Source organism: Stenotrophomonas sp. ASS1, assembly GCF_004346925.1.
Classification (GTDB): domain Bacteria; phylum Pseudomonadota; class Gammaproteobacteria; order Xanthomonadales; family Xanthomonadaceae; genus Stenotrophomonas; species Stenotrophomonas maltophilia_A.
The window spans coordinates 3732302-3789455 of record NZ_CP031167.1; the positions used below are offsets into that span (position 1 = coordinate 3732302).

The 57154-nt window shown below is 67.4% G+C and carries 50 protein-coding genes (2 of these 50 cut by a window edge); 25 read left to right on the plus strand and 25 right to left on the minus strand.

Translation table 11 applies throughout. The features are described from left to right. Nucleotides 1-789 carry the 5' portion of an APC family permease gene (locus MG068_RS17290; RefSeq protein ID WP_132810756.1) on the minus strand. 429 nt of this gene lie to the left of the window's left edge, so the window shows 789 of its 1218 coding nt (coding positions 1-789); it begins with the start codon at nucleotides 787-789; its stop codon lies off the left edge, out of view. A 229-nt stretch (nucleotides 790-1018) separates the two neighbouring features. Then, entirely contained in the window at nucleotides 1019-2317 is a 1299-nt protein-coding gene (waaA, locus tag MG068_RS17295) for a lipid IV(A) 3-deoxy-D-manno-octulosonic acid transferase (protein ID WP_049398381.1), read from the minus strand. Nucleotides 2318-2377: 60 nt separating this feature from the next. Between waaA and MG068_RS17300 the strand changes: the two genes are divergently transcribed. Then, entirely contained in the window at nucleotides 2378-3295 is a 918-nt protein-coding gene (locus MG068_RS17300) for an LpxL/LpxP family Kdo(2)-lipid IV(A) lauroyl/palmitoleoyl acyltransferase (protein WP_049398382.1), read from the plus strand. Between the two features lie 100 nt (nucleotides 3296-3395). On the opposite strand, the gene MG068_RS17305 is transcribed toward MG068_RS17300, so the two are convergent. The 3 genes from MG068_RS17305 to MG068_RS17315 are packed head-to-tail and all read right to left on the minus strand — an operon-like array spanning nucleotide 3396 to nucleotide 6036. Further along, a complete protein-coding gene (locus MG068_RS17305; protein ID WP_132810757.1) occupies nucleotides 3396-4727 on the minus strand; it encodes an O-antigen ligase family protein in 1332 nt (443 codons plus the stop codon). Next, the gene (locus MG068_RS17310) at nucleotides 4708-5823 is read right to left on the minus strand and encodes a glycosyltransferase (protein ID WP_132810758.1); all 1116 of its coding nucleotides are present in this window, start codon (nucleotides 5821-5823) and stop codon (nucleotides 4708-4710) included. The genes MG068_RS17305 and MG068_RS17310 overlap by 20 nt, the downstream gene beginning before the upstream one ends. Before the next feature lie 15 nt (nucleotides 5824-5838). Further along, nucleotides 5839-6036, minus strand: a complete 198-nt coding sequence (locus MG068_RS17315) for a zinc-finger domain-containing protein (protein ID WP_005410967.1) — start codon at nucleotides 6034-6036, stop codon at nucleotides 5839-5841. Nucleotides 6037-6457: 421 nt separating this feature from the next. Here MG068_RS17315 and MG068_RS17320 point away from each other — a divergent pair, with 421 nt between their 5' ends. From MG068_RS17320 to MG068_RS21110, 4 genes are all read left to right on the plus strand, one after another. Continuing rightward, complete coding sequence (locus tag MG068_RS17320; protein ID WP_132810759.1) at nucleotides 6458-9802, plus strand: GH92 family glycosyl hydrolase; 3345 nt, start codon at nucleotides 6458-6460, stop codon at nucleotides 9800-9802. Next, nucleotides 9799-10533, plus strand: coding sequence for a basic secretory protein-like protein (locus MG068_RS17325; protein WP_132810760.1), 735 nt, complete (start codon nucleotides 9799-9801; stop codon nucleotides 10531-10533). Before MG068_RS17320 ends, MG068_RS17325 begins: the two co-directional genes overlap by 4 nt. Before the next feature lie 206 nt (nucleotides 10534-10739). After that, nucleotides 10740-11555, plus strand: coding sequence for a hypothetical protein (locus tag MG068_RS17330; RefSeq protein ID WP_132810761.1), 816 nt, complete (start codon nucleotides 10740-10742; stop codon nucleotides 11553-11555). Beyond that, on the plus strand, nucleotides 11552-11695 hold the full coding sequence (locus MG068_RS21110) for a hypothetical protein (RefSeq protein ID WP_165929943.1): 144 nt from the start codon (nucleotides 11552-11554) through the stop codon (nucleotides 11693-11695). The genes MG068_RS17330 and MG068_RS21110 overlap by 4 nt, the downstream gene beginning before the upstream one ends. Nucleotides 11696-12219: 524 nt before the next feature. Here MG068_RS21110 and MG068_RS17335 read toward each other — a convergent pair. Together MG068_RS17335 and MG068_RS17340 are read right to left on the minus strand one after the other, a co-directional pair. Further along, the gene (locus MG068_RS17335) at nucleotides 12220-14511 is read right to left on the minus strand and encodes an NADP-dependent malic enzyme (protein ID WP_032129106.1); all 2292 of its coding nucleotides are present in this window, start codon (nucleotides 14509-14511) and stop codon (nucleotides 12220-12222) included. Nucleotides 14512-14741: 230 nt separating this feature from the next. Then, entirely contained in the window at nucleotides 14742-16085 is a 1344-nt protein-coding gene (locus MG068_RS17340; protein WP_032129107.1) for a dicarboxylate/amino acid:cation symporter, read from the minus strand. Between the two features lie 332 nt (nucleotides 16086-16417). On the opposite strand from MG068_RS17340, the gene MG068_RS17345 reads away from it, so the two are divergent. Continuing rightward, nucleotides 16418-17587 carry an OprO/OprP family phosphate-selective porin gene (locus tag MG068_RS17345; protein ID WP_071228137.1) on the plus strand — a complete coding sequence of 390 codons (1170 nt, stop codon included), beginning with the start codon at nucleotides 16418-16420 and terminating at the stop codon, nucleotides 17585-17587. Between the two features lie 66 nt (nucleotides 17588-17653). Continuing rightward, complete coding sequence (locus MG068_RS17350; protein ID WP_132810762.1) at nucleotides 17654-20296, plus strand: hybrid sensor histidine kinase/response regulator; 2643 nt, start codon at nucleotides 17654-17656, stop codon at nucleotides 20294-20296. A gap of 458 nt (nucleotides 20297-20754) precedes the next feature. Here MG068_RS17350 and MG068_RS17355 read toward each other — a convergent pair whose 3' ends face one another. The 4 genes from MG068_RS17355 to MG068_RS17370 are packed head-to-tail and all read right to left on the minus strand — an operon-like array spanning nucleotide 20755 to nucleotide 24559. Beyond that, nucleotides 20755-21405, minus strand: a complete 651-nt coding sequence (locus tag MG068_RS17355; RefSeq protein ID WP_005414428.1) for a response regulator — start codon at nucleotides 21403-21405, stop codon at nucleotides 20755-20757. Nucleotides 21406-21433: 28 nt separating this feature from the next. Next, on the minus strand, nucleotides 21434-22489 hold the full coding sequence (locus MG068_RS17360; RefSeq protein ID WP_121504409.1) for an ABC transporter substrate-binding protein: 1056 nt from the start codon (nucleotides 22487-22489) through the stop codon (nucleotides 21434-21436). Next, complete coding sequence (locus MG068_RS17365) at nucleotides 22486-23877, minus strand: sensor histidine kinase (RefSeq protein WP_032129112.1); 1392 nt, start codon at nucleotides 23875-23877, stop codon at nucleotides 22486-22488. The genes MG068_RS17360 and MG068_RS17365 overlap by 4 nt, the downstream gene beginning before the upstream one ends. Continuing rightward, a complete protein-coding gene (locus MG068_RS17370) occupies nucleotides 23870-24559 on the minus strand; it encodes a response regulator transcription factor (protein ID WP_049463657.1) in 690 nt (229 codons plus the stop codon). The genes MG068_RS17365 and MG068_RS17370 overlap by 8 nt, the downstream gene beginning before the upstream one ends. 242 nt (nucleotides 24560-24801) lie before the next feature. On the opposite strand from MG068_RS17370, the gene MG068_RS17375 reads away from it, so the two are divergent. The 6 genes from MG068_RS17375 to MG068_RS17400 all read left to right on the plus strand — a co-directional run bounded on the left by MG068_RS17375 (nucleotide 24802) and on the right by MG068_RS17400 (nucleotide 31888). Then, nucleotides 24802-25941 (plus strand): OprO/OprP family phosphate-selective porin, encoded by a 1140-nt coding sequence (locus MG068_RS17375; protein ID WP_132811157.1) that lies wholly within the window; start codon nucleotides 24802-24804, stop codon nucleotides 25939-25941. Nucleotides 25942-26016: 75 nt separating this feature from the next. After that, nucleotides 26017-27345, plus strand: a complete 1329-nt coding sequence (locus tag MG068_RS17380; protein WP_032130486.1) for a CitMHS family transporter — start codon at nucleotides 26017-26019, stop codon at nucleotides 27343-27345. A 24-nt stretch (nucleotides 27346-27369) separates the two neighbouring features. Further along, nucleotides 27370-28110: an acetoacetyl-CoA reductase gene (phbB, locus tag MG068_RS17385; RefSeq protein WP_005419193.1), complete on the plus strand. Its 741-nt coding sequence runs from the start codon at nucleotides 27370-27372 to the stop codon at nucleotides 28108-28110. Between the two features lie 182 nt (nucleotides 28111-28292). Next, complete coding sequence (locus tag MG068_RS21250) at nucleotides 28293-28913, plus strand: hypothetical protein (RefSeq protein ID WP_065426815.1); 621 nt, start codon at nucleotides 28293-28295, stop codon at nucleotides 28911-28913. Beyond that, nucleotides 28888-29430 (plus strand): hypothetical protein, encoded by a 543-nt coding sequence (locus MG068_RS17395; RefSeq protein WP_071228131.1) that lies wholly within the window; start codon nucleotides 28888-28890, stop codon nucleotides 29428-29430. The genes MG068_RS21250 and MG068_RS17395 overlap by 26 nt, the downstream gene beginning before the upstream one ends. Nucleotides 29431-29590: 160 nt before the next feature. After that, nucleotides 29591-31888 carry a TonB-dependent receptor gene (locus MG068_RS17400; RefSeq protein WP_132810763.1) on the plus strand — a complete coding sequence of 766 codons (2298 nt, stop codon included), beginning with the start codon at nucleotides 29591-29593 and terminating at the stop codon, nucleotides 31886-31888. A 439-nt stretch (nucleotides 31889-32327) separates the two neighbouring features. Here the strand turns inward: MG068_RS17400 and MG068_RS17405 are convergent, their stop codons facing one another. Together MG068_RS17405 and rsgA are read right to left on the minus strand one after the other, a co-directional pair. Continuing rightward, complete coding sequence (locus tag MG068_RS17405) at nucleotides 32328-33581, minus strand: flavohemoglobin expression-modulating QEGLA motif protein (RefSeq protein ID WP_132810764.1); 1254 nt, start codon at nucleotides 33579-33581, stop codon at nucleotides 32328-32330. A 227-nt stretch (nucleotides 33582-33808) separates the two neighbouring features. Then, entirely contained in the window at nucleotides 33809-34918 is a 1110-nt protein-coding gene (gene rsgA / locus MG068_RS17410; protein WP_032129866.1) for a ribosome small subunit-dependent GTPase A, read from the minus strand. Nucleotides 34919-35032: 114 nt separating this feature from the next. On the opposite strand from rsgA, the gene MG068_RS17415 reads away from it, so the two are divergent. The 3 genes from MG068_RS17415 to MG068_RS17425 are packed head-to-tail and all read left to right on the plus strand — an operon-like array spanning nucleotide 35033 to nucleotide 37649. After that, nucleotides 35033-36307 carry a pyridoxal phosphate-dependent aminotransferase gene (locus MG068_RS17415; protein ID WP_032129867.1) on the plus strand — a complete coding sequence of 425 codons (1275 nt, stop codon included), beginning with the start codon at nucleotides 35033-35035 and terminating at the stop codon, nucleotides 36305-36307. A 3-nt stretch (nucleotides 36308-36310) separates the two neighbouring features. Continuing rightward, entirely contained in the window at nucleotides 36311-36928 is a 618-nt protein-coding gene (locus tag MG068_RS17420; RefSeq protein ID WP_032129868.1) for an SGNH/GDSL hydrolase family protein, read from the plus strand. Nucleotides 36929-36932: 4 nt separating this feature from the next. Beyond that, on the plus strand, nucleotides 36933-37649 hold the full coding sequence (locus MG068_RS17425) for a class I SAM-dependent methyltransferase (RefSeq protein ID WP_132810765.1): 717 nt from the start codon (nucleotides 36933-36935) through the stop codon (nucleotides 37647-37649). A 68-nt stretch (nucleotides 37650-37717) separates the two neighbouring features. Here the strand turns inward: MG068_RS17425 and MG068_RS17430 are convergent, their stop codons facing one another. Continuing rightward, nucleotides 37718-38497, minus strand: a complete 780-nt coding sequence (locus MG068_RS17430; RefSeq protein WP_132810766.1) for a polysaccharide deacetylase family protein — start codon at nucleotides 38495-38497, stop codon at nucleotides 37718-37720. 59 nt (nucleotides 38498-38556) lie between these two features. Between MG068_RS17430 and grxD the strand changes: the two genes are divergently transcribed. Continuing rightward, nucleotides 38557-39483, plus strand: a complete 927-nt coding sequence (gene grxD, locus MG068_RS17435) for a Grx4 family monothiol glutaredoxin (protein ID WP_032129871.1) — start codon at nucleotides 38557-38559, stop codon at nucleotides 39481-39483. 77 nt (nucleotides 39484-39560) lie between these two features. Here grxD and MG068_RS17440 read toward each other — a convergent pair whose 3' ends face one another. After that, nucleotides 39561-40100 (minus strand): DUF924 family protein, encoded by a 540-nt coding sequence (locus MG068_RS17440; protein WP_006384394.1) that lies wholly within the window; start codon nucleotides 40098-40100, stop codon nucleotides 39561-39563. A 43-nt stretch (nucleotides 40101-40143) separates the two neighbouring features. Next, nucleotides 40144-40920 carry an AMP nucleosidase gene (locus MG068_RS17445; protein ID WP_005414446.1) on the minus strand — a complete coding sequence of 259 codons (777 nt, stop codon included), beginning with the start codon at nucleotides 40918-40920 and terminating at the stop codon, nucleotides 40144-40146. Nucleotides 40921-41072: 152 nt separating this feature from the next. On the opposite strand from MG068_RS17445, the gene MG068_RS17450 reads away from it, so the two are divergent. From MG068_RS17450 to MG068_RS17475, 6 genes are all read left to right on the plus strand, one after another. Then, nucleotides 41073-42482, plus strand: coding sequence for an amidohydrolase (locus MG068_RS17450; protein WP_032129872.1), 1410 nt, complete (start codon nucleotides 41073-41075; stop codon nucleotides 42480-42482). Next, nucleotides 42482-43744: an amidohydrolase family protein gene (locus MG068_RS17455; protein ID WP_132810767.1), complete on the plus strand. Its 1263-nt coding sequence runs from the start codon at nucleotides 42482-42484 to the stop codon at nucleotides 43742-43744. The genes MG068_RS17450 and MG068_RS17455 overlap by 1 nt, the downstream gene beginning before the upstream one ends. Before the next feature lie 20 nt (nucleotides 43745-43764). Then, nucleotides 43765-44397, plus strand: coding sequence for a 2-hydroxychromene-2-carboxylate isomerase (locus MG068_RS17460; protein ID WP_049421816.1), 633 nt, complete (start codon nucleotides 43765-43767; stop codon nucleotides 44395-44397). Between the two features lie 95 nt (nucleotides 44398-44492). Next, nucleotides 44493-45434: a DegV family protein gene (locus MG068_RS17465; protein ID WP_032129875.1), complete on the plus strand. Its 942-nt coding sequence runs from the start codon at nucleotides 44493-44495 to the stop codon at nucleotides 45432-45434. 77 nt (nucleotides 45435-45511) lie between these two features. Then, a complete protein-coding gene (locus MG068_RS17470) occupies nucleotides 45512-45850 on the plus strand; it encodes a hypothetical protein (RefSeq protein WP_005414449.1) in 339 nt (112 codons plus the stop codon). 245 nt (nucleotides 45851-46095) lie between these two features. Beyond that, a complete protein-coding gene (locus MG068_RS17475) occupies nucleotides 46096-46659 on the plus strand; it encodes a DUF3916 domain-containing protein (protein ID WP_132810768.1) in 564 nt (187 codons plus the stop codon). Between the two features lie 144 nt (nucleotides 46660-46803). Here the strand turns inward: MG068_RS17475 and MG068_RS17480 are convergent, their stop codons facing one another. From MG068_RS17480 to MG068_RS17495, 4 genes are all read right to left on the minus strand, one after another. Further along, nucleotides 46804-48216, minus strand: a complete 1413-nt coding sequence (locus tag MG068_RS17480; RefSeq protein ID WP_049459661.1) for an efflux transporter outer membrane subunit — start codon at nucleotides 48214-48216, stop codon at nucleotides 46804-46806. After that, the gene (locus MG068_RS17485; protein WP_132810769.1) at nucleotides 48213-49295 is read right to left on the minus strand and encodes an HlyD family secretion protein; all 1083 of its coding nucleotides are present in this window, start codon (nucleotides 49293-49295) and stop codon (nucleotides 48213-48215) included. Before MG068_RS17485 ends, MG068_RS17480 begins: the two co-directional genes overlap by 4 nt. Nucleotides 49296-49316: 21 nt before the next feature. Beyond that, on the minus strand, nucleotides 49317-50846 hold the full coding sequence (locus MG068_RS17490; protein WP_032129878.1) for an MFS transporter: 1530 nt from the start codon (nucleotides 50844-50846) through the stop codon (nucleotides 49317-49319). 153 nt (nucleotides 50847-50999) lie between these two features. After that, complete coding sequence (locus MG068_RS17495) at nucleotides 51000-51917, minus strand: LysR family transcriptional regulator (RefSeq protein ID WP_032129879.1); 918 nt, start codon at nucleotides 51915-51917, stop codon at nucleotides 51000-51002. 141 nt (nucleotides 51918-52058) lie between these two features. On the opposite strand from MG068_RS17495, the gene MG068_RS17500 reads away from it, so the two are divergent. Then, a complete protein-coding gene (locus tag MG068_RS17500; protein WP_071229624.1) occupies nucleotides 52059-52505 on the plus strand; it encodes a universal stress protein in 447 nt (148 codons plus the stop codon). A gap of 5 nt (nucleotides 52506-52510) precedes the next feature. After that, nucleotides 52511-52981, plus strand: a complete 471-nt coding sequence (locus tag MG068_RS17505; RefSeq protein ID WP_049400257.1) for a hypothetical protein — start codon at nucleotides 52511-52513, stop codon at nucleotides 52979-52981. Nucleotides 52982-53035: 54 nt separating this feature from the next. On the opposite strand, the gene MG068_RS17510 is transcribed toward MG068_RS17505, so the two are convergent. The 5 genes from MG068_RS17510 to frmR form a co-directional block, all read right to left on the minus strand. Next, nucleotides 53036-54481 carry a GGDEF domain-containing protein gene (locus tag MG068_RS17510; protein ID WP_012512079.1) on the minus strand — a complete coding sequence of 482 codons (1446 nt, stop codon included), beginning with the start codon at nucleotides 54479-54481 and terminating at the stop codon, nucleotides 53036-53038. 186 nt (nucleotides 54482-54667) lie between these two features. Continuing rightward, entirely contained in the window at nucleotides 54668-55498 is an 831-nt protein-coding gene (gene fghA / locus MG068_RS17515; RefSeq protein ID WP_132810770.1) for an S-formylglutathione hydrolase, read from the minus strand. 63 nt (nucleotides 55499-55561) lie between these two features. After that, a complete protein-coding gene (locus MG068_RS17520; protein WP_012512081.1) occupies nucleotides 55562-55921 on the minus strand; it encodes a YqcC family protein in 360 nt (119 codons plus the stop codon). Nucleotides 55922-55929: 8 nt separating this feature from the next. Further along, entirely contained in the window at nucleotides 55930-57039 is a 1110-nt protein-coding gene (locus tag MG068_RS17525) for an S-(hydroxymethyl)glutathione dehydrogenase/class III alcohol dehydrogenase (RefSeq protein WP_132810771.1), read from the minus strand. A 58-nt stretch (nucleotides 57040-57097) separates the two neighbouring features. Further along, nucleotides 57098-57154: the 3' end of a formaldehyde-responsive transcriptional repressor FrmR gene (gene frmR / locus MG068_RS17530; RefSeq protein ID WP_005411009.1), read on the minus strand. It continues 219 nt past the right edge of the window; the window shows 57 of its 276 coding nt (coding positions 220-276); the start codon falls outside the window, past its right edge — the gene reads right to left on this strand; its stop codon occupies nucleotides 57098-57100.

A 57154-nucleotide genomic window follows, 5' to 3' on the forward strand; every position in this document is an offset into this window, starting at 1 on the left:
CTCGACCAGGCCGGCCTGCAACGCCGCCAGCACGATCAGCAGCAGCATTGCCAGCAGCAGCGCGGCCGCCAGCAGCCCTGGTGACTGCGCACGCACCTGCGGGCCACGCCCAGGAAACCCCAATGCCAGACCCACACTGGCAAACACCGCCAGCAAGGGCACGCTTGCCGCCAGCACCCCGCCGGGTCCGAACCGATAGGGCGCGGTGGCGTCCGGCAGCCACGGGATCCAGTTCGCGTAGTGCACGTGGCGGACCGCCAGCGCCAGCAGCAACAGCCCAACACCGATCTTCACCGTCAACAGCACGCAGACCATCAGCGCGATGCGACGCGGAGGCAGCAACACGAACGCACCCAGCACCAGCAGGCTGGTGACGGCCATCACCGGATCCGGCAATGCGCTGCCGGTTTCAATACCGCGACTGGCAAACACCGCACGCGCGTGGCCCGCCATGGACTGCGCCACGCCGGCGCTGGTCGCCACCAGCTCCAGCAGCAGCACAGCACCCAGCAGGCGCGCGACTGCCGTGCCCCAGGCGGCCCGCAGCGGGCCGTACAGGCCATCGGCTTCCGGCTGCTGCTGGTTCAGCACGTGCAGGCAATACAGCATCGGCGCTGTGCCCAGTGCGGCCAGCAGCAGACTCAGTACGATGGCCGGGCCGGCCTGGGCGGCGGTGTACTGGCCGACCAGGGCGATCACGCTGCCCCCCAGCAACAGGGTCAACGCCACCAACGCGAAGTGATCCATTCCCAGCAGCGCGTGCCGGCCACGGCGGTTGTCGCAGTCCATCGCAAGCCCTCTTGATTCCGCCCAAGCGCGGTCGACAGCAGGCTGGCAGCCTGCGCCAAAGGGCGGTATCAGAATCCGTACCGTGCGCATCGCGATGTGACCACAAACACGTTCGCAGCCACGCATCCGGTCCTGCTGCGACAGGAATCCGGCTGCTAAGCAGAATTGATGCAGTCGATCACGTCAGTCGGTCCACGTAGTGTCCGCCCCGGCGGTGTTGCTGCCCGGCTCAGCTGCGCGGCGGCGGCAGATGTGGCGCGACCAGCGCCAACGTGCGCTGCAGGGCACCACGGCCATTGCTGACCAGCGTGCATCCAGCACGGGCCATGTCCTCGCGCGCCGCTGCGTCGCCCAGCAGGTGCTGCAGCAGATCACCTACCGCCTGCACGTCCTCGCCGATCAGCAAGGCACCGGCCTCACGCATGCGCCGTGAGATCTCGGCGAAGTTGTGCAGGTGCGGACCGGTCACAGCGGCAGTGCCCATCGCCGCCGGTTCCAGCAGATTGTGGCCACCAATCGGCTGCAGGCTGCCGCCGACGAAAGCGACCTGCGCGCAGGCATAGAACGGCATCAGCTCGCCCAGGGTGTCGATGACGAATACATCCGTGCCGGCCTCCGGCCATTGCTTCGCGCGACGGGTCGTCACGTTCCAGCCCTGCTCGCGCGCCAGCGCCTCCACCTTCGGGAAGCGCTCGGGGTGCCGCGGCGCCCACAGCAACAACAGGTCGGGGTGCTGCTGGCGCAGGCGCCGATGCAGGTCGATCACCGCCTGCTCCTCACCATCGTGGGTACTGGCCGCGATCCACACCGGGCGCCCGGCGGGCACGCAGGCGTGGAACTGCTCGACGAAGCCCTGCACATCCGGCGTGGCGATATCGAACTTGAGGTTGCCCAGCGCCTGCACCTGTTCACGCGCAGCACCCAGCTGCACGAAGCGCTCGGCGTCGTCCTGCGACTGCGCGGCCACGCAGGTGACCGTGCGCAGCGCACGGCGGATCAGCGCCGCCAGCACCCGGTAACCGCGCAGCGAACGCGCGGACAGGCGGGCGTTGAGGATGTAGACCGGGATGCGACGGTCGCGGCAGCCGAACAGCATGTTCGGCCACAGCTCGGTTTCCAGGATCAGTGCCAGGCTGGGCTGGAAATGGCCGAGGAAGCGGTTGACGCTGCCCGGTACGTCGTACGGCAGATAGACATGGTCCAGCGCGTCTCCCCACAGCGCGCGCACGCGCTCCGAACCGGTCGGGGTGATGGTGGTGATGACCCAGCGGATGTCCGGACGCTGCTGGCGCAGGGCATTCACCAGCGGCGCGGCGGCATTGACCTCGCCCACCGAGACCGCGTGCAGCCAGACCCGCGGCTGGCCGGTCGGCTGCGGATACGAGGCATAACGCTCGTCCCAGCGCCGGAAGTATTCACGGACCCGGAAACCGCGCCAGACCAGGTGGTACACGGTGATCGGCAGCAGGATGTAGAGCACGGCCGAGTACAGGCCGCGCAGGATCCATTCGACAGGGTCTTTACGCATGCGGCAAGGATACGGGAGCCCCCCGGGAAAGACACGCAGCCGGGTTGGTAGAATGGCGCCATGTCAGATGCCACCACCGCCGTCCGCCCGTCGCTGCGCGATCCCCGCAACTGGCCGATGTTCGCCGCCATGCTCGGCGCCTTCGCCATCGCCCGCCTGCCGTGGATGCTGCAGCGTGCGCTCGGCCGGGGCGTCGGCTGGATCAGCTGGCGCCTGCTCGGCAGCCGCCGTCGCGCCGCCGAGGTCAACCTGCAGCTGTGCTTCCCGGAGAAGGACGAAGCCTGGCGCCAGCGCCTGGTGCGCGACAGCTTCGACGCGCTGGGCGTGGGCGTGCTCGAGTGCATCCGCGCCTGGTGGGGCAGCATCGACCGCATCCGCCCGCAGGTGAAGATCGAAGGCCTCGAGCATCTGCGGCAGATGCAGGCCGAAGGCCGCGGCGTGCTGCTGGTCTCCGGCCACTTCATGACCCTGGAGATGTGCGGCCGCCTGCTGTGCGACTACGTCGATCTTTCAGGCATGTACCGCAAGCACAAGAACCCGGTGTACGAATGGGCGGTGAAGTTTGGCCGCCTGCGTTATGCCAAGGCGATGTTCGCCAACGAGGACATCCGCGCGACCGTGCGCCACCTGAAGAAGGGCGGCTTCCTCTGGTATGCGCCGGATCAGGACATGCGTGGCAAGGACACCGTGTTCGTGCCGTTCTTCGGCCATACCGCATCCACCATTACCGCCACCCACCAGCTGGCGCGGATGACCGGCTGCGCGGTGATTCCGTACTTCCACCGCCGCGAGGGCGGAAAGTACTTCCTGAAGATCGGCGCACCGCTGGAGAATTTCCCCAGCGAGGATGTGGAAGCCGATACCACGCGGGTCAACCAGGCCATCGAAGAGATGGTGCGCGAAGCCCCGGACCAGTACCTGTGGATCCATCGGCGGTTCAAGCGCCAGCCCGGCGGGCGGAGCGATTTCTACAAATAACCGGATGCGGTGGAAGGGCCAGCGTGCTCATGGTAGTCGCCAACCTTGGTTGGCGCCGATGAACCGAGGCCGGTCCCGAAGAGCCAACCAAGGTTGGCAACTACTGCATCGGCGGAGATTCATCCGTTTCGCGGGCCAACAGGCTGCCGGCGAACAACGCGGCCAGCATCACCGTCAGGCCCCCCCAGAACGCGGAATAGAACGCCAGATGGGTATTGAGCGGGAACACGGTGACCGCCAGCGCCAGCATCGCCGGGCGCGCACGCTCACGGGCGGCGGCCGGTGCATATCGCCAGGCCCGCCAGGCCTGGGCCACCGCAGCCAACCACAGCAGAAGGCCGATCACACCGGTTTCCGCCAGGATCTCCAGCACGATCTGATGGGCATGCAACGCCGGGGCATCGCCCCACACCGCCGGTTCGTCGCCAGACACGCAGGCCGGATAGGCATCGCGGAAACCGCGCGCGCCGACCCCGTTGATCGGGTGCTCTTCAATCATGCAGGCCGCGGCGTCCCAGATCCGCGCACGCCCCGACAACGCCTCGTCGACACCGCGTTCGCTCCCCTCCCAGGCCATCGCCGTACGTGCGAAGCGCTCACGCAGCTGCGGCACGCTGGCGGTCAGCACACCCGCTCCGAGGACAGCGACCAGCCCCAGCAGCACCAACCGCTTCCAGCCGAACTGGCGCACGCCGCTGTAGGCCAGCACCAGCGCGAAGGTGATCCACGACGCGCGCGAGCCGGCCAGCAGCAGCACGCAGCCCAGCGCCGCCGCAGCCAGGACCCACCCTGGATTGCCGAAGCGGCGCGCCAGCGGCAGCAACAGGAACGGTGAGAGGCTGGCCAGCACCTGGCCGAACTTCAGGTTGCACGGCCCCAGCGCGCCACTGAGGCGATCGACCCATGCTGCCTCGCTGGCCGGGCACAACGCGTGACCGCTTACTGCAAACTTCAGTTGCTCAAGTGACCAGAACCACGGACTGGTACCCACAACCGCCTGCACCAGTGCATCCAGCGTCCACGCAGCGGTAATCAATGCGAGGCCACCGAAGGTCAGCCGCCGGCGTTCCGGCGTGGCCACGGCGATCGCCACCAGCCACATGAAGGGCAGGTAGCGCAGGCCGGCGGCCGCCTTGGTCCACGACGCCGCCGGATCGATCGCATCGAAGGCGGAGAACGCCTGCGGCAGCCAGTAACCGAGGAACAGGATCGAGGTCAGCGCCCACGCGGCGGGTGTCAGCAGGTGCGGGCGGCGCTGCAGGCGGCGCATGATCATGCGCACCGCGGCATACAGCGCACCAAGACCCAGCACGGTTTCAGCGATGCCCGGCAACGGCCACAGCGCCACATAGGCCAGCACCCACCAGGGCGCCCAGCGCCCGGCGCGCTCGTCACCCGCGATGGGTGCGGCGTCAGCCTGCAAGGTCGGCATAGAGGCGAAGGGTGTCGCGCTGCATGGCCTGCAGGGTAAACGGGATGCGGGTCGGCAAGGACGGCGGCTGCGCCAGCAGGGCCAGCGCACGTTCACCCAGCGCCCGTGCATCGCCCAGCGGCACGGCGCCGGCCGGCTGCAGCTGCTGCAGCAGTTCGCCGACGCCGCCATGGTCCCAGCCCAGTACCGGGCGACCGACCGACAACGCTTCGACCACGGTGCGGCCGAACGCTTCGGGCTTGTCCGAAAGCTGCAGCACCAGATCGCTGGCCGCATAGGCCTGGGCGATGCGCGCGGTCGGCGTGCTGATCTGCACGACGTCGGTCACGCCCAAAGCAGCCGCCTGCCGGCGCAGGTCGGCCACGTAGGCTTCACGGCCGGGTTCATCGGTGCCCAGCATCCACAGCTGTGCCGGCACACCGGCCGCGCGTACATCCGCCAGCAACTGCAGCGCATGAGCATGCCCCTTCAGCCGGGTGCCACGCCCCGGCAGCAGCAGCAGCGGGCCCTCAACCTGCGCCAGCCACGGGTAATCGGCTGCCAGCGCCAGTCGTGGCCGACGGTCGGCGCGGGCCACGCGGGGAAACTGTGCGACATCGACGCCGCGCGGAATCACCTGCAGCCTCGCTTCGGGAACCGTCGGGTAGTGCCGCTGCACGTAGTCGCGCACGGTGTTGGACACGCAGATCACGCGTTCACCGCTGGTCATCATCGCACTGTAGCGGCTGGGCGAGTTCAACCCGTGCACGGTGGTCACCCAATGCGGGCGCTGTGCGGCAGGCATCGCGCGGATCGCGTACAGGCCCAGCCAGGCCGGCAGCCGCGAACGGGCATGCACGATGTCGGCGCCAACTTCAGCGAACAGGCGGCGCAGGGTCGGCAGGTGGCGCAGGGTCAGCAGCGACTTGCGGCCGATATCAAGGGTGAGGTGCTCGGCACCGCTATCGAGCAGCGGCTGCACCAGGCGGCCACCGGCGGAGACCACCAGCGCACGATGGCCGGCAGCGACCAGGGCCGCAGCGATTTCCAGGGTCGAGCGCTCGACACCGCCGGAGTGCAGCGCCGGCAGCAACTGCACCACGGTCAATCGGCGCATCGAAGGGGCGGCCGCTTAGTCGGCCAGCACGAACACGGAACCGCAGTACGGGCACTGCGCTTCGCCGTTGGGCTCGTCTTCGATCGGCAGGTACACGCGCGGATGCGAGTTCCACAGCGCCATTTCCGGGGTCGGGCAGCTCAGCGGCAGATCGCTGCGGTGCACGGTGTAGCGCTTCTCGGCGTTGGCGGGCGCGGTGGCGGTATGGCTCATGGCGGATGTCGATGAACGGGTTGCGAGGCCTGTGATTCTAGCATCTGGGCCGCCCCGACATTGCGCCGCAACGGGTCTTTGCGCGTACCGGGCCGATTCCCTGCGGCCCTGCATGCCACCTCGGGACGGGGTGCCGGTGGAAATTCCCGATCGATCCTGCAGGTTCACGCCGAAAATCCGCCGACAACGATATTTCCCGCATTTGGATCGAACTAAATGGCACTTGTCAGGTTGCCACGGCTGTTGCAGGATCGGGCCAGGTCGTAAACCGGCCCACTCCAATCCGACCCGATCGCATGGCCCGCCCCCACCGGACCGGCATCGCCTCTTCCACTGCCATCCCGGCGGGCGGAGCGATGCTGTCCGTGGTGTCCGCCGATGCGGGTTCTGCCCGCCGCCTGCCCTTCCGGGAGACCCCTGCATGACCCTGTCCGATCCACGCCGCGCCCTGCTTCCGCTCGCCCTGGCCCTGGCCTGTGCGACTACCGCGATGCCGGTGCTGGCACAGGGACTGCAGACCTCGTTCGAACCGGGCCAGCCGGCGCCGGCACCGGCCGCAGGCGCACTGCAGGTCACGATCGGCAACGGCCCTGCTGCGCCTTACGCCGCCAAGCGCAATGCGGGCTACAGCGGCCTGCATGCACTGCGCTACAGCAGCGAAGGCGGCAGCGCGCGACGCGAGCTGTTCAAGGCGGACATGACCATCGAGGCCGATACCACCCTGTCGTGGCTGGTGCTGCCGGAGATCGTCGGCAAGGACACCGTGGCCTCGACCTATGTGTCACTGGACCTGCTGCTGGACGATGGCAGCCGCGTTTCGGCCAGCGCTGCACGCGACCAGCATGGCGTGGCCATCGGTGCGCGCGCGCAGGGCGATTCGAAGACGCTGTATCCGCAGCAGTGGGCGCGCAAGGCGGTGCGGCTGGGCGACGTGCCCGCGCTGAAGGGCCGCCGCGTGGTGGCGATCGAACTGGACGTGGCCAGTGCCGACGGTGCACCGGTCTCGGGCTGGATCGATGACGTGCGCCTGGACACAGTGCCACGTCAGCAGCCAGCGCGCGTCTCCGACTGGGTGCTGACCACCCGTGGCACCCAGGCCAACGGCACCTTCTCGCGCGGCAACAATTTCCCGGCCACCGCGGTACCGCACGGATTCAACTTCTGGACCCCGGTGACCGATGCTGGCGCACTGAACTGGCTGTACCGCTGGAACGAACAGAACGACGCACAGAACCGCCCGCAGCTGCAGGCGCTTGCGCTGAGCCATCAGCCCAGCCCGTGGATGGGCGACCGCCAGACCTTCCAGGTGATGCCCTCGGCCAGCCGTGGCGTGCCGGAGGCCGACCGTCGCAAGCGCGCGCTGTCATTCGAGCGCAGCCATGAAAGCGCGCGCCCGTATCGCTACGACGTGCGCTTCGACAACGGCATCGCGGCCGCCATCGCGCCGACCGATCATGCCGCGCTGTTCCGCTTTGATTTCCCCGAGGGCGGCGACGCCAACCTGCTGTTCGACAATGTCGATGCACGCGGTGGCCTGACCCTGGACGCTGCCACGCAGACACTGTCCGGCTACACCGATACGCGCAGCGGGCTGTCCAATGGCGCCAGCCGCATGTACGTGGCAGCCAGCTTCGACAGGCCATGGCACAGCAGCGGGCGCATCGGCACCGGCCGACCGACCGGCTACATCAAGTTCGATGCCGGCAGCGACCGGCGGGTGACCATGCGCATCGCCACCTCGCTGATCTCGGTGGAACAGGCACGGCACAACCTGGCCCTGGAAATCGCCGCAGCCGATACGCTGGAAAGCGTGGCCGGCCGTGCGCAGGATGCATGGGACGCGCGCCTGGGCCGCTTCGACATCGGCGATGCCAGCGACGACCAGAAGACCACGCTGTATTCCAGCCTGTACCGGCTGTTCCTGTACCCCAATTCCGGCCACGAGAACGTGGGCAGCGCCGCCGCACCGGAGTGGCGCTACGCCAACCAGGCCAGCGCCAGCGATGACAACACCGAGGGCAGCGCGACCCGCAGCTACGCCGCCGTGCGCGACGGCAAGGTATTCGTCAACAACGGCTTCTGGGACACCTTCCGCACCACCTGGCCGGCCTATGCGCTGTTCGCTCCGGAGGATGCCGGGCAGCTGGTACAGGGCTTCATCGAGCAGTACCGTGCCGGCGGCTGGATCGCGCGCTGGTCGTCGCCGGGCTACGCCGACCTGATGGTCGGCACCAGCTCTGACGTGGCGTTCGCCGATGCCTGGCTGAAGGGCATCGGCGGTTTCGATCCGGCCGAGGCCTATGCCGCCGCGCTGAAGAACGCGACCGTGGTACCACCCGACCGCCATGTCGGCCGCAAGGGCATGGACCGTTCGACCTTCCGCGGCTACGCCAGCGCCGACGTGCACGAAGGCATGTCGTGGACGATGGAAGGCGCACTCAATGACTTCGGCATCGCCAACATGGCCGATGCCCTGGCCAAGCGCGCGACCGCACCTGCCGCACGCGAGCGCTACAGCACCGAGGCCGACTACTTCCGCCACCGCGCCGCCAGCTACGCGACGATGTTCGACCCTGCCGCCGGCTTCTTCCAGGGCCGCAAGGCCGATGGCCGCTGGCGCGTGGACGCCAAGGACTACGACCCGCGCGTGTGGGGCCACGATTACACCGAATCCAACGGCTGGACCTTCGCCTTCACCGCCGCCCATGACGGCGAAGGCCTGGCCGCGCTGTACGGTGGCCGCGAAAAGCTGGCGGCGAAGCTGGATACCTTCTTCGCCACGCCGGAAACCGCGGATCCGGCACTTGCGGGCTCCTACGGCGGCACCATCCACGAGATGACCGAAGCACGCGACGTGCGCATGGGCATGTACGCGCACAGCAACCAGCCTGCGCACCACATCCCGTGGATGTACCTGTATGCCGGGCAGCCGTGGAAGACCCAGCAGCACGTGCGCGAGATCCTGTCGCGGCTGTACGTCGGCAGCGAGATCGGCCAGGGCTATCCGGGCGATGAGGACAACGGCGAAACCTCGGCATGGTACGTGCTGGCGTCGCTGGGCCTGTACCCGCTGCGCATGGGCGCCCCGGAGTACGTGATCGGCTCGCCGGCATTCGAGCATGCACGGGTGGAGCTGCAGGGTGGCGCGGTGCTGACCGTGAACGCGGCCAACAACTCGCGCGAGAACGTCTACGTGCAGTCGCTGAAGATCAACGGTACGCCGTGGACGAAGACCTGGGTGCCGCACGACCTGATCGCCAAGGGCGCGACCCTCGACTTCGTGATGGGACCCCGTCCCTCGCGCTGGGGCAGCGGCGTGGACGATGTGCCGCGCTCGTTGACCGCGCGCGGCCAGCGCCCGCAGCTGCTGCACGACCTGCTCGGCAGCGGCGCGAAGGCGATGCTGGCCGATGGCCGTGCCCTGCCCGCACTGGTCGATGACGATGCGAGCACCACCGTGGGTCTGGGCGGCGGCGCAACCATCGCGCTGACCGGACTGAGCGACGGCACGCCGACGATGTACACGCTCACCAGCGGTGACGGCCGCATCCAGGGCGGTGAGTGGACGTTGGAGGCACGCAACGGCGGCGGCAGCTGGACCGTGCTCGACCAGCGCAGCGGCGAAGACTTCGCGTCTGCCCGCCAGACCCGTCCGTTCCGCATCGCCAAACCCGGCCGCTACAGCGAATACCGACTGCGCCTGGCCGCACCGGGCCGGATGCCGCTGGCGGAAATCGAACTGCTGGCGGCCGGCACCGTACAATGAGCTGCATGCGCTTCCGTCTACTGCCTCTGGCCCTTGTTGCCCTGTCCTTCTCAAGCTTCGGCCAGACCCAGGCGTTCGATACGCAGCTGACCCGCGACGGCGTGACGCTGAACTACCAGGACGCCCGTGGCGCCCTGGCCGCACCGCAGCGCAAGCGGGTGATCGATACGTTCTTCTTCGCGTACCTGCGCGAACGTGCGGACTTCCATCCCGCTGCGCCGTCAATGGTGCGCATCGTGATCGATCCGGCCTACACCGGCATTGCCTTCGTCGGCGACAAGGACCAGGCAGCGACGATCACCATCAATCCGGGTTGGCTGGCGCAGCACCCGAACGACATCGACCTGGTCACCCATGAGGCGATGCACATCGTGCAGGGGTATCCCGGCTACGGCGATGCACGGGTACCGGGCTGGCTGGTGGAAGGCATCGCCGACTACGCGCGCGACCGCTACGGCATGGACAACGCCGCCGCTGGCTGGGCATTGCCGATGAAGGTCGAGAAGGGGCAGAACGTCGACAGCGGCTACCGGGTGACCGGTGCGTTCCTGAAGTGGGCGGAGGCGGAACATCCCGGCCTGGTGCTGGCACTGGACAAGGCCCTGCGCGACGGCCGCTATGCACCGGCGCTGTGGCAGAAGCACACCGGCAAGGCACTGCCGGCGCTGTGGGCGCAGTACGCCAAGCCGCGTTCGGATGCACCGGCGCCGGCACGGCGCGGCAAGCGCTGACCGCAGGTAGCACCGTGGCTTGCCCGGCGAAACGCCTGTTTCGCCGCGCTGCGCGCCCGCCTGGCATGGCCCGGCATGACCTGCCCAACGGGATCTCATTACGATCTCACGCGGAGTAATCCGACGAGTCGGATAGGCGCCTGTTCACAACAGCACGCGGCAGCAACCGACATCGTGACTGAGCGAGGGTCGCTAACCTTGCTTGCATGAAAATCAGAACCAAGGTCGGTAGGCGCAAAGCGGTCGTTGTGCTGGTGACAGGAGCAGCCATTGCACTGATCACGACCGCGATCTGGACGAGAAGCAACACGCCGAGCGTTCTCGCTGTTGCCCCCCAAGAGCAGCAGACCGTACGGGTTCGTATCAACGGAAAAGATGCTGCGATCGAGACGACGCAGGCCGCAAGCGTTGCCGCCGCCGGGACTCAGTTGATTGCAATTCGCCGAAAGTTGTCGCCCCAGCAGGCCCTTCTGCTGGCGCAGGACATAGCGCGTTGCATAAACGCCGCAAGCTTGGCGGGAACAGACATTCCGACGGGACTGACTCCCGACCAGCAGCGTGAGTTCCGGGAAAACGTTCTGGGTGACTCAGACTGCTCCGCTCTTGAATCAGAACACTCCATCTATGACCTCGCCTACTACGCGGCGTCAGACGGCGACTCCACTGCGAAATTGATGTTCTCGGGACTGGCGTCTCATCAGTTCGACGATGAGCACTCCATGTTCGATGAAGAGCTCGTCAAGCGATTCAAGGAAGCGACAGTGAGATTCCTCAACGAAGCCGCGGACTCGGGTGACAGCAATGCCCTGATGCTTCTTGCGGCCACCTTTGAGGATGGCCTGCATGTGCCTCGCGATGCAGCACGCGCACACGCCTATGCGCGCGCATTCAGCCAGGCCAGTGGCGGCAAGGGGCTTCGCTATGCCGAGCGGCTCTGGAGCCAACTCTCACCGGACCAGCAACGGGAATCGAACCGATGGCATATCGAGATATCGAATCGAAGAAAAGGAGAAATGAAATGAAAGGAAAGTCGAAACGCAATCGCTGGCTGATGATCGTGGTCGCGTGCCTGGGAGGCGCAGCAATCGCAGCGTCGGTTGGGAAATTCTACTGCGGCAAGGCCTGCAATGTAGCCGGGGATATGGTGGCGGAGAAAGGGTGACCATCGGAGATATTTCGGTAGCTCAATAGCTACCACTGCGGCACACCTTGGTTGCCACGTTCGCTCAGTAGCGCCAGGCCACACCCGGCGAAATGCCTGATTCGCCACGCTGCGCGCTCGCCGGGCATGGCCAGGCGCTACCACATCACTGCCTCAGCGCGACCGCACGAAGCCGGCGTAGAGCGCGAACAGCTGCTGAAAGTACCGCCGCGTCACTCGATTGCGCATGACACCCTCGCCCATGAAAAGTTGGTCGGGCCCAGGGTGGGAAGGCCGGTCCGGTCCCTTCCCACGGCCGGGCCGCGTGGGCGTATTGGGCCGCAACGGCGTTGCAGGGACATGACCGGGCGGCGTAGCGCGTGTGGCACAGGCCGGCGGGCGGTAGAGCCGGCCGCTGGCCGGCTGCGGTGGTGGTGGACATGATTGCGGTTGCCGGCCAGCGGCCGGCACTACCCGTTTCCGCTTTGCGGAAACAGAAACGCGCCCCGGGGGCGCGCTTCTGCAGCTGACGCTGGAAAGAAGGCTTACGCCTTCTTTTCCGCTTCCAGCTGCTTGCGGATCTGCGCATCCACCGCCGCAATGGCGGTCATGTTCAGGATCCTGCGCGAGGTCGCGCTGGTGGTCAGGATATGCACCGGCTTGTTCACGCCCATCAGGATCGGGCCGATCGCCACGCCGTCGGTGAACACACGCACCAGGTTGTAGGCGATGTTGGCCGCTTCCAGGTTCGGCAGCACGAACAGGTTGGCTCGACCCTGCAGGGTCGAGCCCGGCAGCAGCTTCTGGCGCAGCGCTTCGTCCCACGCGGTGTCGCCCTGCATTTCGCCGTCCACGTTCAGACGCGGGTTGCGCTTGAGCAGCAGCTCGCGCACCTGGCGCATCTTCAGCGCGTCCTTCGAATCGTGGCTGCCGAAGTTGGAGTGCGACAGCAGCGCCACCTTCGGCTCGATGCCGAACAGCTTCATGCGGTAGGCCGCCTGCAGGGTCGCTTCGCACAGCTGCTCGGCGGTCGGGTCTTCCTGCACGTGGGTATCGACGAAGAAGAACACGCCCTGCTGGTTGATCACGCCGGTCATCGCCGAGGTCGAGGTGACCTTCGGCTCCAGCGGCAGCACGCTGCGCACGTAGCCCAGCTTCTTGTGGAAACGGCCGACGATGCCGGTCAGCATCGCATCGGCTTCGCCACGGGCCACCATCACTGCAGCGATCAGGGTCGGGCGCGAACGCATCAGGTTCTTCGCCGCGGCCACGGTCACGCCACGACGGCCGGTCAGGCCGTGGTAGTACTGCCAGTACTCGTTGAAGCGCGGGTCGTCGTTGATGTTGGTGACTTCAACGTTCTCGCCGATCTTCAGGCGCAGGCCGAGGCGCTCGATGCGCGACTCGATCACTTCCGGGCGGCCGATCAGGATCGGGTGCGCCAGGCCGTCATCGACCACGTTCTGCACCGCCTGCAGCACCACTTCCTCTTCGCCCTCGGCATACACAACGCGCTGCTTGTCGCTGCGCGCGCGGTCGTAGACCGGCTTCATCATCAGGCTGGTGCGGTAGACGAACTGGGCCAGCTTGTCGCGGTAAGCGCCCATGTCGTCGATCGGGCGCGAGGCCACGCCCGAGTCCATCGCGGCCTGGGCCACGGCGGCCGACAGCTCCACCAGCAGGCGGCGGTCGAACGGGCGCGGGATCAGGTATTCACGACCGAAGCTCGGGGTCTCGCCGCCATAGGCCGAACCCATGTCGGTGGCCGCACGACGCGCCAGCGCCGCGATGGCGCGCACGCAGGCGATCTTCATTTCCTCGTTGATCGCGGTCGCGCCCACGTCCAGCGCACCACGGAACAGGTACGGGAAGCACAGCACGTTGTTGACCTGGTTCGGGTAGTCCGAACGGCCGGTGCCGATGATCGCGTCCGGACGGGCGGCGCGCGCCAGTTCCGGCATGATTTCCGGAGTCGGGTTGGCAAGCGCGAAGATCACCGGATCCGGCGCCATGGTCTTGACCATGTCGGCAGTCAGGATGCCCGGCGCCGACAGGCCCAGGAAGATGTCCGCGCCGTCGACGATCTCGGCCAGGGTGCGCTTGTCGGTGTCGCGCGCATAGCGCTGCTTTTCCGGGTCCAGGTCGGTACGACCGGTGTGGATCACGCCCTCGCGGTCGAAGGCCAGGATGTTCTCCGGCTTCAGGCCCAGCTGCACCAGCATGTTCACGCAGGAAATGCCGGCCGCGCCCATGCCCGTGGTCGCCAGCTTCACTTCCTCGATCTTCTTGCCGGTGATCGCCATGGCGTTGAGCACGGCTGCGCCGACGATGATCGCCGTGCCGTGCTGGTCGTCATGGAACACCGGGATCTTCATGCGCTCGCGCAGCTTGCGCTCGACCACGAAGCATTCCGGCGCCTTGATGTCTTCCAGGTTGATGCCGCCGAAGGTCGGCTCCAGCGAGGCGATGATGTCGACCAGCTTGTCCGGGTCGGTTTCATCCACTTCGATGTCGAACACATCGATGCCGGCGAACTTCTGGAACAGCACACCCTTGCCTTCCATCACCGGCTTGCCGGCCAGCGCGCCGATGTTGCCCAGGCCCAGCACCGCGGTGCCGTTGGAGATCACCGCCACCAGGTTGCCACGGGCGGTCAGCTCGCTGGCCTGCTGCGGGTCGGCCTTGATCGCTTCACAGGCGTACGCCACGCCCGGCGAATACGCCAGCGACAGGTCGCGCTGGGTCAGCATGGGCTTGGTAGCGGAAACCTTGATCTTTCCCGGCGGGGACATCCGGTGGTAATCGAGGGCGGCCTGTTTGAAATCTTCGTTGGACATCGATGTGGGTTACATGAATGGGCAGAAGGGACAGGGGATGATACCCCCGTTGGAGCGTCTGGACCTGTCGCTATCCTGTCGCAGGCATGCTGCGACCGCACAATTCCGTGCCGTATGCGACGGTACCGCGAGACCAGCTTCGGCGCTCCGCATGACAGCCATGGGTCGCCTTGAAACGCCGCGGGGCCGTACCACTGTCGTGATCGGCCCCGCGGTACCACACACCTGGATCAGCCCCTGGCCGGCAGCGCCTCGGGCACGGCATCGACCAGCGGCGGCAGTTCGCTTTCGCGGCCATCCAGCGCCAGCTTCAGGCGGTTGCGGTCCAGCGCCCCCTCCCAGCGCGAGACCACCACGGTGGCCACGGCATTGCCGATGAAGTTGGTCAGCGAGCGGCATTCGCTCATGAAGCGGTCCACGCCCAGGATCAGCGCCATGCCGGCCACCGGCACCTCCGGCACCACGGCCAGGGTGGCGGCCAGGGTGATGAAGCCGGCGCCGGTGACGCCGGCCGCGCCCTTGGAGCTGAGCATGGCGACCAGCAGCAGGGCAATCTGATGGCCCAGGGTCAGTTCGGTGTTGGTGGCCTGGGCGATGAACAGCGCCGCCAGGGTCATGTAGATGTTGGTGCCGTCCAGGTTGAACGAGTAGCCGGTCGGGACCACCAGGCCCACCACCGACTTGCTGCAGCCGGCGCGTTCCATCTTCTCCATCAGCGACGGCAGCGCCGACTCGGACGAGGAGGTGCCCAGCACCAGCAGCAGTTCGGCCTTCAGGTAGCGCGCCAGCTTGAACACCGAGAAGCCGCACAGGCGGCAGACCAGGCCCAGGATGACCGCCACGAACAGGAAGGCGGTGAGGTAGAACGAACCCACCAGCCAGGCCAGGTTGATCAGCGAGCCAACACCGTACTTGCCGATGGTGAAGGCGATTGCGCCGAAGGCACCGATCGGCGCGGCCTTCATCAGGATGTGGACCAGCTTGAACACCGGGGCGACCAGCGCCTCCAGGAAGTTCACGATCGGCTTGCCCTTCTCGCCCACCGATGCCAGCGCGATGCCGAACAGCACGGCCACGAACAGCACCTGCAGGATGTTGCCATCGACGAACGCGCTGAGCAGCGTCTTCGGAATGATGTCCATCAGGAAGCCGACCAGGGTCAGGTCATGCGACTTCTCGACGTAGCTGTGCACCGCGGTCTGGTCCAGCTCGGCCGGATTGATGTTCATGCCGGCGCCAGGCTGCACCACGTGCGCCACGATCATGCCGACGATCAGCGCCAGCGTGGAGAAGAACAGGAAGTACGCCATCGCCTTGGCGAATACGCGGCCCACCGTGCGCAGGTGGGTCATGCCGGCGATGCCGGTGACGATGGTCAGGAAGATCACCGGTGCGATGATCATCTTTACCAGGTTGATGAAGGCATCGCCGAGCGGCTTCATCTTCTCGCCGATCAACGGTTCGTAGTGGCCGAGGATGGCGCCCAGGACGATCGCCACGATCACCTGGAAGTACAGCTGGCGATAGATCGGCAACGGCTTTGCAGGCACCGGTGCTGCGGTCGGGATGTGCATGGCGGACTCCGGAAGGGGCGTTTTCAGGCACGTACGGCCCCGGGACTGCACGGGAACCGTTACCGTGGAAACTGACCGCAGGCCCTGTGCAGCACGCGCAGGGGGTGCGACCAATGGACGCCTTTGTACGCGCCGGGCACGCTGGCGCAGATAACCTATTGGTACTAGCCCCCCGGTTCAGGTGGCCGCGGTGCCTACACTGGCGCCGCACCGCCCGATCACGGGGAGGCCGGTGGCCCGAGCTGAACGGCCGGGCGCGTCATTGCGAAAGTTCCGGCCCTTGCGGCCGTTGTTGTCCTGTCCACACGCAATCTGAGAGAGCCGCACCCAACATGCGCCCGATTCCCACCTTGCTGGCCCTGTCGCTGGCCGCGCTTCCCGCCTTCGCTTCGGCTGCCGATTTCGACAACTGGCCGACCAAGTACGCCTTCGGCGACGGCACCGAGCTGGCCGCTACCGCCAACATCGCCTACGACTACAACGATTTCTCCTCGGGCAGTGGCCTTGAGGACGACGACGCCGTGCGCCGCAAGGAGTTCGGTGCGACGCTGAAGAAGAAGGGCGTCTACGACGCGATGGTCTATTACGACTTCCAGTCCGATACCTGGCTGGACGTGTTCGTGCGCTTCGAAAGCAAGGCCTTCTTCGGCCGCGACATCGGCCGCTTCCGCTTCGGCTACATGAAGACCCCGGTCGGCCTGGACGCGAACACGTCCTCGCGCGCCGGCAGCTTCCTGGAAACCGCGCTGCCGGTGCAGGCCTTCTACGCTGGCCGCCGCACGGGTGTGGAATGGGTGCTTGAGCGCCCGCAGTACCTGCTGCAGGCCGGCGCCTATGGCGGCAAGGACCTGCAGGGTGACAACCCGGGCACCACCCAGGCCGTGCGTGCGGTGTGGACCCCGGTGAAGGCGCCGGGTGACGTGATCCACCTGGGCCTGGCCTACTCGCAGGAAAATCCGCGCGGTTACAGCGATGGCCGCGACGTGCACCACGAGGCCAGCGCGCGCCTGCGCGCACGTCCGGAAGCCGGCCTGACCGACATCCGCTATGTCGATTCCGGCGCGCTGGTCACCGCCGACCAGATCCGCCGCACCGGTCTGGAAGGCATCTGGATCCGCGGCCCGTTCTCGGTGCAGGCCGAAGCCCTGCGCGCCACGGTCACCCGCCATGACGGCAAGCCCGACTACACCGGCAGCGGCCAGTACGCGATGGCGAGCTGGGTGCTGACCGGCGAATCGCGCCCGTACAACGCCGGTGCGGTGGCCAACATCAAGCCGGCGCACGACTACGGCGCGGTGGAACTGGTGGCCCGTTACAGCCGCATGGACCTCGACGATGGCAGCATCCTCGGCGGCCGCCAGCACGACCTCACTCTGGGTGCGAACTGGTACCTGACCAGCCACTTCAAGTTCCAGGCCAACTACGTCAAGGTCGACGCCAGCCGTCGCGGCGTGCACAGCACGCCGGAGATCTTCGAACTGCGCGCGCAGATGCACTTCTGACCCCTTCCACGTCAGATCCCGGCGGGCGTGTACGCCACGCCCGCCGGCCCTGCGTAGACTGCCGCCATGTACTGGCTCAGCCGCCACCGGATGCTGTTGCTGACCATCGCGGTGATGGTCGGCGGCACCGTGCTGTGTGCGGTCGCCGCCGGCCACTACGCCTGGCGGCGCGCCCTCGGTGAGGAAAGCAGCCAGGTACAACGCCAGCTGCAGTTGTATGGCCAGGGCCTGCAGCAGCGCATCGACCGCTTCGGCACGCTGCCGCAGGTACTGGCACTGGATCCGGATCTGCTGCACGCCCTGCGTGTGCAGCCCTCGCCCACCGAACGGCAGCGGCTGAACCTCAAGCTGCAACGCGCCAATGAAGTCACCCGTGCCTCGACCCTGACCCTGGTCGGTCACGATGGCGTGGCGGTGGCGGCGAGCAACTGGGACCAGCCGACCACCAACGTCGGTGAGAACTACAGCTATCGTCCCTATTACCGCCAGGCGCTGGCCCAGGGCCGCGGCCGCTTCTACGGCATCGGCATGACCACCGGTGTGCCCGGCTACTACCTGTCGCAGGCCATCGAGGAAGACGGCAAGCGGCTCGGCGTGGTGGTGATCAAGGTCGAGCTGTCGGCACTGGAGCAGGAGTGGCTGAGCAGCCCTGACGTGGTGCTGGCCAGTGACGACCACGACGTGGTGTTCCTGGCCAACCGTGACAGCTGGCGCTACCGCCTGCTGCGACCGCTGGGCGCCGATGAGCGCCGCGAGATGCTGGACGCCCGCCAGTACGCCGATCGCACCCTGCAGCCACTGCGCGCACGTACCGAGGATGTACTGGCCGATGGCGGCCGCATGGTGCGCCTGCTGGATCCGGCATTGCCGCAGCCGATGCTGTGGCAGAGCCTTGCGCTGCCGGCCGAAGACTGGAACCTGCACCTGCTGCACGACGCCAGTGCCGCCACCGCCGCCGGCCGTGCGGCCGCGCTTACCGGAGGTGCTGCGTGGCTGGCGCTGGGCTTCCTGGTGCTGTTCGTGCAGCAGCGCCGGCGCCTGGCCAAGCATCGCCTGCGCAGCCGCCGCGAGCTGGAAACCCTGCTCAAGCAGCATGCACAGGAACTGCGCACCGCACAGGATGGCCTGCTGCAGGCCGCCACCGATGCCGACAGCGGCCTAAGCCGCAGCCTTGAACACCTGCCGCAGGGCGTGGTGGTGATCGACCGGGACCTGCGTCTGGTCGCATGGAATTCGCGCTACCTGGAACTGTTCCGTTTCCCGCTGGACCTGGTGCGCGTGGGGCGGCCCATCGAGGAACTGTTCCGCTTCAACGCACGCCGTGGCCTGCTCGGTCCCGGCCCGGTCGACGAGGCCATCGAGCGTCGCCTCAACCACCTGCGCAGCGGCCGTCCGCACATGCGCGAAAGTGAGAAGGACGACGGTACGGTGCTGGAAATCCGCGGCAACCCGCTGCCCGACGGCGGCTTCGTCACCAGCTACGCCGACATCACCAGCTACAAGAATGCTGCACGCGAACTGCGCTCGCTGGCCGATGCACTGGAACACCGCATCGCCGAACGTACCCACGACCTGGACGAAGCACGCCGCGAGGCCGAACAGGCCAACCGCTACAAGACCCGCTTCGTCGCCTCGGCCGTGCACGACTTGCTGCAACCGCTCAACGCAGCACGCATGTTCGTCTCGGTGCTGCGCGGCAAGCTGAGCGATCCGGCGCAGCAGCAGACCAGCGATCACATCGACGCTGCATTGGCCGCGCAGGATGCGATCCTCAACAGCCTGCTGGATATCGCGCGGTTGGAATCGGGCAGCCTGCCGACCCGTGTGCAGGCGTTCCGGCTCGGGCCGCTGCTGCAGACACTGGCGCGCGAATTCGGCATCGCCGCGCAGTCACGTGGCCTGGTGGTGGACTGGGTCGATACCGATGCGGTGGTGGTCAGCGATGAAGCGCTGCTGCGCCGCATCCTGCAGAATTTCCTGTCCAACGCGCTGCGCTACAGCGAGCGCGGTCGCGTGCTTCTGGGCTGCCGTCGCCGCGAAGGCCTGCTGTGGATCGAGGTGCACGACCAGGGCCCCGGCATCCCCGATGCGTTGCAGGGCGAGATCTTCGAGGAATTCCGCCGCCTGCACGACGGCCAGCAGCGCGGTGCCGGCCTTGGCCTGGCCATCGTCGACCGCATCGGCCGCCTGCTCGGACATCCGATCCGGCTGCGCTCGCAGCTGGGCCAGGGCAGCGTGTTCGCCGTGGGCGTGCCGTTCGGCGACGCCAGCGCGATACCCGCCACCGCGCCCGCGCCGGTGCTCGCGCAGGAACCGGCGGCGGACAACCCGCTGCGAGGGCGCCGGGTGTGGGTGATCGATGACGATCCGCACGTGTGCGCGGCCAGCCGCGCGCTGCTGGAGCGCTGGGGCTGCGAGGTGCTGCTGGCCGATGGCCCGCAGGCAGCGCTGCAGTTGGCCACGACGGCAACCGTGCCGGAGCTGGTGCTGCTGGATGTGCGCATGGGTGACCACCACGGCCCGGTGCTGTACGAGACATTGGCAGAGCTGTGGCAGACCCGCCCGCCGGTGGTGCTGGTCACTGCAGAGCGCGATGCGGGATTGCGTGAGATGGCTGCCGAGCGTGGCTGGGGAATGATGGCCAAGCCGGTGAAGCCGCCGGCGCTGCGGGCGCTGATGAGTCAGTTGTTGATCCGGCATCGCGGGTAGTTTCCAGCCAACGGCGCAGCCCCTCGTGGGTGGTGCCTGGTTTGTCGTGGAAAGCAGAAGCCGTGGGTGGGCCGGTCGGGATGGGTTCGCGGGGGACGCCGTGAATCCGTCCCTGGAGGCTTGGCAGCCGCATCCATGCGGCTGACACCCCCGCGAACCCAACCCGACCGGCCTCTGACAGATTTCGGTGGCCTGCCACCCACGGAGAAGAAAAAGAAGAACAAAAGCCGGTCGCGCGCTGCGCTTGCTCGTGTAGAGACGAGCCCATGCTCGGCTTCGCGGACCGACCGCAAAGCAGCCGAGCGTAGGCTCGGCTCTACAAAAGGCGGCCTGCCAGGCTGCCTTTGCTTTTGATGTTCTTTTCTCTTCCGTGGATGGATGCGCACGGAACCTGCCCGGCCTCACCCATGAACTGCTCTACGTGTCCACCCACAAGGGGCTGCGCCGTTGGCTGGAAACTACAACCCGATGCCCGCGTCGCCTTCCGGCTCCAGCGCCTTCACCAGCACTGCCGCCTGCGTTCGGCTATGGCATTCGAGCTTCTTCAGGATCGCGGTGACATGCACCTTCACCGTGTTCTCGGCCAATCCCAGCGTATAGGCGATCTGCTTGTTGAGCAGGCCATCGGCCAGGCACAGCAGCACGCGGAACTGCTGCGGGGTCAGCTGGGCCAGGCGGCTGGCCAGCAGTGCGTCGGCCTCGGAGCGTTCGGCGGCCATCGCCGGGAACCACAAGCCGCCATCAAGGACCGCCTGCACGGCCTCGCCAATGGTCTCGGCCGGGGCCGACTTCGGGATGAAACCGGCGGCACCGAACTGCTGGGCGCGGCGGATCACACGGGGGTGGTCGTTGGACGAGAGGATCACCACCGGAATGTCCGGATGCGAGCCGCGCACGTGCAGCAGCGCGGAGAAACCGTGCGCGCCGGGCATGGTCAGGTCGAGCAGCACCAGGTCCACGTCCGGGTGCGCGTCGAGGGCTTCGGCCAATGCCTCGGCGCTGGCGACCTCGCGCACCTGCGCCAGCGGCAGGCTCTGCCGCAATGACTGCACCACCGCCGAACGCAGCAGCGGGTGGTCATCGGCGATCAGGATGGTGTATTCGCTCATGCCGCCATTGTACGGGCAGGCCGTCGCCTCAGCGCCCTGCCGGCTCCACGCTGCTGCGCCAGGCATCGAGGAACTGGCGGCGCTTGAGTGCATCCAGGTACACCAGCAGGCCCGGGCCCAGCTGGATCGGGCGGCGGCTGCGGCCGGGCGCATCGTCGCCACGTGCGCTGCCGGTGACGATCGGCATCAGCCGTGCCTCGCGTGACAGCACCTGCTGGCCACGCGGCGACAACAGGTAATCGAGGAAGCGCCGGGCTTCTTCCGGGTGTGGGCCGGTGCGTGGAATCACCGCGGTACGCAGTACCACCAGCGTGTAGTCCTCAGGCTCCACAATCGCCAGCGGAGCACCCGCGTCGATGCGCGCCTGCGCGTAAGAGCCGAGCACGTTGTAGACCAGCGACAGCTGTCCGCTGGCCACCTTGTCCAGCAGCACGCCGGTGCGCTCCTCGCGCACCACATCGTTGTCGCCCAGCGCGCCCAGCAGCGCACCGGCGATGCTGCCACGCTGCGCATCCTGCGTTGACAGCAGGTAGCCGACGCTGCTGCGTTCGATGTCATAGGTGCCGACCCTGCCGCGCAGCGGTGCGCCTTCGGCGCGCAACCGGTCCAGCAGTTGCCGGCGCGTGTGCGGCACCTTCGCCGACGGCAGTGCACGGGTGTTGTAGACCATCACCACCGGCTCGTAGCTGATGCCGAATGCCTCGTTGCGCCACTGCGCCCAGGCCGGCAGCGCGGCGGTCTGAGCGGAGCGGTGCGGCAGTGCATGACCATCGTTGACCAGCTTGGTCTGCAGGTCCATGCCACTGGAGATCAGCAGGTCCGGCGATGCCGGTCCGCCGCGGTCGTGCAGGTACCGCGCGTACAGGTCCTGGGTGATGATGTCCTCGTACACCACTTCGGTGCCCGGGTGCAGCCGCTGGTAGTCGGCGATGACCACCGCGAACACTTCGATGTCGGTGGTGCCGTGGATGCGCAGCTGCGCCGTGGTCTTTGCCTGTGCGGGAAAACGGCGCACATCGCCTGGCGCAGCCAGCACCGGCAGGGCCAGCAGCAAGGCAACGGCAGCAGTGAACAGGCGGATCATGGACTGCTCCGGGGCAGGCGGATGGTGGCGATCAGCCCGCCCTGAGGACGATTGCTGAGGTCGATGCGGCCACCGTGGCTGTCGACCACACGCTTGACGATGGCCAGGCCAAGCCCGGCGCCGCCGGACGGCGCGCCTTCGCCACGGGCGAAGCGCTCGAACACGCGTTCGGCATCGGCGGCGGCAATGCCGGCACCGTGGTCGGCGATGGTCAGCACGGCCTGCCCGCCTTCCACGGTCAATGCGATCTGCAACGGCCCATCACCACCGTACTTCAACGCGTTGTCGACCAGGTTCTTGATCGCCTCGCGCAGCAGCAGCGCATCGCCATGCACCTGTACCGGCTCGGCAGTCATCGCCAGCTGCACGCGCGGCGCCGGGCCGGCCTGCGGCAGCGCTTCATGCAGGGCCTGGTGCACGGTCTCGGCCAGATCCACTGCAGCAAAGCGCTGCAGATGCGAACGATGGATCACGCTGGCATCGCTGAGCAACTGATTCAACAACCGGCTCATGTGGGTGGCGTTGCGCTCGATCGCCTGCAGGCTGCGCCGCATGTCTTCGGGATCGTCGTCATCCAGCGCCAGCTGTGCCTGCGCACGCAATGCCGCCAACGGCGTGCGCATCTGGTGCGCGGCCTCGGCCATGAACGCACGCAAGGTCTCGTTGCTGCTGGACAGGCGTTCCATGAAGCGGTTCAACGCCGCCACCATCTGGTCCATCTCGCGCGGTACACGGGCATCCAGCGGCTTCAGGTCAGAGGGCTCGCGGCGTGACAGCTCGCGTTCCACCCGCACCAATGGCCGGAATGCGCGATGCACGCCAAAGGCCACCAGCGCCAGCAGCAGGCCGGACAGCACACCGATCGCCAGCAGTGCGCGGTTGACCATGTCCTGCGCGACCGCTTCACGCGCACGCCGGGTCTGGCCGACCTGCACCTGTACTTCGCCCTGCGCCGAGGCGGCGGCGAAACTGCGGCCGACCACCACGAAGCGCACGGTCTCGCCACTGTACGCCGCATCAAACAGCTGCGGTTGCGTGCCGGGCCGGCGCGGCGGCGCCGGCAGGTCGCCATAGCCGGTGATCAGGTTGCCACGGCTGTCGGCGACCCGATAGAACACGCGGTCTTCCGGGGCCATCGCCAGCAGGTCCAGCGCCGCATAGGGCAGATCGACCTGCCATTGGCCATCGACCAGGGCCACCGAATCGGCAATGGACAACGCCGAGGACACCAACAGGTGATCGTAGGAACGGTTGGCGGCGCGCTGGCCATAGCCGCGCGCGGCAAACAGCAGAGCCACCGCGAACACCGCCAGCAACGCGCCGAGGTAGAGCAGCAGCGTGCGCCGCAGCGAGCCCGGTGCGGCGTTCGCGGTACGCGCGTCAGCCATCGGCGTCGGCGCTGTCATCACTGGCTTCCAGCAGATAGCCAACGCCGCGCACCGTGGTGATGCGCAGCGGTGCACCTGCCAGCTTCTTTCTCAGGCGCCCCACATACAGCTCGATGGCATTCGGGCCGGCTTCATCGTCGAAGCCGAACAGGCCATTGCCTATCTCATCCTTGCCGACCACCTGGCCGAGGCGGCCGACCAGAATCTCCAGCAGCCGGTACTCGCGGTTCGGCAGTTCGATCGGTTCGCCGTCGAGGCTGACCCGGTGCGCGGCATTGTCGAACTGGAAGCCACCGATCTGCACCACTTCGCTGGCCTGGCCGCGCGCGCGTCGCAGCAGCACGCGGCAGCGCGCTTCGAACTCGCGGAAATCGAACGGCTTGCCCAGGTAATCGTCGGCGCCGACGTCCAGCGCCTGCACACGGTCTTCGATGCCGTCGCGCGCGGTCAGCATCAGCACCGGTGTGCTGTCGCCGCGCTCGCGCATGCCGGCCAGCACGCGCAGGCCATCGAGCTTGGGCAGGCCGATATCCAGAACCACCAGGTCGAAGCTCTGGTAGCGCAGCACGCTGGCGGCCGCCAGGCCATCGGCCTGCCAGTCCACGGCGTGCCCACTGCGGCGCATGCGGCGGATGATCGCATCGGCCAGATCCGGGTTGTCTTCGACCAGCAGCAGGCGCATGGGCACGGGGGTGGGAGGGGAAACGAATGCTACCGCATGCCGCCGCCGCGCTTGCCGGGCGTGGCCCAGTGAGCGCAGTGGCCGGTTTTACGCTGCACCGCACAATCCGTTGACAGGACGATGACAGCTACGGCGACCCAGACTGCGGCCGCGCACCGTCCGGTGCCCACGATTGCCGCGCGCCTGGCGCGCACCTGGGAGGGTTTGTGGAATTCACGTTTGCCTGGCGGCGCCCTGCCGCCATGATGGCGCTGGCTGCCCTGTCGGCGCCGGCCTTTGCCGCCGAAGACGATCGTCCGGTCACGGCCTCGCTCGGAGGCCGCCTGCACCTGGACTTCGCCACCTTCGACAACGACAACCGCGGTACGCCGAACAAGGATGACACCGAGATCCGCCGTGCCTGGGTCGATGTGTCCGGCAAGTTCTTCGTGGTCGACTACAAGCTGGAAGCCGATTTCTCCGGCGACCGCGTCGAGGCCAAGGACGTGTACCTGGCACGCAGCTTCGGCAAGGCCGGCAAGCTCACCGTGGGCCAGTTCAAGCAGTACTTCTCGCTGGATGACCGCACCAGCTCCAACTACGGCAGCTTCCTGGAGCGCGGCAACGCCGGCACCACGCTGGCGCCGCTGTATCGCCTGGGCGCATCGTGGCAGGCCAACCCCGGCGACTTCACCTGGGCGGCCAGCCTCTACAGCCTGGAGAGCATCGACGCCTGGCAGGTGAAGGGCCGCGCCGCCGGTGGCCGCGTCACTTGGGCCCCCTCGCCCAGCGATGGCGACGTGCTGCACCTGGGCCTGTCGCTGGCCCGCGAGGCCTATGACAACCCGGGCGCCAACGGCGTGCCCGGCCTGCGCATCCGCCCGCGCCCGGCCGGCCACCTGTCCGACGAGAGCCGCCTGACCCTGGTCGACTTCTCCGCTGGCCGCGATACCGACGTCAACAAGTGGTCGCTGGAATACGCGCAGGTGCGCGGCCCGCTGTCGTGGCAGGGCGAGTTCAGTGGTGCCACCTTCGATGACGGCGCGCAGCGCGGTGACGTGATGGCCGCCTACGGCATGCTCAGCTGGTTCGTCACCGGCGAAAGCCGCGCCTACGACCGCAAGACCGGCCGCTTCGCGCGGGTGAAGGACATCCGCCACAAGGCCGGTGCCTTCGAAGTGGCACTGCGCTACGACCAGATGTGGGGCGCACAGCACCTCGACGGTGCAGCCGACCTGCGCCGCGGCAGCACCGAAGCGTGGACGCTGGGTGGCAACTGGTACCTGCGCGACAACCTGCGCTTCATGCTCAACGTGATCGAAAGCCGCAACCGCGACCGCCTCGCCGGGATCACGGTGGACCGCACGCGTGCGGTCACCGGCCGCCTGCAGTACGACTTCTAGACCTGATATTCCGGGCATGCCGCCCGGGCCCCTTCCACTCCCCCACGTCCTGTTTTCGCAAGGAGTCCGCAGATGATGCTGAGCATCCTCGGCTTTGGCATGGTCATTACGTTCATGTACTTGATCATGAGCAAACGCCTGTCGCCGCTCGTCGCCCTGATCACCATCCCCATCCTGTTCGCGCTGATCGGCGGCTTCGGCGCCAACATCGACGAGATGATGCTGGAGGGCATCAAGAAGATCGCGCCGACCGGCGTGATGCTGATGTTCGCCATCCTCTACTTCGGGGTGATGATCGACGCCGGCCTGTTCGATCCACTGGTGCGGGTGATCCTGCGCTTCGTGAAGGGCGATCCGATGAAGATCGTGCTCGGCACCGCGGTGCTGGCGATGCTGATCTCGCTCGACGGTGATGGCTCGACCACCTACATGATCACCGTCTCGGCGATGCTGCCGTTGTACCAGCGGCTGGGCATGAACGCGCTGAACATGACCTGCGTGACCATCCTCGCCGGCGGCGTGATGAACCTGACCCCGTGGGGCGGCCCGACCGCCCGCGCGGCCACCGCGCTGCACGTGGACCCCGCCGATGTGTTCGTGCCGCTGATCCCGTCGATGGTGATCGCCTGTGCTGGCGTGCTGCTGCTGGCCTGGTACCTGGGCCTGAAGGAACGCCGTCGCCTCGGCGTGGTGACCCTGCCCAAGGGCGGCAGCTGGATGGACAACAGCGTGTCCGACGACAGCAACCCGCTGCCGACCGTGGAAGACGCCGAGGACATCAAGCGTCCGAAGCTGCTGTGGGTCAACCTGGCCCTGACCGTGGCGCTGATGACCGCGCTGATCATCGGCGTGCTGCCGATGCCGGTGCTGTTCATGGTCGGCTTCGCCATCGCCCTGGTGATCAACTACCCGAACCTGGCCGAGCAGCGCCGCCGCGTGGTCAACCACGCCGGCAACGTGCTGTCGGTGGTGTCGCTGATCTTCGCCGCTGGCATCTTCACCGGCATCCTCAACAACACCGGCATGGTCGAAGCGATGTCGCACAGCTTCCTGGCGGTGATCCCGGAATCGTGGGGGCCGTACCTGGCGGTGATCACGGCGGTGGCGTCGATGCCGTTCACCTTCTTCATGTCCAACGACGCGTTCTACTTCGGCGTGCTGCCGATCCTGTCCGAAGCCGCCGGCAACTACGGCATCACCCCGGTGGAAATGGCGCGCGCCTCGCTGGCCGGTCAGCCGGTGCACCTGCTCAGCCCGCTGGTGCCGTCCACCTACCTGCTGGTTGGCCTGGCCAAGGTCGAGTTCGCCGATCACCAGAAGTTCACCCTGAAGTGGGCTATCGCCATCTCGATGCTGCTGATGGTCGGCAGCCTGCTGTTCGGCCTGTACCCGCTCGCGGCCTGACCCCTTACCAAGGAGCCTTCTGCAATGACGCTTCGAATCGCTTACGTCACCAGCGGCATGGGCAGTGTCGGTACTGCCATCTGCCAGAGCCTGGCCCGCAGCGGCCACACCGTGGTCGCCGGTTGCGCGCCGAACTCACCGCGCAAGGCCAACTGGCTGCGCGAGCAGCGCGAACAGGGCTTCGACTTCATCGCCTCCGAAGGCAACGCGACCGACTGGGCCTCGACCAGCGCGGCGTTCGCCAAGGTCCGCGCCGAAGTCGGCGAGGTGGATGTACTGGTCAACAATTCCGGCGGCAGCCGCGACCTGCTGTTCCGGCAGATGACGGTGGAAGACTGGAACGCGGTGATCGCCTCCAACCTCAATGCGCTGTTCAACCTGACCAAGCAGGTGGTGGACGGCATGGCCACGCGGGGCTGGGGCCGCATCATCAACATCGGTTCGGTCAGCGCCCACAAGGGCCAGATCGGCCAGGTGAACTACGCCACCGCCAAGGCCGCGATGCATGGTTTCAGCCGTGCGCTGGCCGCGGAAGTGGCCTCGCGCGGGGTGACCGTCAACACGTTGTCGCCGGGTTATATCGCCAGCCAGGCGATCAGCAGCTTCCCGCCGGATGTGCTGGACCGGCTGGCCGCCTCGGTGCCCGTGCGCCGCCTCGGTCGCCCGGAGGAAGTAGCCGGCCTGTGCGCGTGGCTGGCCTCGGATGAAGCCTCGTACGTGACCGGCGCCGACTATCCGGTCAACGGTGGTCTGTACATGGGCTAAGCCCTCCCCCACGGAGTGCGCGGGGGCCGGATCACCTTCAGTTGTGAAGGTGATCCGGCCCCTTTTGTTTCTGCATTTCTGAGACGCACTTCCCGATACATCGGCAGAACCGGTGCTATACCTGCCAGCGCTCGCCGAGCCCGATGGATGAACGGCTGGAATCGCGGATCAAGGAGGTTGGCATGCGTGCATTGCTGATTGCGCTTCTCGTGGTCGCCACTACGCTGCTGGCGACACCGACCCGCGCGGAGCCCCCGCCCATGCGGGTGATCACGGGCCTGGGCTGCCCCGACTGGCTGATCCCAGGCGCGCCCACGCTCGACGCGCAGATCACCGGCCATCCGGAGTGGACCTTCGCCTGGGCTCCCGCGTCCTATACCAATCGCGATCCCATCCGGATCTACATCCAGTCCTTCGACTGCGATTCCTCCGACATTGCGGGCTATTACTTCCGGATCGCAGCCATTGCCCATGAAGTGGGACACGCACTGTATTTCGAAGGTATCGCCTTGAGCACCCGAGGTGCGTTCATCCAGCACTTCTGCACCATGGAGGGGAAAGCGGTACTCAACAACCTCACCGCGCGCAGTGAGCTTCTGGTGACCAGCCTGGGGTACTACGACATCGGCGTAGCTGCGTCCAACGGTCCTGGCCTCATCGCACAGGCCGATGCCGGCGGTGAAGACCTGGACCGGCAGGTAGGTAAGCTGTTCTGCGACAACAACGTAACTTCAACCACCGGCGAGAACTACAACGACTTCTACGGAAGAATCTACGATGAAGCGATCGCAGCCCGTCCCTGAACTTCTTCTGATCCTGAGCCTGTTGGTTGCCGGTTCTGCAACAGCAGCCACGTCCGCTGCCACTGCGGAAGAGGCGGATGCAACCTGGCGGCTCGTGGAGCGCTGGTCCTTGCAGCTGTCACGCTCTGACCTTGTCGCGCAGCTATCACCCCTGGCTCCGGCCGGCTCGCGTTCGGAGGCAAGAATGGGCCGGGGCGACAGCGCCACCATCGATCTGGCGCCATTCGCGGTCGCTGGGAGGATCAAGGGGCCCTCTGGCCAGATCTACACCGACGCGTCGGGGCGAATCATCAAAGGCATTACGCTGCGGCTGAGCGGCGCCTGCATCTCGCGAAAGCAGATGGGTCGTCGCTACCCCGACTTCAATGTCCTTTCCGTGCCGTCAGGGCATAGCCTGGACGAGTCGACGGTGTTCGGCACGGTACTGAACGGCATCCAGATCGGGTTCTCATTCTCCGAACATGACCGTGACTGCATGGACCAGCTCAAATTGAGCTGGCCTGGGGAGCGCTTCTGATTCCCACCGGCCTACCACCATGACGAACATGTTGCAGGACACGCACCACTGCCCTGCATCGTTCGTTGGTTTTTCGTAAAGAAGGTTTCATGTTCCGTTCGCATAGTGGCCATGCACCGCGCACCCGTGCCGGTGACCACCCCCAATGCAACGGACCACCATGCAGACCCGACACCTGACGATCGCCGTGGCGATCGCGCTTTCCGCCACCGCCAGCGCCCATGCTGCCACCGCCGCCGATACCGGCGCCAGCACCGATGCCGCGCTGAGCGCGCAGACGCTGGATACCGTCTCCGTGATCGGCCAGGGCGAGACCCGCCAGGTGCAGCGCATCACCGCCGTCGACAAGCAGGTGCTGCCGCCGGGCACCAGCGGCCAGAAGATCCTCGATCGCCTGCCGGGCGTGTCGGTGCAGTCCAACGACGCCTTCGGTGCCAACGAGGAATCGCAGACCATCAGCCTGCGTGGCTTCGACAAGAGCCGCCTGGGCTACACGCTGGACGGCATCCCGCTGGGCGACAACAGCTACGGCAACTACAACGGCCTGAGCATCGCCCGCGCGATCATCGCCGAGAACCTGGCCGGTGCCGAGCTGTCGCAGGGCATCGGTTCGCTGGGCGTGGCCTCGACCAGCAACCTGGGCGGCACCATCCAGTACTTCTCGATGGACCCGTCCACCGAATTCGGCGGTCGCGCCAGCGTCACCGTTGGCGACAACAGCCAGCGCCGTGGCTACCTGCGCGTGGATACCGGCGACATCAACGGCTTCTCGGCCTACGTGTCCGGCGTGCACCAGGACCAGGACATGTGGGCTGCGCCGTACCAGAACCAGACCACTCGCCAGTTCAACGCCAAGGCGGTGTGGAACGTGGGCGACCATCGTTTCGGTGCGTTCGTGGCCACCTCGCGCGCCAGCCAGGCCAACTACGCCTACCTGTCCAAGGACATGCTGGCCCGCGGCCTGGGCTATGACTGGAACATCTACGCACCGGACTGGGATCGAGCCGTGGCTGCTGCGTACTGCGCGCCGGGCACTCTGGACCGCAGCAAGTGCAGGTTCAGCGGTGGCGTCACCAGCATCGACGATGCGTACTACCAGAGCCGTGCACTGCGTGACGACAACCTGTACTCGGTGGATGCCGACCTGCGCCTGGGTGAGCAGGGGCGCCTGAAGCTGCTGGCCTATCACCACGACAACCGTGGCCAGGGCCACTGGTGGGCACCGGGCCAGCCGTCCTACCCGGGTACCGACAAGATGCTGCCGATTTCGATCCGCAGCACCAACTACACGATCAACCGCGATGGCCTGACCGCCGCGCTGTCGTGGACGGTGGGCATCCACGAACTGGAAGCCGGCCTGTGGTACGAGCAGAACGACCATAACGTTTCGCGCAACTTCTACTACATCAGCGGCCCGTTCCTGGACGACCTGTACCTGAAGAACCCGGACCGCCTGCTGTTCAACCAGGACTTCGACATCCGCACGCGCCAGTTCTACGTGCAGGACCGCATGCGCTTCCTGGACCAGCGCCTGACCGTGGACGTGGGCATCAAGAGCCCGAACACCCGCATGCGCGCCACCGCCAACCCCGGCGTGGAAACCAGCATCGCCTCGGGCACGCTGACCGCCAAGGAATCGGTGCTGCCGCAGGTGGGCCTGGGCTTCAAGCTCAACGCCAACAACGAGCTGTTCGCCTCCTACGCCGAGAACATCGCCGCCTTCGTCGGCGGTGGCAGCGGCGGCCCGCTGCAGGTGTCGCCGGAATCGTTCGCGGCCAGTGCTGGGCTGGAGCCGGAGAAGTCCAAGAGCCTGGAAGCCGGCTTCCGTACCTTCGGCGAGAAGTACCAGGCGTCGATCGCGGGCTACAACGTGAAGTTCGACAACCGCCTGCTGTCGCTGAACCCGTGCTCGAGCATCGAAGTCGGCACGCGTCCGGAGTGCGTGACGCGCTTCATCAACGTCGGTTCGGTGAAGAGCTACGGTGCGGAACTGACCTTCATCCTCAAGCCGATCGACGGCCTGCAGTGGTACAACGCGCTGTCCTGGAACAAGACCACCTACGAGGACGACTACCTGTCCGGCGGCGCGGTGGTGCCGGTGGCCGGCAAGATCACCGTGGATACGCCGCAGCGCATGGCCTCCAGTGAAATCAGCTGGAACCGCGATGGCTTCTTCGCCAGCCTGCGTGCCAAGTACACCGGCAAGCGCTACTACACCTACACCAACGACCAGTCGGTGCCGGGCGTGACCACCTTCGACGCCGGTGCGGGCTACGATTTCGGCCCCGGCCTGGGCCTGCGCAACGTTCGGGTGTCGTTGAACGCGACCAACCTGACCAACAAGCGCTACGCCGGCCAGCTGAGCTCGTTCGCGCCGACTGATCCGAAGGGGACGCGTTATGCGATCCATGCGAGCGCACCGCGGCAGTTGTTCATGACGGTGGCGGCAGAGTTCTAAGTCGAAAGCGTTGCCCCGCGGCGTCTTGATTATCGTCGCGGGGCAGGGCCGGATGGGCCGGCGCAGGACACGCCGTAAACCCATCCATGGGGGCTCGATGGCGCCATCCATGGCGCCAACGGTCCTGCGCCGGCCCATCCGACCCTGCTCGACGGTTTCCCGCGCCACGGTGCGGAAGGCAAAGAAGAGCAAAAAGCAAAGAGCCGGGCATTGCCCGGCTCTTTGCTTTTCAAGCGCAATCCCTTCGGCGCGGTGATGTGCTGCCGCCCGCGCGGGAAAATGTCTGGCGGCGGTGGGGCACCCTGGCCAGGACCGTGAGGCGCATGGATGCGCCGATCGAGCCCCCATGGATGGGTTTACGGCGTGTCCTGGCCAGGGTGCCCCACCGCCGCCCAGCGACATCAATCGAGGCGCCAGCGCATCATCCCGCCAACGCATTTCATTCCGGCGCCAGCTGGTCCATCCGTATCCGGTTGGCGAACAGCGAGAACGCCAGCATCCCGGCCAGGCCATTCGCCCGGCTCACCCAGTGCGGCAGCCAGCGCGGCGGCTTCAACACCCCCGCCTCGAACAACGGCGCGAACGCGATCGCATCGGTCAGGCTCATCTTGCCGGCAAACAACCAGCGGCAGACCTGCAGGCGGTCCTCGGCCAGCATGTGGCGGAAGAAGGTGTGCACCGACACCAGGCCGCGCAGGTACACCGTGTCCTTGGTGAAGGCCAGGCCGCCACTCGGCGGTACCCCACGGAACACGCGCTGTGCCGAGGCGAAGCTCTCCTCCGCGTTCTGCCCGGCATCGCAGAAATAGCGGAACACTTCGATGAAATCAGCACCTTCGCGGGCCATCGCAATCGCTTCGGTACGCAGGCTGATGCGCTTGAGGCGCTCGATGTCGATGCTGCCGGTGATCTGCTCGGCAAAGGTGGCCAGCCCTTCCTGGGTTGCCGTCACCCGCGGCGAGGACAGTGCCAGGCTCGGCAGCACCGGCTGCTCGCGGCCGTTCAGGGCGGTCAGCGAATGCACCAGCGCTTCATGGTGGAACAGCTGCGCGCGGTCGTAGGCACTGAAGCGCGCACTGGTGCGCAGGCGGATGCGGGTCGGGCCTGCAGCCGCCTTGGACACCAGTTCCGGATCCAGCTGCACCTGGATGATGCGTGATTCGAAGAAGGCGTCCAGATCGTTCTGCAGCTGCAGTTGCAGCGCGATGGCCGAAACCGGCACCTGCTCTTCCGGTGCCAGCAGTTCGTGGTCCAGCTCGGCGGCAATCTGGATGAAGTGGCGCGCCGCTTCGCGCGTGCTCGGGCCATTGCCCGGCAGCGGCTGCTCGGGTGCGCCGAACAGCTGCACCGAACAGGAGTCGACGGCAGCAGTGCCCAACCCTTCCAGCAGCTGTGCAGCCAGGTCCCAGCTCTGCGCCGACTGCCGCACGTAGTGACCCAGCGGATGGCTGTCGTCGCAGTCGGCGGCGATCGCGGCCAGTGCGCGGCGTTCTTCGCTGAAGTCCAGCTTCGGGTAATCCACCTTCGGCAGTACCGGCTGGCCACGCGCCACGCTGGCCAGGAACGGCGCCTGCACCGTGGCTGGCCAGCTGGTCAGGCCCAGCAGGCGGATGCCTCCCACGGCCTCGACCAGGCGCGCATCGAGCGCTGCATGGTGGGCCACGTCACGGTCCAGCGTCGCAGTCGGTTCCATGCGCGGACTATAGCGCCCTGCCCGCGCGTTGGTAGGTGCAATGGATCGGGTAGCTGCCAACCTTGGTTGGCATCCGCTGAAGGCGGACTTCGGATACATCCGTGCCAACCAAGGTTGGCACCTACCAGGAGCGGGCAGTTGGCACCCACCCGAAGCAGGCAGGCGCGAGTTCATTGCAGGGGTCAGAGCCCATTGCGGTGCAATGGGATCCGACCCCGCGATACCGATCAACGCCTGCGCGGCTTGCCTGCCGGGCGGAACTGCTGGCCCTTGCCCTTCTTGCCACCGCGTTCCTGCGCGGTCTCGGCCTGGCGTACTGCCAGCTTGGCGGCAGCGGCGGCCACTTCTTCCTTCAGCTTGAAGTAGTTCAGCAGCCGGCTCTCTTCAATCTCGCCAGCCTCGATCGCTGCACGCACGGCACAGCCCGGCTCCTGCTGGTGCTTGCAGTCGTTGAAACGGCACTGTGCGGCCAGCGCTTCGATGTCCGCGAACCCACCCTCGGACAGGGTCTCTTCGCCGGTCGGCTTCAGCTCGCGCATGCCGGGGGTGTCGATCAGGCAGGCGCCGGTCGGCAGCGGCATCAGCGCGCGGTGCGTGGTGGTGTGGCGTCCACGCGAATCGTTGGCGCGCACTGCGTTGGTCTTCATCCGCTGCTCGCCGAGCAGGGTGTTGGTCAGCGTGGACTTGCCGGCACCGGAGGAACCGACCAGCACCACCGTGCGGCCCGGGCCCAGCCACGGCTGCAGCACCGCCACGCTGTCGGCATCCAGGCCGTTGATCGCATGCAGCGCGATGCCCTGCATCTCCAGCTCTTCCAGCACCGCCAGCGCATCCTCGCTGTACTCGGTCTGGTCGGCCTTGGTCAGCACCACTACCGGTTCTGCACCACCACCACCGACCAGCAGCAGGTAGCGCTCGATGCGGCGCGGATTGAAGTCGGCATCCAGGCCACAGACGATGAACACCGTATCGATGTTGGCGGCGATCACCTGCTGGTGGTAATGCTCGCCGGCCGCACCGCGCTTGATCGCGGTACGCCGCGGCAGCAGGGCGACGATGCGGATGCCATCGAGCAGCACCCAGTCACCCACCGCTGGCCGTTCATGGCTGGGGAAGCGCGGTCGCTGCCATTCCGGCAGCGACTCGGCCTTGATCGACGCATCCGGGCCATCGGCCACCACGTAATGGGTGCGGTGCTGTTCGATCACCCGTGCCGGGCGGGCCTGCGGATGTGCGGCCATCGCGGCCTGCCAGTCGGCCTGCTGCGCCGGGCCCGGCCAGGGCCAGCCAATGGTCTGCAGGGCGATGAAATCGGGGGTCTGGGTCATCGCCGCCATTCTACCTGTGCCGGCGCCCTGCCAGCCCAGCAATGACGGGCCTGGAGCCCTTGCCATGCATTGCAGCAATTCCGGTAGGATGGAAGCCCCATGCCTTTTGACGGCCCAGCTCCCATGTCCACCAACTCGCCCAAGCCCCTGGCCATCCGCGAGCGCCTTTCCGAAGTGCGCTACGAAATCCGCGGAGAACTGGCGCGGCGAGCCCGGGAGCTGGAGGCGCAGGGCCGCAAGCTGATCAAGCTCAACATCGGCAATCCCGGCGCCTTCGGTTTCCGCGCGCCGGAGCACCTTCAGCGTGCAATCGCCGACGACATGGGCCGCACCGACCCCTACACGCACCAGCAGGGCCTGCCGGTCGCGCGTGAAGCCATCGCCAGCTACTACGCCCGCCGTGGCGCGCCCGATGCGCACCCGGACCGCGTCTTCCTCGGCAATGGCGTCAGCGAACTGATCGACCTGTCGCTGCGTGCGCTGCTCAATCCCGGCGACGAAGTGCTGGTGCCCTCGCCCGACTACCCGCTGTGGTCGGCCTCGACCATCCTCAACGATGGCCGCCCGGTGTACTACCGCTGCGCACCGGAGAACGGCTTCCAGCCGGACCCGAGCGAGATCGAGACGCTGGTGTCCTCGCGCACCCGCGCCATCGTGCTGATCAACCCGAACAACCCCAGCGGCGCCAGCTACCCACGCGAACTGCTGGAGCGCGTGGTGGAGATCGCGCGCCGCCACAACCTGCTGTTGCTGGTTGATGAGATCTACGACCAGATCCTGTACGACGACGCGGTGTTCCAGCCGGTCGCGCCGCTGGCCGGTGATCATCCGTGCCTGACCTTCAGCGGCCTGAGCAAGGTGCACCGCGCCTGCGGCTGGCGCGTGGGCTGGGCCCACCTCAGCGGCGATGATGCCCGCCTGGGTGACTTCCGCGCGGCGCTGGACCTGCTCGGTGCGCTGCGCCTGTGCGCCAACGTGCCGGGCCAGTACGCCATCGAGGCAGCGGTGAACGGCCCGGACACCATTTCCGAGCTGTGCACGCCGGGCGGCCGCCTGTACGAAACCCGCCGTGCGGTGATCGAAGCCTGCGAAGCCAGCGAACACCTGTCGCTGGTCGCGCCGGCCGGCGCGCTGTACGCGTTCCCGGCCGTGGTCGGCGCCGCGGCAAAGGGCTTCGACGACCACAACTTCGCGCTGGACCTGATGAACAACGAGGGCGTGCTGGTGGTGCCGGGCTCGAGCTTCAACGTGCCCTACCGCCACCATTTCCGCGTGACCCTGATGCCGGAAGCCTCGGTGATGCGCGATGTATTCGCGCGCATTGACCGTGCCCTGGCCCGCCGTGCCGAGGACGCGACCAAGGTCGTGCCGCTGAAGCCGCGCCGTTCGGTGGCCTGACCTGTGACCCTGTCCTACCTGGCGCTGGGCGATTCGTACACCATCGGTGAAGCGGTTGCAGTCGAAGGCCGCTGGCCGCACCAGCTGGCTGCCGCGCTGCGTGCACAGGGCACTGAGCTGTCCGATCCGCAGACCATTGCGACTACCGGCTGGACCACCGACGAACTCGATGCGGGCATCGATGCGGCCGCGCCGCAGGGGCCGTTCGATTTCGTCAGCCTGCTGATCGGCGTCAACAACCAGTACCGTGGGCGTCCGCTGGACGAATACCGCAGCCAGTTCCAGGCGCTGCTGCAGCGGGCCATCGGTTTCGCTGGCGGTGATGCCGGCCGCGTGCTGGTGCTGTCCTTCCCCGATTGGGGTGCGACCCCGTTCGGCGCCGGCAGTGGCCGCGACCTGGCCACGATCGAGATCGAGACCGACGAATTCAATGCGGCTGCCGAGGTGATCAGCACCCAGCAGGGCGTGGCCTTCGTCGACATCACCGATATCAGCCGCGCGCAGGGCGAAGACCCGACGATGATTGCCGAGGACGGCCTGCACCCTTCGGCGCGGATGTACGCGCTGTGGAGCGCGCGCGCTCTGCCGGTGGCCGCGCATCTGCTTGGCGGCACGGACTGAGGCGATGGACGGCACGCCACGGAACGGCACGCCCCTGCCCTGCACGCCCCTGACCGCCCCGCAGGCCCGCGCGATCGCAGAAGCATTCCGGCCAGCGCAGGCCTGGGGCAGCCGCCGCGACTACTACTACACCCGCGGCAAGCTCGGCAGCGATCCGCTGTACGACGGCGTGCTGCAGCATCTGCCTGACGATGGGCAGCCGGTGCTGGACCTGGGCTGCGGGCTGGGCCTGTTCGCCCATGTGCTGCGCCAGCGCGGCGGTACCCAGCATTACCTGGGCGTGGACGTGGATGCCGGCAAGATCACCCGCGCGCAACGTGCTGCCGCCGACCTGCAGGACGTGCGCTTCGACTGCGTGGATGTGCAGGCGCCGCTGCCGGCGCAGGCCGGGCACGTCCTGCTGCTGGACGTGCTTCAGTATCTGGACGCGGGCCCACAGCAGGCCCTGCTGCGCGCGGCCAGCGCGCAGGTGGCCCACGGCGGCTGCCTGTTGCTGCGTACACCGCTGGCCACCGGCGATGGCCGCGACCGCACCACACGGGTGGCCGACCGGCTGGCCTGGCTGATCGGCTGGATGGGCACACGACCGCGCCACTATCCCGATCCGCAGGTGCTGCAGGCGACATTGATCGAGGCCGGATTGCAGGTGACGTCGCCCCGGCCGCTGCACGGGCGTACCCCCTTCAACAGCTGGCTGCTGGTGGCGCACCGCATCCGGTAGCGTCGGGCCATGCCCGGCGGATTCCATCCATGCCGCTGCGCTCGCCGGGCGTGGCCCGGCGCTACCGGTTATCCGGCCGGCAGCTGCGCCTTCAGCCCGCGCTCGTGCAGCGCCTGCAGCACGCGCTCGATGATCACCAGGTTGTGCCCATGGGCGGCACCTTCGTGCAGCAGCACGATCGCGCCCGGGCGCAGGTCTGGCAGCAGCCGTGCCAGCACGCCGTCCGGCGTGCAGCCGACGCCGTCGTAGCCGCGCGCGCTCCACCCTACCCGGACCAGCCCCAACCGCTGCAGCACCGGCGCCACGAACGGATTGGTCATGCCCACCACCGAGCGGTACCAGCGCACCGGCTGGCCGCTTACCGCCTGCAGGGCATGCTGGCAGCCCTCGATCTCGGCGCGCATCGCCGCCGGGCCCAGCCGCCAGAAGCGTGCCTGCGGATGGCTGTGGCTGTGATTGCCCAGGTCGTGGCCACGGCGCAGAATCTCGGCGACCAGTTCCGGCTGCGCCAGCGCACGTTCGCCCACCAGGAAGAAGGTGGCGCGCGCCTGGTGGCGGTCCAGCAGGTCGAGCACGGCGCGGGTTTCCGGGCCAGGACCGTCATCGATCGTCAGCCATACCGTGTTGCCGGCCTCCGGCAGTCGGCTCAGCACCGGCGCATAGAAGCGGCTGTTGGGCAGGAACACCGGCACCATGAACAATGCGTGGCTGGCCACCATCAGCGGCAGCCCCCACTGCCAGCCGTCCAGGGCCCAGACCAGGATCACGACCAGCTGCGACGCCACCAGCCAGGGCAGCCAGCGCCAGGGGCGGGCCGGGATGCGATGCAATGTTCCTGCGTTGCTCATCCCCCATGATGCCATGGGGGTTAGAATTGATGATTCGAATTCCCGGAAACCCGACGTCCATGTCCCTCGATCCCGCCCTGCGTTCGCGCATCGAATCCATCCTCAACGCCAACCGCGTCGTGCTGTTCATGAAGGGTCAGCCGTCGATGCCGCAGTGCGGTTTCTCGGCCAAGGCCGTGGGCGCCCTGCAGGACCTCGGCGTCGAGTTCGCCCACGTCAACGTGCTGGCCGACCAGGAAATCCGTGAAGGCATCAAGGCCTACGGCGACTGGCCGACCATCCCGCAGCTGTACATCGACGGCGAGCTGGTCGGCGGCAGCGACATCGTGCTGCAGATGGCCGCCAGCGGCGAGCTGAGCAGCGTGCTGGGCCTGGCTGCGCCGGACCGTACCCCGCCGAGCATCACCGTCACTCCTGCCGCCGTGGAAATGCTCAAGGGCGCGCTGGCCGATGCTCCGGGCGCTGCCCTGCAGCTGTCCATCGACGCCGGTTTCCAGCCGAACTTCCAGCTGGCCCCGCACGACGAAGGCGCGATTGCCGCCGAGTCCAACGGCCTGCGCGTGCAGTTCGACCTGGCCAGCGCGCGTCGCGCCAACGGCATCACCATCGACTGGGTGGACGACATCCGCGGCAAGGGCCTGGCGATCGACAACCCGAACGCGCCCAAGCCGGTGCAGGAAATCAGCGTGCGCGATGCCGACGACCTGGTGCGTGCCGGCAACATCACCCTGGTGGACGTGCGCCCGGCCGACGAGCGTGAAATTGCCGCCGTGGGCGTGCCGTTCAAGAGCTTCGACGGCAACGGCCGCGCCGCGCTGGAAGCCCTGCCGAAGGACACCGCGCTGGCCTTCATGTGCCACCACGGTGGCCGCAGCGCGCAGGCCGCCGAGCAGTTCCGCGCCCTCGGCTTCACCAAGGTGTTCAACGTCACCGGCGGCATCAACGCCTGGTCGGAAGACGTGGACAACGGCGTGCCGAAGTACTGATCGGCACTGAAAAAGGGGACGGAGGGGATTAAGTCGTTTTTGCCATAAACGACTTAATCCCCTCCGTCCCCTTTTTCTTAGCCGGCGAACCCGCCTTCGGCCAGGTAATCCAGTTCTTCCGGCGTGGGGATGCGGCCCAGCACGGCGTTGCGATGCGGGAAGCGCCCGAAACGGCGGATGATGTCGCGGTGCAGTTCGGCGTACTGCAGGTATTCCTTGTCACCCAGCACGTCGAACATCGCCACCGAGCGGTCCTGGTCCAGCGGATCCTCGGAGTGCTCGAACGGCAGGTAGATGAAGGCGCGCAGCTTCGGCACCAGCTGCAGGTCCAGGCCCTCCTCGATGGCACGCATGGCGTAATGCCGGGCCAGGCCATCGGTGGCGTAGGAATGGGCAGTGCCCCTGAAGCAGTTGCGCGGGAACTGGTCCAGCAGCAGCATCAGGGCCAGCGCCCCTTCGGCACTGCCCAGCCAATGCTCGCGCCCGCGCGAAGCGGCGGCGAAATGCTCATCCAGAAACAACTGGCGGAACTGCGCGTCGAACGCGTCGTCGCGGGCGAACCACTTCGCAGGGCCCGCCTCCTTCCAGAATTCCACCACTTGCGCGGCAACGTCCATTACCTACTCCCAAGCCCGGACGCCCCGCGCCCGGCCTTCATCATCATTCGTCGAAGCGCAGGTGGCGGACCGACTTGCCGTTGCGCCGGATAAGCTTAAGCGCCTCGATGCCGATCTGGATATGGTTTTCCACGAACTGGGAGCTGACCTTGGCATCGGAGGCCTCGGTCTTGACCCCGTCCGGGATCATCGGCTGGTCCGAAACCAGCAGCAGCGCGCCGCTGGGGATGTGGTTGGCGAAGCCGGCGGCGAACACCGTGGCCGTTTCCATGTCGATGGCCATGCAGCGCATTGCCCGCAGCCGCTCCTTGAAGGCCTCGTCGTGCTCCCAGACCCGGCGGTTGGTGGTATAGACGGTGCCGGTCCAGTAATCGTGGCCGAGGTCGCGGATCATGGTCGAAACCGCACGCTGAAGCGCGAAGGCCGGCAGCGCCGGTACTTCCGGCGGCAGGTAGTCGCCCGAGGTACCCTCGCCACGGATCGCCGCGATCGGCAGCACCAGGTCGCCCAGCTGGTTCTTGCGCTTGAGACCACCGCACTTGCCCAGGAACAGCACCGCCTTGGGCATCACCGCCGACAGCAGGTCCATGATGATCGCGGCATTGGGACTGCCCATGCCGAAGTTGATCATGGTGATGCCATCGATGGTGGCACTGGCCATCGGCCGGTCCAGGCCGATGACCGGCGCGCCGGTCAGCTCGGAAAACGTATGCAGGTAGCCGCCGAAGTTGGTCAGCAGAATGTGCTGGCCGAACTGGTCCAGCGGTACGCCGGTATAGCGCGGCAGCCAGTTGTCGACGATTTCCTGCTTGCTCTTCATGGGCAGTCCGGTACGGCGGGGGACCGGGTATTTTCAGCCACCCGGCCGGTGCCGTCGAGCCACCGTCGGCAGGCCTGTGAAGAAGGTCACTTGGCAATCCCGCCGCCTCCGGGCTAGCGTCGACGGTTGGACCAGGCTGCAAGGGGAACTGCATGGCATCGACGTTGTTGCGCGCTGGGGTAGCCCTGGCACTGCTTTCATTGAGCACGGCTCCGGCGGTGGGCGCCTCGCGCTTCGTCGCCGATCCCTACCCCAGCACCTACCAGGCGCATCCCGATGCGCCGGTGCTGATCCAGAACGCCACCGTGCTGACCGGCACCGGCCAGCGCCTGGACAATGCCGACGTGCTGCTGCGCGAGGGCCGCATCGTCGCCGTCGGCCGCCAGCTGCAGGCCGATGCCGGTGTCACCCGCATCGATGCGCAGGGCAAGTGGGTCACCCCTGGCCTGATCGACGTGCACTCGCACCTGGGCGTGTACCCCAGCCCCGGCGTCGGCGCGCACAGCGACGGCAACGAGATGACCGCACCGGTCACCGCCAACGTCTGGGCCGAGCACTCGGTGTGGCCGCAGGACCCGGGCTTCGCCACCGCGCTGGCCGGCGGCGTGACCAGCATGCAGGTGCTGCCGGGCTCGGCCAATCTGGTGGGTGGCCGCGGCGTGACCCTCAAGAACGTACCCGCGGTGACCTACCAGGCGATGAAGTTCCCCGGTGCGCCCTGGGGCCTGAAGATGGCCTGCGGCGAGAACCCCAAGCGCGTCTATGGCGAAGGCAAGGGCGTTGCCCCCGCCACGCGCATGGGCAACGTGGCCGGCTACCGCGCCGCCTTCATCGATGCCGCCGACTACATCGCCAAGAACAAGCCGAAGCCGGCCAAGCGCAAGGGCTGGTTCGGCAGCGACAAGGGCGACAGCGCCGGTGATGCCGGCGGCAAGCGCGATCTCAAGCTGGACACGCTGGCCGGTGCGATCGAAGGCGACATCCGCGTGCACATCCACTGCTACCGCGCCGACGAGATGGCCACCATGCTCGATCTGGCCAAGGAATTCGGCTTCAAGGTAGCCGCCTTCCACCACGGCGTGGAGGCCTACAAGCTGGCCGACCGGCTGGCCGCCGACGGCGTCTGCGGTGCGCTGTGGGCCGACTGGTGGGGCTTCAAGATGGAAGCCTTCGACGGCATTCCGGAGAACATCGCGCTGGTCGACCGGCCGAAGAACAGCTGCGCCATCGTCCACTCCGATTCACCCGAGGGCATCCAGCGCCTGAACCAGGAAGCAGCCAAGGTGATGGCGTCCGCGCGCCGCGCGCGCATGCCGGAGATCACGCCCGAACACGCCATCACCTGGATGACCGCCAACGCCGCCAAGGCGCTGGGCATTGAAGGCCAGACCGGCACCCTGGAGGCCGGCAAGATGGCCGACGTGGTGGTCTGGAACGGCAACCCCTTCAGTTCGTATGCGCTGGCCGAGCAGGTCTTCATTGATGGCCGCAGGTTGTACGACCGCAGTGCACCGGCAGCGACGCCGCGTTCCGATTTCCAGCTTGGCCAGGAGGTGCGCTGATGGGCGTGTTGAGCAAGCGTCGCCGGGCATGGCCCGGCGCTACCTTGGTTGCGCTGTTGTTGATGACAACCGCAGCCTCGGCGCAGGACCTGCTGGTGCGCAACGCAACGGTGCACACCGCCAGCGCACGTGGCAGCCTGCAGAACGCCGATGTGCTGGTGCAGGGCGGCATCATCCGCGCGGTGGGCAACGGCCTGTCGGCGCCGGCCGACGCCAGCGTGGTCGAGGCCAATGGCCGTCCCCTGACACCGGCACTGTTCGGTGGCATCACCGAGACTGGCATCGAAGAAGTTTCCGGTGAATCGAGCACGGTGGACAGTTCGTTGAAGCTCGGTGAGCAGCCACTGCGCCCGGAATTCGACGTCACCCTCGCCTACAACCCGGCCTCAGTGCTGATTCCGGTCACGCGCCTGGAAGGCATCGGCTTCACCGCGCTGGGCGCTGCCACCGGCGGTGGTTTCGTGGCCGGCCAGGGCGGCGTGATGCGGCTCGATGGCAGCACCGATCCGATCGGCCCGCGTGCCCTGTTCCTGCGCATCGGCGCAGCGGCCTCAGAACTGACCGGCCATTCGCGTGCCGCACAGTGGATGCTGCTGCAGCAGATGATCGACGAGGCGCGTGGCCAGGTGGCTGCGGACTCGCCGCATGCATTGCTGACCCCGGCCGGGCGCCGCACGCTCAGCCGCTACCTGGCCGGCCAGGGCCGCATCGTGGTGGAAGTGGACCGTGCCGCCGATATCCGCCAGCTGCTGCGCTGGGCCGCCCGCGAGAAAGTGAAGATCGCCATCGCCGGCGCCAGCGAAGCCTGGCAGGTCGCGCCGGAGCTGGCCGCCGCACAGGTGCCGGTGTTCGTTGACGTGCTGGCCAACCTGCCGGCCAGCTTCGACCAGATCGGCGCCACCCTGGAAAGCACCGCGCGCCTGCAGCGTGCCGGCGTGGCGGTTTCCTTCGTGCAGCGCGGCGACGCCACCCACAACGCGCGCAAGATGCGCCAGCTGGCCGGCAACGCAGTGGCCAACGGCCTGCCGTGGGCCGATGGCCTGGCCGGCCTGACCCGGGTGCCTGCACAGGCGTTCGGGGTGGCCGATCAGATCGGCAGCATCGAGCCCGGCAAGCGCGCCGACCTGGTGCTGTGGGAGGGCGATCCGCTGGACGTGGCGCACTATGCCGAGCAGGTCTGGCTGGGCGGCCGTGCGATGCCGATGCGCTCGCGCCAGACCGAACTGCGTGACCGCTACCTGCAGCGCAACGCGCAGCCCTGACCGCACACGAGGACACACCGATGGCGACACTGCGCTGGTACTTCGACCTCATCTCGCCCTACTCCTACCTGCACTGGCAGAAGCTGAAGCAGCTGCCGCAGTTCGCGCAGATCCAGACCGTGCCGATCGCCTTCGGTGCGGTGCTGCATCACCTGGGCAACCTCGGGCCGGCCGAGATTCCGGCCAAGCGCCGCTTCATCTACCGCCAGCTGTTGTGGACCGCGCAGGCCGAGGGCACACCGCTGCGATTCCCGCCCGGCCATCCGTTCAACCCGCTGCCCGCCCTGCGCCTGTGCCTGGCCGCGGGTGCCAGCGTGCAGGCGGTGGACGTCCTGTTCGACTGGATCTGGCGCGACGGCAACGCGGCCGACAGCCCTGACGCCCTGCGCGAACCGGCCGCACAGCTGGGTATTGACGATGTCGCCAGCGCCATCGCCGACCCGGCGGTGAAGGAGCAGCTGCGCCGTAACACCGAGGCCGCAATTGGCGCCGGGGTGTTCGGTGTGCCGACCCTGGCTATCGATGAGGAGCTGTTCTGGGGCAACGACGCGCACCCGCTGATGGCGGCGGTGCTGGCCGATCCGGGCCTGCTGCGGCAGCCCGAATGGCTGCGCCTGGCCACCCTGCCGGTGGCGGTGCAGCGCAGTCGCTGAACAGGGCGTGGCGCGTTTCCCTCGCGCGCCTGCCTGGAATTTGAGATAGATTTCACGTTTCCGAACCTACAACCGCCCTGGAGGGGGAGCCGCGGATGCGCATCGGAATCGTCGTCGACTCGGCCTGCGACCTGCCGCCGGACTTCATCGCCACCCACAACATCGTGCTGCTGCCGATCACCGTACGCATCGGCGAAGCGGTGCTGGCCGATCATCGCGATGAACAGGCCACACTGAGCTTCCTGCACGCGCACGTGGCCGAACACGGTGCTGAAGCGGAAACCATCCCCTTCAGCGTCAACCAGATCCGCGACCTGTTCCTGCAGCAGCTGGTGATCGATTACGACCACGTGTTCTGCATGACCATCACCAAGACCCGCAGCCCCATCCATGACAACGCGCTGCAGGCCAGCTTCGCCATCCTCAACGACTACAAGCCGGTGCGGCAGGCGGCGGGTTACAACTCGCCGTTCGCGCTGCGCGTGCTCGACACCCAGAACCTGTTCGCCGCGCAGGCGGTGACCGCAGTGGAAGCGGTGCGCCTGCGCGACAGCAACGCCAGCGTGCAGCAGATCCGCGAGCGGCTGGAGGAGCTGGCCAGCAACGTGCACGGCTACATGGTCACCCGTGACCTGTACTACATGCGCGCGCGTGCGCGGCACAAGGGCGACCGCAGTGTCGGCCTGCTCAGCGCCGCACTGGGCAGTGCGCTGGACATCAAGCCGGTGCTGCACGGTTACCGCGGCGAGACCGGACCGGTGGCCAAGATCAAGGGCTTCGACAACGCCGTGCAGAAGTTGTTCGCGGTAGTTGGCCAGCGCGTACGCGCCGGGCTGATGACACCGACGGTGTGCGTCAGCTACGGCGGTGAGCTGGAAGAGCTGCGCACCCTGCCCGGCTATGCACAGCTGAAAGAGGTCTGCGCCACCCATGGCGTGACCGTGTACGAATCGGTGATGAGCCTGACCGGCATGGTCAACGTCGGCAAGGGCGCGGTCACCGTGGGCTTCGCCGATGGGCCGCATCGGTTCGAGTGAGGCCCCGACGCGGCGCGGATCTGCACATCGATTCCACCGCGGTTGTGCCAGTCTTCCCGCACTTCAAGGAGAACTCCATGCCTGCGCAGTACCACATCAGCCTGCCCGACCCGTCCAAGGCCCGCGGCAACGATCCTGACCTGTCCTTCCATTCGCAGGGCGCCGCCGGTTTCGCCGAAGAGCTGCAGGACGCCCTGCGCAGCGGCACGCTGTTCGAGCGCTGGAAGGCCAAGCAGCCTGACCCGGACGCGGTGGAACCGCAGTGGGGCGTGACCGATCCGGACGCCACCGTGACCGGCGAGCAGAAGGACCTGCGCATCAATCTGGTGGCCACCACCCGCATCGACAGTGACGTGTTCAAGCAGCGCCTGCGCCTGCTGGCCGGCAGCCACTGGGAACTGCGCGACGTGCGTTGAGGCACCCGCCCGCCGGGCATGGCCCGGCGCTACCGTGCCCGTGTCGTGATCGACCCGGTGCCGATGACCATGCTCTGGTAGACGCCAACCTTGGTTGGCGCTTGCACAAACGGCTGCCAACCAAGGTTGGCCACTACTGACGCGCCGCCGGACATGGCCCTGCGCTTCCGAGGGCTGCTCCGGTAGATGCCAACCTCGGTTGGCGCTTTCCAACCCGCCGCGCATGTGGCTGGCACACTGTGGGAATGAGAAACAGAGATGCCATCACCCGGCCGGGTACGCGCGGCGAGAAGAAGCTGCGCGATGCCCCACGCCGACTACGCGACCTGCAGCATTGGGCTGACTGCTTCAGTGGTGCGTTTCCCTCGCCAGAGGAGTTGGGCAGTCAAGCTCGCTACTGGAACTACAAGGTTCCGACCCGAGCCGGTCTGATCGAAGGCCCGGCCACCACCCTGAGAATCCAGCGTGCCTGCGCCCAATCGCTCATCAGCGCCTGCGCAAATCTGATCCAGTCGCGGCCCGCTTCACAAGCTACTGTGCGGGTAACCTGCTGCATCGCCCAGCCAGGGATGTTCTCCAGCGAGATTTGCCTTTACCTGGACGAAGCGTACTTCCAGGGCCACGTCACCTCGACAGCGGATGGCCAGGTCACCGCCATCACCTCGCGCAGTCTTTCCGCCGAATGGCAGCTCGTCCTACCCCAAGGCGTTGAGGAGCGAGGTGTGCAGGTCAGCATTCCTCCCACCGACCACGATGACGGTCTGGAACAGGAATACTGGTTTTACGGCGAGGTAGCGGACCGGCGTTGATGCGTCCACCGGGTCCACAGCACGTGGCCCGGCGCACGACGGGCTCTGGTAGACGCCACCCTTGGTTGGCGCTCCAAAAAAACTGCCAACCAAGGTTGGCAACTACCGACGAACCGCCGGGCATGGCCCGGCGTTTCCCTATCGCTACCAGCCGCCGCCCAGCGCGCGGTACAGCTCTACACGCGCGATCGCGGCGGTGGCCTGGCTGTTGGCCAGCGCGGCCTGGTTGTCCAGTGCGATGCGCTGGGTGGTCAGCACGTCCAGCATGTCGACCACGCCGGCCTGGTACTGCCGGCGCGCCGCCCCCAGTGCCGTCTCGCTCTCATCCACCGCCACGTGCAGCTGCACCGTGCGCTGCTGCTCGGCACTGTAGCCATCCATGGCGTCATCCACTTCGTGCCATGCCTGCAGCACGGTACGGCGGAACTGCAGGGCCGACTGTTGCTGCTGCAGCCTGCTCAGCGCGAGATTGGCCTTCAGCCGTCCGCCCTGGAAGATCGGTAGGCTGATCGACGGACCGATGCTGAAACGGTGCGCGTTCCAGCCATCCAGATCATCCAGCTGCTTGGCCTGGAAGCCGGCGTCGCCATTCAAGGTGATGCGCGGCAGGAAACTGGCCTTGGCCACGCCGATGCCTGCCGTTGCCGCATGCAGTGCCGCTTCGGCACGACGGATGTCCGGGCGACGCTCGGCCAGTTCACTGGGCAGCCCCACCGCTACGGCTGGCAACGCCGGCCAGTCACGGCGTGCATCCTGCAGCTGCGCGTCCAGCGCCTGCGGCGGCTGCGCCAGCAGGAACGCCAGCGCATTGCGCAGCTGCGATTCGCGATGCTGCAACGGCGCGATGCGTGCCTGCAGCGATGCCACCTGCGCGGCCGCGCTGGACACCTGCAGCGTGCTGGCCACACCCTGGCGTTGGCGTGCTTCGGTCAGGCGTTTGATGTCGTGGGCGATGCTGAGGTTATCCTCGGTGATCGCCAGCAGCTGCCGCGTCGCGCGCAGCTGCAGGTAATCACGCGCGGTTTCCGCCAGCAGCGCGATGCGCACGGCATGTGCATCCTCCTCGGCCATCTGCACGCGCGCGTCGGCCGCTTCCACCTGCCGCCGCACGCGGCCCCACAGGTCCAGTTCCCAGCTCAGGCCGATACCGGCCTGGAACAGCCCGTAGTCATCACGGCCGCCGTTGCCGGACGGATCATTCAGGCCCACCTCGCTGTTGCGTGCACGCACGCCACTGGCGCTCGCGCTGACGCTGGGCAGGCGATCGGCGGCGGTGATGCCGCGTGCAGCACGGCTCTGCTGCACGCGGTTGGCCGCCAGCTGCAGGTCCAGGTTGGCCGCCAGCACCTGGTTGGCCAGCTGCCCCAGCAGCGGATCGTCGAAACCGGCCCACCAGGCCGCGTCCTGGTCGATGGCGTTGCCGGCGACGGCCTCACCCTGCCAGTGGCTGGGTAGTTCCGCCTGCGGGCGTACGAAGTCCGGCCCCATCGTGCAGGCAGCCAAGGCCGTGCACAGGCTGGCCGCAACGAAGGTGCGGAACACGGTGACTGCGCTCATGCGCCCTCCCCGCTCTTGTGGCCCGGACTGTGCTGCACGCTCTGCGCGCGCGCGCGGCTGCCCAGGTCAACGCTGGCTTCCACCGACATGCCGGCACGCAGCTGGTCCAGCAGCGGCTGGCCCGGCTCCAGCACGATCTTCACCGGAATGCGCTGCACCACCTTGGTGAAGTTGCCGGTGGCGTTCTCTGGTGCGACTGCAGCAAAGGTGACGCCGGTGGCTGGTGCAATGCTGTCGATGTGCCCGCGCAGCGGCTTGCCCGGGAATACGTCCACCTTCAGTTCGACCTGCTGGCCGGCCTGCATGCGGGTCATCTGCGTTTCCTGGAAGTTGGCGACCACGAAGGCGCGCTTCAGCGGCACCACCGCGGCCACCGGCGTACCCGGCGTCAGGTAGGCACCCACGCGCACCGCGCGGCGACCGACCATGCCATCGATCGGTGCGCGCAGCACGGTGTGCGACAGATCCAGTTCGGCGCGCGCCTGCGCCGCTTCCGCACGCTGCACCGCCGCCTGTGCAGCCTGCACGCCCGCGCTGAGGATGTCGGTGCGCTGGCGTGCGGTCGACAGCGCGGCCTGGCCCTGCTGCAGATGCGCACTGGCCACGGCCTGCTTCGACTGCGCCTGCTGCGCGTTCTGCACGGTACCGGCGCCGTCACGGGCCAGTTCGCGGTAACGCTGCTGGTCGGCACTGGCCAGGGTCAGTTCGGAACGGCTGACATCGACACTGGCCCTGGCCTGCGCGATCAACGAGTCCTGCTGGGCCAGTGCGGCCTGCGCGTTGGCCAGCTGTGCACGGGCGTTGGCGAGGTCGGCACGGGCCGCCTGCAGGGCCACCTGGTAGTCGCGGTCGTCGATGCGGGCAAGCACGTCGCCCGCCTTCACCGACTGGTTGTCCTCTACTTCCACGGCACTGACGAAGCCGGGAATCTTCGGCGCAACCAGCGTGTAGTCGGCAACGACATAGGCATTGTTGGTGGTCTGGTGACCGCCGTCGCGCAGCAGCAGCCAGGCACCGATGGCCAGGGCCAGCACGCCCAGGCCCAGGCCGGTATTGAGAGTGGTTCGATTGATCGTCATGAGGGGGTTCCTGCGAAAGGTTCAGGCCACGGCACGTGGCGGATGGATGCGGGTGGGCATCCAGGCAATGAGGGGAATGAAGGCCAGCGCCACCAGCGCGACCACCCAGTACAGGTCGGCCGAGGTCAGCGCCTGCACCTGTGCATGCAGGCGCGCACCCAGCTGCGGGCCCTCGGCCAGCCACGGCTGCTCGCCGAGGCGGTCGACCAGCACGGTGGAATGGAAATGACGGCGGCCCTGGGCGACGGCATCCAGCACGCCGCTGGCGAGCACGGCAGCAAAGCCCTTGACCGTGTTGAACCACGCCGAGGCGAACGGACCGTCCTGCGGTGCCAGCCCGCCAGTGGCCAGCATCAGCAGCGGCAACACCGCCATCGGCTGGGCGAATACCTGCAGCAGCTGTACCCACAGGAAGTTGTCGCGGATCCAGGCCACATCCAGGTGCGAGCCCAGCCAGCAGGCCAGCGCCAGCATCGCCAGGCCGGTGGCCTGCACCCAGCGGCAATCCACTGCGCGGATGTTCAACAACGCCGCCACCAACGGCAGTGCGATCACCTGTGGCAGCGCCACCCACAGCAGCATCGGTGCGGTCTGCAATGGCCGGTAGCCCTGCACGCTGGCCAGGAAACCGGAGGGAATCGAGATCACTGCCAGCAGCACGAACAGCACGCCGCCCAGCGTCACCAGCGAGTAGCTGAGGTTGCGGTTGGCCAGCAGCTGCAGCTTGAAGAACGGCAGCGGGTGGAACCATTCATTGATCATGAACAGCACCATCAGGCCGGCGCCGCCACCGATCATCAGGGTGATCATCGGCGAGTCGAACCAGTTCAGGCGCGGGCCCTGCACCAGGCCCAGCACCAGCAGCACCAGCGCCGGCAGGCCCAGCGCCAGACCCACGCCATCGAACTGGGCAAAACGCTCCAGCCGCAGCGGGTCCTGCGGCAGGCCCCAGCTGACCATCGCCATGGCAGCCAGGCAGTACGGCACGATCTGCCAGAACGCCCAGTGCCAGCCCACCTGCTCGACCCAGAACGCGGCCAGCGGCGTGCCCATGCTCGGGCCGAAGGTAGCGGTCAACGCGTAGCCCGCCAGGCCATACAGCTTGATGCCGGGCGGCAGGAAGCGCAGTGCCACGCTCATCAGCAGCGGCGGCAGCGCACCACCACACAGCCCCTGCAGCGCGCGCAGCAGCAGGAACACCTGCAGGTTCGGCGCAAGCGGGCAGAGCACGCCCAGCACCATGAAGCCACCGATCATCGCCAGCGCGAAGCGGCGCAGCGAGAAGGTGGCGGCACACCACGGGGCGAAGGCCATCGCGCTGACCGACATCGCGCTGTAGAGGGCGACGATCCAGCTGCCGTCATCGACGCTGAAACCCATCGCACCACGGATGTCGGCCAGGGCGACCTTGGTGATGTTCTCGTTGAAGCCCGACACCAGCACCGCCAGCAGCACGCCACACAGGCCGACCAGAACGCGGCGGTCGAGCCCGGGGGCGGCGGCAGGACGGGGCGCAGCAGCGGCCGGGACAGCGGCGGCCGGCGTACTCATCGCCGGGCACCGATCCGTGCAGTGCACGGCATGTTGGGGGTCATTGGAATGCGCTCAGTGAAACTCCGGGGAGCGCAGTCTAGGGAGCTGGTACCCTGCGAAAAATGGCGCAGCCCGCATCCCAGGCGTGCGCCAGGCGCACGCATGCAGATGTCAGCGCGGGGCCTCCCCTGCGCTTTCGCACATGGTCTTGATCGAGCGCCGCAGCCACTGGTGGGCGGCGTCGTTGTCCAGGCGTGGATGCCAGGCCTGCACGATGGCGGCGGTGCGCACCGGGATCGGCAGCGGGAACAGGCGCAGCGGCAGGCGCATGCTGACGATCCGCTCCAGCATCACGCTCGGCATCTGCGGCAGGATCAGGTCCGACTCGGCGGCAGCGAAGATCGCGCCGTGGAAGGTCGGGCTGATCAGCGCCACCCGCCGCTGCAGGCCCAGCGTGGCCAGGTCGTCATCGATCGGGCCACGCGGCAGCCCCCGCCGCGACACCGCGATGTGGTCGCAGGCAGCAAAACGCTCGGCGCTGATCTCCTCATCGAACAACGGATGATCTTCGCGCGCGGCGCCCATGAACGAGGTACTGAACAGGTTCTGCACCTTGGTATCGGGTGCATGCTTGCCCGCGGTGCTGATGTACAGGTCGATCCGGCCCTGCGCCATCGCGTCGTCGTCGGTATCGCCCTCGGGCACGAAGCGCAGTACCGCGCGCGGCGCCTGCTGGCGGAACAGTTCACGCAGGCGTCCGCCGAATCCACCGATGAAGACATCGTTGGCGCGGACATTGAAGGTGCGTTCCAGGGTGCGCAGGTCGATCTCGCGACCGGCGTTGAACACACGGTGGGCCTGCTCGATCACATCGCGGACCTGCTCACGCAGCTGCAGCGCGCGGGGCGTGGGGGCCAGACCGCGGCCGGCACGCACCAGCACCGGGTCGCCCAGCGCGGTGCGGATCCGGCCCAGGGTACGGCTCATCGCCGGCGCGCTCAGGTTCATCCGCCGCGCGGCGGCGGCCACGCTGCATTCGTCAATCAGCACGTCCAGTGCCAGCAACAGGTTCAGGTCCGGCAGGGGCATGACAGTCTCCAGTAAATCAGATGACTCTACGACACTTGTAACCACAGCGGATTGCGTTTTACGCATTCATTGACTGCCGCGCACGGCATGGGTGCGCGCAGTGACATCGGCGACCATCCCCGGCCTGCCAAGGAGACATCCATGTTCAATACCCTGCTGGTCGCCCTGGACGGTGGCCCCCAGCACGCACGCGTGCTGGACCTGGCCGCAGCCATCGCCGGCCCCCACAGCCGCCTGCACCTGCTGTGCGTGCTCGACCCCGAATTCGCGCTGGCGGCCGATGCCAGCGAAGCCGACCGCATCGAGTACCCGGAAGCCGCCCGCCAGCGCTCGCGGGCCGAAGCGGTGCTGGCCGAAGCCCTGGCCGAGCTGCGCGAGCGCGGCGTCGACGCCATCGCGCAGATTCCCTCGGGTGACCCGGGCGAAGTGATCAGCGAGCAGGCCCGGCGCCTGAAGTGCGACCTGATCGTCATCGGCCACCGCCACCTGTCCCGCCTGGAACGCCTGTTCGAACCCTCGATCGGGCAATGGACCATCGACCACGCGCCCTGTCCCGTGCTGGTGGAAACCCGCGACCCACGACCCTAGCAACCATGGCCTCCCGTTCCCCGTTGTTTCCCACCCGCGTCAACTACCGCGCCTTCGGCCGCCAGTTCGGCCGCGGCGAACAGGCACTGCTGGCGGCGATACGCCAGCTGCACGATCCTGATCAACAGGCCGATGGACTCGCCCAGCTGAGCAGCCTCGGTATTGATCCCGAAGGCTGCGACGCGTTCGTCGGCCTGCTGCCGCTGCTGGCCACGCCCACCGCCCCGATCGACCTGCTGCCCGCCGGCTCACCGTTCATCGCGGCCAGCGAACTGGACCTGCTGGTCTGCCTGCTGCGCATCGCCCAGTGGCGGCATGCACGCCCGCGCGAAGATGACACGCTGGCACCGTTGCGCCAGCAGCTGGCGCGCTGTGCGATGGCCGTGCAGGCGGCAAACCTGCCGTTGCGCCAGCGCTCGTTGTCACCGGTCGGGCTGAGGCTGCTCGATCCCACCGGCTGGTTGCGGCAGCGCTGACCCGGCCGCACCGCCCGTGCGCAATCACGCACGGGGACCGGGCACCCGGCGCGCTCAGCAATCCATCCTGCCATGCGCACTGCCTTCGTCGTCGAGCACGTGCGCATGCAGGATCACCTGGTTGCGACCGGCACGCTTGGCGGCGTACAGGCCGGCATCGGCATCCGCCAGCAACTGATCGGCGCTGGCCAGAGCCGGCGGGTGCAGGTAGCCCACGCCGATGCTGATACTGACCGACCCTTCCGGCAGTGGCAGCGCCGCCACCGCCTCACGCAGGCGCTCGGCCAGCGCCAGCACGCCCGACAGCGGGCTTCCGGGCACGATCACCGCAAATTCCTCGCCGCCGTAACGGGCAACACTGTCACCGGCACGGCCTGCACTGATCTTCAGGACCGTGGCCACGGCCTGCAGGCAGCGGTCCCCGGCCGGATGTCCGTGGCGGTCGTTGAAGACCTTGAAATGGTCGATGTCCAGCAACAGCAGCCCCAGCTCGCTGCCGCTGCGCCGCGCACGGTTCCATTCCGCCAGCAGCAGTGCATCGAACTCGCGCCGGTTGGCCACACCGGTCAGGCCATCCTGCCGAGCGAGCTGGTCCAGCGATGCCTGCCGTTCCATCAGGTCCACCTGCAACAGGATGCTGCGCACGCCGAAGCCCAGCGTTGCCACCACGAAGCCAGTGACCGCCAGCGGCCGCGCATGATCAACCACCAGGGTACCGACCACCAGCAGCAGCAATGGCAGGATCATCGGCCCCGCCGCCTGCACCGTTCTGCCCAGCCTCGGGTGCATCACGAACGTCGGCGCGGGCGCCTGGCTCATCGCCAGCAACGCCAGCAGCAGGAACGGCAGGTCGATCAGCAGATCGTTGTAGGCACCGAAGGACTGTTCCGAGGTGTAGTGGTTGATGTAGTACGCCACCATCAGGTAGCCCACCGCGTAGATCGCCAGCGCGCGGAAGAAGTTGCGCCGCTCCGGAACGTCGCCCACCAGCCAGCGCACCACCGCGAACCCGGCAATGCACAGATTCTGGATATCGAACATGCGCTGCATGTTGGACAACGCGTGGTCGTCGATGTCGACGCGCGCGGCGAACGACTGCGCATGCACGAAGAACAGCACGCCCAGCAACGCGGCCATCGCCGCGTCGATCAGGCTGATGCTCAGCCGCTCGCGGCGTGCACGGGCCAGGATGAACACCAGCGGCACGCCGTACAGCACATACAGGAACAGGCTGGCCTGCGGCGTGACATCGGCACGGCCGGCACCGAGCGCATCGATCATGTTGACGGCCATGCCACCCGCCCAGAGCAGCAGCGCCAGGGCGGTGGCGCGCCAGCCGAGCGCGGCACGGTCGCGGCGCGCCCGCCACAGGCAGGCGGCTGCCGCCAGCAACGGGGCACCCGTGAGGAACCCGAAGGAACCCGCACCGGCGGGACCCGGCCACAGGGCCACGACCAGGCCGTGGCACAGCACATACAGCAGCGCCAGCACTACCGGCATGCATCCCCCGATCCGCAAGGCCGTATGGGCGCACGATAGCCCCGCCCGCGCCACGGCCACGTGATCCAATACGGCAATACGACACTTCGCGTGCCCCGCCATGGGAGTGCCGGCCGCTGGCCGGCAATCCCGGGGAATCACAGGGCTGCAGGTTGCCGGCCAGCGGCCGGCACTACCGGAAAGCCGTCAGCCGTGCAGGGCGCGGGCGTGGTGGGCGATGTGCTCGCCGATGAAACTGGCGATGAAGTAGTAGCTGTGGTCGTAGCCCGGCTGCAGGCGCAGGGTCAGCGGATGGCCGGCGGCATCACAGGCCTGCTGCAGGCGCTGCGGTTGCAGCTGGGTCTGCAGGAATTCGTCCGCCTCGCCCTGGTCGACCAGCAACGGCAGGCGCTCAGTGGCCACGGCGACCAGTTCGCTGGCATCCCACTGCGCCCAGTCCGCCGGGTTGTCGCCCAGGTAGGCGTGGAAGGCCTTCTGCCCCCACGGCACGTGGCTGGGCGCAACGATCGGCGAGAACGCCGACACGCTGCGGTAGCGCCCCGGGTTGCGCAGCGCGATCACCAGCGCACCGTGACCGCCCATCGAGTGGCCGCTGATGCCGCGCGCATCGGTGACCGGGAAATTCGCCTCGATCAGTGCCGGCAGTTCCTGCGCCACGTAGTCGTGCATGCGGTAGTGCTTCGCCCACGGTGCACGGGTGGCATTGAGGTAGAACCCCGCCCCCTTGCCCAGGTCATAGCTCTCGGCATCGGCCACGTCATCGCCGCGTGGGCTGGTATCGGGCGCGACGATGATCACGCCATGCTCGGCCGCGTAGCGCTGCGCGCCCGCCTTGGTGATGACGTTCTGCTCGGTGCAGGTCAGCCCGCTCAGCCAGTACAGCACCGGCAGTTTCTGCGTTTCCGCCTGCGGCGGCAGGTACACGGCGAACTGCATGTCGCAGCCCAGCGTGGTGGAATGATGCCGGTAGACGTCCTGCCAGCCGCCGAAACAGGCGCGGTGTTCAATACGTTCCATGGTGCTCTCCTGCGCGGCGCGTCAGCGCACGCGTGCTTCTGGTAGATGCCGACCTTGGTCGGCTTATCCACGCGCGGCGTGGATGCCTTTGTTGATCCGTTCATCCAGCTGCGCCAGCAGGCGCAGCAACGATTCGACGCCAGGCTGGCCATCAAGATTGCGCCAGGCCGCCACGGCCACATCGCTGCGCGGCGGCCACTGACCGGCCGCGCGCGCCTCATGAAGGCGCGGCAGGAATACCTGCGCAAGCCACTGCTCGAACGGCATGCCATCGTCGCTGCCGAAGGCCGAGGTCACCGCACGCGGTGGCCCCACCTCCCCCACTACCCAGCCAAGCGCACGCAACGCCTGCTCGATCGGAACCACCAGAGCCGCGCGCGGGTCTTCCGCACGCGGCCGGCGCAGGGCATCAAGCCAGCCCATGACGCGGCTCAGTAGTGGACCACCGAACGGATCGACTTGCCTTCGTGCATCAGGTCGAAGGCTTCGTTGATCTTGTCCAGGTCCATGGTGTGGGTGACGAACGGTGCCAGTTCGATATCGCCCTTCATCGCGTCCTCCACCATGCCCGGCAACTGGCTGCGGCCCTTCACGCCGCCGAAGGCAGTGCCCATCCACTTGCGCCCGGTCACCAGCTGGAACGGACGGGTGGAGATCTCCTGGCCCGAACCGGCCACGCCGATCACCACGCTCTGGCCCCAGCCACGGTGCGCGCATTCCAGCGCCGCGCGCATCACGTTGACGTTGCCGATGCACTCGAAGCTGTGGTCCACGCCCCAGGTGGTCATCTCGACGATGACCTGCTGGATCGGCTTGTCGTAGTCCTTCGGGTTGATGCAGTCGGTGGCGCCGAATTCGCGCGCCAGTTCGAACTTGGACGGGTTGGTGTCCACCGCGATGATGCGGCCGGCCTTGGCCTGGCGCGCACCCTGGATCACCGCCAGGCCGATGCCACCCAAGCCGAACACCGCCACGCTGTCGCCTTCCTGCACCTTGGCGGTGTTGTGCACCGCGCCGATGCCGGTGGTGACGCCGCAACCGAGCAGGCAGACGTGCTCCGGGTTGGCTTCCGGATTGATCTTCGCCAGCGAGACTTCGGCCACCACGGTGTACTCGCTGAAGGTCGAGCAGCCCATGTAGTGGTACAGCGGCTCACCGTTGTAGCTGAAGCGGCTGGTGCCGTCGGGCATCACGCCCTTGCCCTGGGTGGCACGCACCGACACGCACAGGTTGGTCTTGCCGCTCTTGCAGAACAGGCACTCGCCGCACTCGGCGGTGTACAGCGGAATCACGTGGTCGCCCGGCTTGACGCTGGTCACGCCCTCGCCCACCTCCACCACGATGCCGGCGCCTTCATGGCCCAGCACCACCGGGAACAGGCCTTCCGGATCGTCGCCGGACAGGGTGAACGCATCGGTGTGGCAGACACCGGTATGGGTGATCTTGACCAGCACTTCGCCGGCCTTCGGCGGGGCGACGTCGATCTCGACGATCTGCAGCGGCTGGCCGGGCCCAAAGGCGACGGCGGCACGGGACTTCATGGTGGCTTCTCCAAAGACAGGCGGTAACAGGATGGGCGGCGCAATGTTGCGCCGTCGTTTATTTCAGGTACGAGCGGATCAACGCGCTCATGTCGCGCACGCGTTCGGCGCGTTG

Coding starts and splice junctions, on each gene's coding strand:
- waaA (WP_049398381.1), bottom strand. CDS start 2,317: ATGCGTAAAGACCCTGTCGAATGGATCCTGCGCGGCCTGTACTCGGCC.
- MG068_RS17300 (WP_049398382.1), top strand. CDS start 2,378: ATGTCAGATGCCACCACCGCCGTCCGCCCGTCGCTGCGCGATCCCCGC.
- MG068_RS17305 (WP_132810757.1), bottom strand. CDS start 4,727: ATGCCGACCTTGCAGGCTGACGCCGCACCCATCGCGGGTGACGAGCGC.
- MG068_RS17310 (WP_132810758.1), bottom strand. CDS start 5,823: ATGCGCCGATTGACCGTGGTGCAGTTGCTGCCGGCGCTGCACTCCGGC.
- MG068_RS17315 (WP_005410967.1), bottom strand. CDS start 6,036: ATGAGCCATACCGCCACCGCGCCCGCCAACGCCGAGAAGCGCTACACC.
- MG068_RS17320 (WP_132810759.1), top strand. CDS start 6,458: ATGACCCTGTCCGATCCACGCCGCGCCCTGCTTCCGCTCGCCCTGGCC.
- MG068_RS17325 (WP_132810760.1), top strand. CDS start 9,799: ATGAGCTGCATGCGCTTCCGTCTACTGCCTCTGGCCCTTGTTGCCCTG.
- MG068_RS17330 (WP_132810761.1), top strand. CDS start 10,740: ATGAAAATCAGAACCAAGGTCGGTAGGCGCAAAGCGGTCGTTGTGCTG.
- MG068_RS21110 (WP_165929943.1), top strand. CDS start 11,552: ATGAAAGGAAAGTCGAAACGCAATCGCTGGCTGATGATCGTGGTCGCG.
- MG068_RS17335 (WP_032129106.1), bottom strand. CDS start 14,511: ATGTCCAACGAAGATTTCAAACAGGCCGCCCTCGATTACCACCGGATG.
- MG068_RS17340 (WP_032129107.1), bottom strand. CDS start 16,085: ATGCACATCCCGACCGCAGCACCGGTGCCTGCAAAGCCGTTGCCGATC.
- MG068_RS17345 (WP_071228137.1), top strand. CDS start 16,418: ATGCGCCCGATTCCCACCTTGCTGGCCCTGTCGCTGGCCGCGCTTCCC.
- MG068_RS17350 (WP_132810762.1), top strand. CDS start 17,654: ATGTACTGGCTCAGCCGCCACCGGATGCTGTTGCTGACCATCGCGGTG.
- MG068_RS17355 (WP_005414428.1), bottom strand. CDS start 21,405: ATGAGCGAATACACCATCCTGATCGCCGATGACCACCCGCTGCTGCGT.
- MG068_RS17360 (WP_121504409.1), bottom strand. CDS start 22,489: ATGATCCGCCTGTTCACTGCTGCCGTTGCCTTGCTGCTGGCCCTGCCG.
- MG068_RS17365 (WP_032129112.1), bottom strand. CDS start 23,877: ATGGCTGACGCGCGTACCGCGAACGCCGCACCGGGCTCGCTGCGGCGC.
- MG068_RS17370 (WP_049463657.1), bottom strand. CDS start 24,559: ATGCGCCTGCTGCTGGTCGAAGACAACCCGGATCTGGCCGATGCGATC.
- MG068_RS17375 (WP_132811157.1), top strand. CDS start 24,802: ATGATGGCGCTGGCTGCCCTGTCGGCGCCGGCCTTTGCCGCCGAAGAC.
- MG068_RS17380 (WP_032130486.1), top strand. CDS start 26,017: ATGCTGAGCATCCTCGGCTTTGGCATGGTCATTACGTTCATGTACTTG.
- phbB (WP_005419193.1), top strand. CDS start 27,370: ATGACGCTTCGAATCGCTTACGTCACCAGCGGCATGGGCAGTGTCGGT.
- MG068_RS21250 (WP_065426815.1), top strand. CDS start 28,293: ATGCGTGCATTGCTGATTGCGCTTCTCGTGGTCGCCACTACGCTGCTG.
- MG068_RS17395 (WP_071228131.1), top strand. CDS start 28,888: ATGAAGCGATCGCAGCCCGTCCCTGAACTTCTTCTGATCCTGAGCCTG.
- MG068_RS17400 (WP_132810763.1), top strand. CDS start 29,591: ATGCAGACCCGACACCTGACGATCGCCGTGGCGATCGCGCTTTCCGCC.
- MG068_RS17405 (WP_132810764.1), bottom strand. CDS start 33,581: ATGGAACCGACTGCGACGCTGGACCGTGACGTGGCCCACCATGCAGCG.
- rsgA (WP_032129866.1), bottom strand. CDS start 34,918: ATGGCGGCGATGACCCAGACCCCCGATTTCATCGCCCTGCAGACCATT.
- MG068_RS17415 (WP_032129867.1), top strand. CDS start 35,033: ATGTCCACCAACTCGCCCAAGCCCCTGGCCATCCGCGAGCGCCTTTCC.
- MG068_RS17425 (WP_132810765.1), top strand. CDS start 36,933: ATGGACGGCACGCCACGGAACGGCACGCCCCTGCCCTGCACGCCCCTG.
- MG068_RS17430 (WP_132810766.1), bottom strand. CDS start 38,497: ATGAGCAACGCAGGAACATTGCATCGCATCCCGGCCCGCCCCTGGCGC.
- grxD (WP_032129871.1), top strand. CDS start 38,557: ATGTCCCTCGATCCCGCCCTGCGTTCGCGCATCGAATCCATCCTCAAC.
- MG068_RS17440 (WP_006384394.1), bottom strand. CDS start 40,100: ATGGACGTTGCCGCGCAAGTGGTGGAATTCTGGAAGGAGGCGGGCCCT.
- MG068_RS17445 (WP_005414446.1), bottom strand. CDS start 40,920: ATGAAGAGCAAGCAGGAAATCGTCGACAACTGGCTGCCGCGCTATACC.
- MG068_RS17450 (WP_032129872.1), top strand. CDS start 41,073: ATGGCATCGACGTTGTTGCGCGCTGGGGTAGCCCTGGCACTGCTTTCA.
- MG068_RS17455 (WP_132810767.1), top strand. CDS start 42,482: ATGGGCGTGTTGAGCAAGCGTCGCCGGGCATGGCCCGGCGCTACCTTG.
- MG068_RS17460 (WP_049421816.1), top strand. CDS start 43,765: ATGGCGACACTGCGCTGGTACTTCGACCTCATCTCGCCCTACTCCTAC.
- MG068_RS17465 (WP_032129875.1), top strand. CDS start 44,493: ATGCGCATCGGAATCGTCGTCGACTCGGCCTGCGACCTGCCGCCGGAC.
- MG068_RS17470 (WP_005414449.1), top strand. CDS start 45,512: ATGCCTGCGCAGTACCACATCAGCCTGCCCGACCCGTCCAAGGCCCGC.
- MG068_RS17475 (WP_132810768.1), top strand. CDS start 46,096: ATGAGAAACAGAGATGCCATCACCCGGCCGGGTACGCGCGGCGAGAAG.
- MG068_RS17480 (WP_049459661.1), bottom strand. CDS start 48,216: ATGAGCGCAGTCACCGTGTTCCGCACCTTCGTTGCGGCCAGCCTGTGC.
- MG068_RS17485 (WP_132810769.1), bottom strand. CDS start 49,295: ATGACGATCAATCGAACCACTCTCAATACCGGCCTGGGCCTGGGCGTG.
- MG068_RS17490 (WP_032129878.1), bottom strand. CDS start 50,846: ATGAGTACGCCGGCCGCCGCTGTCCCGGCCGCTGCTGCGCCCCGTCCT.
- MG068_RS17495 (WP_032129879.1), bottom strand. CDS start 51,917: ATGCCCCTGCCGGACCTGAACCTGTTGCTGGCACTGGACGTGCTGATT.
- MG068_RS17500 (WP_071229624.1), top strand. CDS start 52,059: ATGTTCAATACCCTGCTGGTCGCCCTGGACGGTGGCCCCCAGCACGCA.
- MG068_RS17505 (WP_049400257.1), top strand. CDS start 52,511: ATGGCCTCCCGTTCCCCGTTGTTTCCCACCCGCGTCAACTACCGCGCC.
- MG068_RS17510 (WP_012512079.1), bottom strand. CDS start 54,481: ATGCCGGTAGTGCTGGCGCTGCTGTATGTGCTGTGCCACGGCCTGGTC.
- fghA (WP_132810770.1), bottom strand. CDS start 55,498: ATGGAACGTATTGAACACCGCGCCTGTTTCGGCGGCTGGCAGGACGTC.
- MG068_RS17520 (WP_012512081.1), bottom strand. CDS start 55,921: ATGGGCTGGCTTGATGCCCTGCGCCGGCCGCGTGCGGAAGACCCGCGC.
- MG068_RS17525 (WP_132810771.1), bottom strand. CDS start 57,039: ATGAAGTCCCGTGCCGCCGTCGCCTTTGGGCCCGGCCAGCCGCTGCAG.